Annotated in this window: 45 protein-coding genes and 1 tRNA gene (2 of these 46 running past the window's edge); 29 read left to right on the top strand and 17 right to left on the bottom strand. The window is 55.8% G+C overall.

What is annotated here, in order from left to right:
* The 5 genes from HMPREF9720_RS08405 to HMPREF9720_RS08425 form a co-directional block, all read left to right on the top strand.
* Positions 1–3,129: the 3' portion of a SusC/RagA family TonB-linked outer membrane protein gene (locus tag HMPREF9720_RS08405; RefSeq protein ID WP_009597733.1), read on the top strand. It extends 114 nt beyond the left edge of the window; only the last 3,129 of its 3,243 coding nucleotides appear in the window; its start codon lies off the left edge, out of view; it ends in the stop codon at positions 3,127–3,129.
* Positions 3,035–5,023, top strand: coding sequence for a RagB/SusD family nutrient uptake outer membrane protein (locus HMPREF9720_RS08410; RefSeq protein WP_039940241.1), 1,989 nt, complete (start codon positions 3,035–3,037; stop codon positions 5,021–5,023). The genes HMPREF9720_RS08405 and HMPREF9720_RS08410 overlap by 95 nt, the downstream gene beginning before the upstream one ends.
* Positions 5,024–5,049: 26 nt before the next feature.
* A complete protein-coding gene (locus HMPREF9720_RS08415; RefSeq protein ID WP_009597817.1) occupies positions 5,050–5,811 on the top strand; it encodes a DUF3823 domain-containing protein in 762 nt (253 codons plus the stop codon).
* Between the two features lie 80 nt (positions 5,812–5,891).
* Positions 5,892–6,794 carry an ROK family protein gene (locus tag HMPREF9720_RS08420; protein ID WP_139022477.1) on the top strand — a complete coding sequence of 301 codons (903 nt, stop codon included), beginning with the start codon at positions 5,892–5,894 and terminating at the stop codon, positions 6,792–6,794.
* 8 nt (positions 6,795–6,802) lie between these two features.
* The gene (locus HMPREF9720_RS08425; protein WP_009597743.1) at positions 6,803–8,569 is read left to right on the top strand and encodes a class I mannose-6-phosphate isomerase; all 1,767 of its coding nucleotides are present in this window, start codon (positions 6,803–6,805) and stop codon (positions 8,567–8,569) included.
* A 67-nt stretch (positions 8,570–8,636) separates the two neighbouring features.
* Here the strand turns inward: HMPREF9720_RS08425 and HMPREF9720_RS08430 are convergent, their stop codons facing one another.
* Genes HMPREF9720_RS08430 through trxA form a run of 3 tightly spaced genes read right to left on the bottom strand, consistent with a single transcriptional unit; the run spans position 8,637 to position 9,649 of the window.
* On the bottom strand, positions 8,637–8,990 hold the full coding sequence (locus tag HMPREF9720_RS08430) for a MarR family transcriptional regulator (RefSeq protein ID WP_009597787.1): 354 nt from the start codon (positions 8,988–8,990) through the stop codon (positions 8,637–8,639).
* The gene (locus HMPREF9720_RS15135; protein ID WP_009597882.1) at positions 8,974–9,177 is read right to left on the bottom strand and encodes a 4Fe-4S binding protein; all 204 of its coding nucleotides are present in this window, start codon (positions 9,175–9,177) and stop codon (positions 8,974–8,976) included. The genes HMPREF9720_RS08430 and HMPREF9720_RS15135 overlap by 17 nt, the downstream gene beginning before the upstream one ends.
* Positions 9,178–9,184: 7 nt before the next feature.
* Positions 9,185–9,649, bottom strand: coding sequence for a thioredoxin (gene trxA, locus HMPREF9720_RS08435; protein ID WP_009597773.1), 465 nt, complete (start codon positions 9,647–9,649; stop codon positions 9,185–9,187).
* A gap of 620 nt (positions 9,650–10,269) precedes the next feature.
* On the opposite strand from trxA, the gene HMPREF9720_RS08440 reads away from it, so the two are divergent.
* The 9 genes from HMPREF9720_RS08440 (at position 10,270) to HMPREF9720_RS08475 (ending at position 19,002) form a co-directional block, all read left to right on the top strand.
* Positions 10,270–11,517 (top strand): site-specific integrase, encoded by a 1,248-nt coding sequence (locus HMPREF9720_RS08440; RefSeq protein ID WP_175282403.1) that lies wholly within the window; start codon positions 10,270–10,272, stop codon positions 11,515–11,517.
* Positions 11,495–11,743, top strand: coding sequence for a helix-turn-helix domain-containing protein (locus HMPREF9720_RS16030; protein ID WP_083817616.1), 249 nt, complete (start codon positions 11,495–11,497; stop codon positions 11,741–11,743). Before HMPREF9720_RS08440 ends, HMPREF9720_RS16030 begins: the two co-directional genes overlap by 23 nt.
* 785 nt (positions 11,744–12,528) lie before the next feature.
* Complete coding sequence (locus HMPREF9720_RS08450) at positions 12,529–13,842, top strand: DUF4352 domain-containing protein (protein WP_009597803.1); 1,314 nt, start codon at positions 12,529–12,531, stop codon at positions 13,840–13,842.
* 106 nt (positions 13,843–13,948) lie between these two features.
* Entirely contained in the window at positions 13,949–14,488 is a 540-nt protein-coding gene (locus tag HMPREF9720_RS08455) for a hypothetical protein (RefSeq protein ID WP_039940246.1), read from the top strand.
* Positions 14,489–14,491: 3 nt separating this feature from the next.
* On the top strand, positions 14,492–14,935 hold the full coding sequence (locus HMPREF9720_RS08460; protein ID WP_139022478.1) for a hypothetical protein: 444 nt from the start codon (positions 14,492–14,494) through the stop codon (positions 14,933–14,935).
* Positions 14,936–15,102: 167 nt separating this feature from the next.
* Positions 15,103–16,011 (top strand): hypothetical protein, encoded by a 909-nt coding sequence (locus HMPREF9720_RS08465; protein WP_009597859.1) that lies wholly within the window; start codon positions 15,103–15,105, stop codon positions 16,009–16,011.
* A gap of 60 nt (positions 16,012–16,071) precedes the next feature.
* Positions 16,072–16,494, top strand: coding sequence for a very short patch repair endonuclease (locus HMPREF9720_RS15145; protein ID WP_009597739.1), 423 nt, complete (start codon positions 16,072–16,074; stop codon positions 16,492–16,494).
* A gap of 50 nt (positions 16,495–16,544) precedes the next feature.
* On the top strand, positions 16,545–17,834 hold the full coding sequence (dcm, locus tag HMPREF9720_RS08470) for a DNA (cytosine-5-)-methyltransferase (protein ID WP_276530425.1): 1,290 nt from the start codon (positions 16,545–16,547) through the stop codon (positions 17,832–17,834).
* On the top strand, positions 17,821–19,002 hold the full coding sequence (locus HMPREF9720_RS08475) for a type II restriction endonuclease (RefSeq protein ID WP_009597857.1): 1,182 nt from the start codon (positions 17,821–17,823) through the stop codon (positions 19,000–19,002). The genes dcm and HMPREF9720_RS08475 overlap by 14 nt, the downstream gene beginning before the upstream one ends.
* On the opposite strand, the gene HMPREF9720_RS16035 is transcribed toward HMPREF9720_RS08475, so the two are convergent.
* The 13 genes from HMPREF9720_RS16035 to murB all read right to left on the bottom strand — a co-directional run bounded on the left by HMPREF9720_RS16035 (position 18,999) and on the right by murB (position 30,070).
* Positions 18,999–19,475, bottom strand: a complete 477-nt coding sequence (locus HMPREF9720_RS16035) for a DUF6642 family protein (RefSeq protein WP_276807239.1) — start codon at positions 19,473–19,475, stop codon at positions 18,999–19,001. The two genes, HMPREF9720_RS08475 and HMPREF9720_RS16035, sit on opposite strands and share 4 nt — an antisense overlap.
* Positions 19,472–20,374 (bottom strand): tyrosine-type recombinase/integrase, encoded by a 903-nt coding sequence (locus tag HMPREF9720_RS08485; RefSeq protein WP_009597768.1) that lies wholly within the window; start codon positions 20,372–20,374, stop codon positions 19,472–19,474. The genes HMPREF9720_RS16035 and HMPREF9720_RS08485 overlap by 4 nt, the downstream gene beginning before the upstream one ends.
* Positions 20,375–20,549: 175 nt before the next feature.
* A tRNA-Arg gene (locus HMPREF9720_RS08490) sits at positions 20,550–20,623 on the bottom strand.
* Positions 20,624–20,756: 133 nt separating this feature from the next.
* Positions 20,757–21,803, bottom strand: coding sequence for a TlpA disulfide reductase family protein (locus HMPREF9720_RS08495; protein WP_009597861.1), 1,047 nt, complete (start codon positions 21,801–21,803; stop codon positions 20,757–20,759).
* A 42-nt stretch (positions 21,804–21,845) separates the two neighbouring features.
* Positions 21,846–22,463 (bottom strand): crossover junction endodeoxyribonuclease RuvC, encoded by a 618-nt coding sequence (gene ruvC / locus HMPREF9720_RS08500; protein WP_370867699.1) that lies wholly within the window; start codon positions 22,461–22,463, stop codon positions 21,846–21,848.
* A gap of 65 nt (positions 22,464–22,528) precedes the next feature.
* Positions 22,529–23,584 carry a TlpA disulfide reductase family protein gene (locus HMPREF9720_RS08505; protein WP_009597758.1) on the bottom strand — a complete coding sequence of 352 codons (1,056 nt, stop codon included), beginning with the start codon at positions 23,582–23,584 and terminating at the stop codon, positions 22,529–22,531.
* 17 nt (positions 23,585–23,601) lie between these two features.
* On the bottom strand, positions 23,602–24,636 hold the full coding sequence (gene lpxD / locus HMPREF9720_RS08510) for a UDP-3-O-(3-hydroxymyristoyl)glucosamine N-acyltransferase (protein ID WP_009597825.1): 1,035 nt from the start codon (positions 24,634–24,636) through the stop codon (positions 23,602–23,604).
* 11 nt (positions 24,637–24,647) lie between these two features.
* Positions 24,648–25,118: a pantetheine-phosphate adenylyltransferase gene (coaD, locus tag HMPREF9720_RS08515; protein WP_014774606.1), complete on the bottom strand. Its 471-nt coding sequence runs from the start codon at positions 25,116–25,118 to the stop codon at positions 24,648–24,650.
* Between the two features lie 58 nt (positions 25,119–25,176).
* The gene (locus HMPREF9720_RS08520; RefSeq protein ID WP_009597812.1) at positions 25,177–25,770 is read right to left on the bottom strand and encodes a DUF6549 family protein; all 594 of its coding nucleotides are present in this window, start codon (positions 25,768–25,770) and stop codon (positions 25,177–25,179) included.
* Between the two features lie 51 nt (positions 25,771–25,821).
* The gene (locus HMPREF9720_RS08525) at positions 25,822–26,550 is read right to left on the bottom strand and encodes an aminotransferase class IV (protein WP_009597889.1); all 729 of its coding nucleotides are present in this window, start codon (positions 26,548–26,550) and stop codon (positions 25,822–25,824) included.
* On the bottom strand, positions 26,550–27,620 hold the full coding sequence (gene holA, locus HMPREF9720_RS08530; protein WP_009597785.1) for a DNA polymerase III subunit delta: 1,071 nt from the start codon (positions 27,618–27,620) through the stop codon (positions 26,550–26,552). The genes HMPREF9720_RS08525 and holA overlap by 1 nt, the downstream gene beginning before the upstream one ends.
* Positions 27,621–27,708: 88 nt before the next feature.
* Positions 27,709–29,052 (bottom strand): tRNA lysidine(34) synthetase TilS, encoded by a 1,344-nt coding sequence (tilS, locus tag HMPREF9720_RS08535; protein ID WP_009597897.1) that lies wholly within the window; start codon positions 29,050–29,052, stop codon positions 27,709–27,711.
* A 4-nt stretch (positions 29,053–29,056) separates the two neighbouring features.
* Positions 29,057–30,070, bottom strand: a complete 1,014-nt coding sequence (murB, locus tag HMPREF9720_RS08540; RefSeq protein ID WP_009597853.1) for a UDP-N-acetylmuramate dehydrogenase — start codon at positions 30,068–30,070, stop codon at positions 29,057–29,059.
* 257 nt (positions 30,071–30,327) lie between these two features.
* On the opposite strand from murB, the gene HMPREF9720_RS08545 reads away from it, so the two are divergent.
* From HMPREF9720_RS08545 to HMPREF9720_RS08615, 15 genes are all read left to right on the top strand, one after another.
* Complete coding sequence (locus HMPREF9720_RS08545; protein WP_009597811.1) at positions 30,328–31,761, top strand: DUF4301 family protein; 1,434 nt, start codon at positions 30,328–30,330, stop codon at positions 31,759–31,761.
* 468 nt (positions 31,762–32,229) lie between these two features.
* Entirely contained in the window at positions 32,230–33,435 is a 1,206-nt protein-coding gene (locus HMPREF9720_RS08550) for an ROK family transcriptional regulator (protein ID WP_009597783.1), read from the top strand.
* Between the two features lie 355 nt (positions 33,436–33,790).
* Positions 33,791–34,405 carry a hypothetical protein gene (locus HMPREF9720_RS08555; protein ID WP_009597741.1) on the top strand — a complete coding sequence of 205 codons (615 nt, stop codon included), beginning with the start codon at positions 33,791–33,793 and terminating at the stop codon, positions 34,403–34,405.
* A 5-nt stretch (positions 34,406–34,410) separates the two neighbouring features.
* Positions 34,411–35,244 (top strand): DUF2764 family protein, encoded by an 834-nt coding sequence (locus tag HMPREF9720_RS08560; protein WP_009597818.1) that lies wholly within the window; start codon positions 34,411–34,413, stop codon positions 35,242–35,244.
* A 138-nt stretch (positions 35,245–35,382) separates the two neighbouring features.
* Complete coding sequence (locus HMPREF9720_RS08565; protein WP_009597778.1) at positions 35,383–37,137, top strand: V-type ATP synthase subunit A; 1,755 nt, start codon at positions 35,383–35,385, stop codon at positions 37,135–37,137.
* 10 nt (positions 37,138–37,147) lie between these two features.
* Complete coding sequence (locus HMPREF9720_RS08570; RefSeq protein WP_009597891.1) at positions 37,148–38,470, top strand: V-type ATP synthase subunit B; 1,323 nt, start codon at positions 37,148–37,150, stop codon at positions 38,468–38,470.
* Positions 38,471–38,476: 6 nt separating this feature from the next.
* On the top strand, positions 38,477–39,085 hold the full coding sequence (locus HMPREF9720_RS08575; protein WP_009597838.1) for a V-type ATP synthase subunit D: 609 nt from the start codon (positions 38,477–38,479) through the stop codon (positions 39,083–39,085).
* Positions 39,086–39,093: 8 nt separating this feature from the next.
* Positions 39,094–40,929 (top strand): V-type ATP synthase subunit I, encoded by a 1,836-nt coding sequence (locus HMPREF9720_RS08580; protein ID WP_009597754.1) that lies wholly within the window; start codon positions 39,094–39,096, stop codon positions 40,927–40,929.
* Between the two features lie 21 nt (positions 40,930–40,950).
* Positions 40,951–41,406 carry an ATPase gene (locus tag HMPREF9720_RS08585; RefSeq protein WP_009597832.1) on the top strand — a complete coding sequence of 152 codons (456 nt, stop codon included), beginning with the start codon at positions 40,951–40,953 and terminating at the stop codon, positions 41,404–41,406.
* A gap of 187 nt (positions 41,407–41,593) precedes the next feature.
* A complete protein-coding gene (locus HMPREF9720_RS08590; protein ID WP_039940250.1) occupies positions 41,594–44,800 on the top strand; it encodes an alpha-mannosidase in 3,207 nt (1,068 codons plus the stop codon).
* A 485-nt stretch (positions 44,801–45,285) separates the two neighbouring features.
* On the top strand, positions 45,286–48,417 hold the full coding sequence (locus tag HMPREF9720_RS08595; RefSeq protein WP_009597799.1) for a SusC/RagA family TonB-linked outer membrane protein: 3,132 nt from the start codon (positions 45,286–45,288) through the stop codon (positions 48,415–48,417).
* A gap of 15 nt (positions 48,418–48,432) precedes the next feature.
* Entirely contained in the window at positions 48,433–50,085 is a 1,653-nt protein-coding gene (locus HMPREF9720_RS08600; RefSeq protein ID WP_009597876.1) for a RagB/SusD family nutrient uptake outer membrane protein, read from the top strand.
* A gap of 27 nt (positions 50,086–50,112) precedes the next feature.
* Positions 50,113–51,237 (top strand): SusE domain-containing protein, encoded by a 1,125-nt coding sequence (locus HMPREF9720_RS08605; protein WP_009597755.1) that lies wholly within the window; start codon positions 50,113–50,115, stop codon positions 51,235–51,237.
* Positions 51,238–51,252: 15 nt separating this feature from the next.
* Entirely contained in the window at positions 51,253–53,394 is a 2,142-nt protein-coding gene (locus tag HMPREF9720_RS08610) for a SusE domain-containing protein (protein WP_009597795.1), read from the top strand.
* Between the two features lie 64 nt (positions 53,395–53,458).
* Positions 53,459–54,670: a glycoside hydrolase family 76 protein gene (locus HMPREF9720_RS08615; RefSeq protein ID WP_009597762.1), complete on the top strand. Its 1,212-nt coding sequence runs from the start codon at positions 53,459–53,461 to the stop codon at positions 54,668–54,670.
* A 299-nt stretch (positions 54,671–54,969) separates the two neighbouring features.
* Here the strand turns inward: HMPREF9720_RS08615 and HMPREF9720_RS08620 are convergent, their stop codons facing one another.
* Positions 54,970–57,671, bottom strand: partial view of a two-component regulator propeller domain-containing protein gene (locus tag HMPREF9720_RS08620; RefSeq protein WP_009597775.1) — the 3' portion only. The gene runs 1,357 nt beyond the window's last position; the window shows 2,702 of its 4,059 coding nt (coding positions 1,358–4,059); the start codon falls outside the window, past its right edge; the stop codon is at positions 54,970–54,972.

Below are 57,671 nucleotides of genomic sequence, written 5' to 3' on the forward strand. Positions count from 1 at the left end.
GTCAAGGATGCTTCCGGGCAGCCGGTGATCGGAGCTACGGTCTTCGACACCACGACCCAAAAAGGAGATGTAACAAGTACGACGGGCAGCTTTTCGCTGCAGGTCGTTCCCGGCTCGGTGCTGAAGGTGAGTTTCGTCGGATACGCCGAGCAGTCGGCCAAAGTCGTAGCCGGAAAGACCACCTATGATTTCGTGCTGGAGAGCGACGCCCTCGAAATCGAGGAGCTGGTCGTCGTAGGTTACGGCACCCAGAAGAAAGCCTCCCTTACGGGAGCCATCTCGGCCATCAACAACGAAGAGATCATCACGACCAAGAACGAGAACGTCCAGAACATGCTGACCGGTAAGGTCGCGGGACTCCGCGTGAGACAGAACTCCAGCGAACCGGGCCAGTTCAATACCTCGATGGACATCCGCGGCTTCGGCGCTCCGCTTATCGTGATCGACGGTGTGCCGCGCGACAACATGGCGCGGCTCGATCCCGAAGATATCGAGCAGGTTTCGGTGCTGAAGGATGCGTCGGCAGCCATCTACGGCGTGAAGGGCGGTAACGGCGTCGTGCTTATCACCACCAAGAAAGGCGACAAGGGCAGGGTCAATATCAATTATTCGGGCAACATATCGTGGCAGCGTCCCTCGAACTTCCCCGACCTCGTGGATGCGGCCGACTGGATGACGCTCTACAACGAGAAATACACGATGCACTCCGTAGACAACATGTCGCCTGTTCCGCAGTACAGTCAGGAGGATATCGCCGCCTACCGCAACGGCGAGAAGAAGTCCTACAACTGGAAAGATGCCGTCTTCCGCAATTCGGCGCCCCAGACGCAGCATACGGTGAGCGCCAGCGGCGGCAACGACAAGGTCACCTTCTATACCAGTCTCGGTTACCAGTATCAGGAGAGCTTCCTGCAGCACACGCCTATTACCTATGACAAGTACACGCTGCGCGCCAACATCAACGCGAAGATCGCCAAGAACCTGACCCTCGACGTCAACCTCGCAGGTCATATGGATGAAAAGAAGATGAGCAACTTCTCCTCTTCGGACATCGTGCGTAGCACGTGGCTCTTCACCCCGCTCGATCCGTTCTACTATGACGACGAGCAGACCATGTACCATACCAAGGACGACAACACGGGCATCGTCAACCCGCTGGCCATGATCGACAAGGACGCCAACGGATACCAGAGCCTGATCAGCCGTTGGTTCCAGTCTGCCTTCTCGCTGCGCTGGGACATGCCGTTCCTGCCGGGACTGTATGCCAAGGGCTTCTTCAGCTACGACTATATCATGAACGACAACAAGTTCTACAGAAAGGCGTTCAATACTTATACCTCCACCGGAGCCGCGACCAGCTTCCTGAAGGGGGACGCACACGATTATTTCGTGCAGCGCAACTATTACGGCAAGGAACATCGCCAGTGGCACGTGCAGGTGGGCTATGACCGCACCTTCGGCCGTCACTCCGTATCGGGCATGCTGCTCTTCGAGGATCAGCACAAGGTGGGCGACAACTTCTACGGCAGCCGCGAAGTGGTGTTGCCTATGGATCAGGTGTTTGTCGGCGACGGCGAAACGCAGCAGTTCAACCAGTCGTCAGGCGGCGGTTCGCTTTACGACTATGCCTACCAGTCGCTGGCCGGCCGTTTCAACTACGACTTCGGCGGCAAGTACCTCGCCGAATTCGTCTTCCGCTACGACGCATCGTCGCGCTTCCCGTCGGGTGACCTGCGCTGGGTCTTCTTCCCCTCGGTATCCGTTGGATGGCGCATTTCGGAGGAAAACTTCTGGAAAGAGTCTTCGCTCGACTTCATCGAGAATCTGAAAATCCGTGCATCGTACGGTAAGACGGGGTACGACGGAGATCTGAATTACGAATTCCTGACCGGCTTTACCTATCCTTCCGGCGGAGCTATCCTCGGCGGCGATTACGTCAACGGTTCCGTTCCCAAGGGCATTGCCAACAAGGATATTACGTGGCAGACCATCAAAATGTTCGACATCGGTTTGGATTTCAGCGCATGGAACGGCAAACTCGGCCTGACCTTCGATTATTTTCGCCGGCATCGTGACGGACTCTATGCCAGACGAAATCTGAGCCTTCCGGGCAGCGTGGGCGCGAGTCTGCCGCTGGAAAACCTCAACAGCGACCGGGATACCGGTTTCGAGCTTGAGTTGAGCCACCGCAACCGCGTCGGCGATTTCTCCTATGCGGTCAAGGGCAATGTTTCGTTCACGCGCCGCAAGACGCTCTACTACGAGCGTGCCGAGTCGGGCAACTCCTACCTGAACTGGCGTCAGAACAACAACGACCGTTTCAACAGCATCTGGTGGGGTTACGGCGAAGGCGGGCGTATCACCAGCTGGGATCAGTTGTACTACAATCCCGTCTATATCGGCCGCGGCAGCGTGATGGGAGACTATCTCTACGAGGACTGGAACGGCGACGGCTGGATCAACGACCTGGACGTACACCCGATCGGCTACACGGATATGGTTCCGATGGTCAATTTCGGTCTGACGATCAGCGCATCGTGGAAAGGAATCGACTTCTCGATGCTCTGGCAGGGGTCGGGCAAACCGTTACATCGTCGCTCGCGAGTTTCTGCAGGAGCCGCTCTGGTCGCGTACCAACGCCATTTCGGAACACATGGACCGCTGGCATCCGGCCGATCCGACGGCCAATCCCTACGATCCCGCCACGAAGTGGGTCGCCGGCGAATACGGCTATACGGGCTCGACGGCAAATCCCAACTCGGAGCATGGGTTGCAGAATGCCCGCTACCTGCGTCTGAAGAATCTCGAAATCGGTTATTCGCTGCCCAAGAAGTGGCTGACGAAGGTGGGTATCGAGAATGTCCGGATCTATGCCAGCGCCTACAACCTGCTGACGATCACCGGTCTGGATTATCTCGACCCGGAGTTCTACATTCATCCGTCGGATGGCGGGGCCAGCAATATGGGATACTTCTATCCGATCAACAAGACCTATACTATCGGACTGAACGTCAAATTCTAAAAAAGCAAAAAAATGAAACGTCTGAAATATTATCTCCTGATTCTTTGTGCGGGCGCATTCGCCGCGTGCACCGATTTGGATATACCGCCGAAAAATATCTTCAATGAAAAGGATATCTTCGGCAACGTCGAAGGGGCGACGAGTTACCTCGCACGCTTGTACGGCGTCTTGCCCATGGAGGATTTCCGGTATAGTTTCGAACACGGCTTCGGCTATTCGGGCGCCATGTACCGCCAGATGTGTTGCGCCACGGGCGAAGCCGTAGGCCGCGACACGCAGGGATTCTTCGCCGAACCCGGCAGCAACATGTGGGACGCCGCTTACAAAACGATCCGCGAAATCAACCTGCTTATCGAGGGGCTTCCGAAATACAAAAGCGGATTTTCGGACAGCGATTACAATACGGTCTTGGGCGAGGCCTATTTCATCCGCGCCTACGTGTACTTCGCAATGGTCAAGCGTCTGGGCGGCGTTCCGAAGATCGACTATGTGATCGATTATCCGGCCAACGCGACGCTGGAGGATACGTGGACTCCCCGTGCCTCCGAAGAGGAGTGCTGGGACTTTATCGGACAGGACCTCGACCTGGCTATCGCCGGCCTGCCCGACAAGAACGATTCCGGCCGTGCCACCCGCTATGCCGCCGCAGCCCTTAAGTCGCGCGCCATGCTCTATGCCGGCTCGATCGCCAAGTACAACACCGTCAGCGAAGAATACCTCGGAAAACGCATCTGCGGCATTCCTGCCGAACGGGCCGTTGATTATTTTGAAGCGGCTTACAAAGCCTCGAAGATTGTGGACGAGGGCGGTTATTCGCTCTACAAGGCCAAATGGGCTGCCGGTAATCGCGACGCTCAGGCCGAGAACTTCGCTGCGCTGTTCCTCGACGAAAGCAGCGCCAACACCGAGACCATCTTCGCCCGCTATTACAAGGAGAAATTCCTGACGCACGACTACGACAACTCGGTGCAGCCGCGCTCGACCTCGACGGGCGGCAACGACTCGGAGGTAAGCCCCACGGTCGATTTCATCGAGATGTTCGACGGCGTCGAGCTGGATGCCGACGGCAAGTTCGGGTTCCTCGACGAAAACGGCTATTACAAGCTTTACGACAACCCGATGGACGCCTTCGCCAACGCCGAGCCGCGCCTGCTGGGTACGGTCATCCTCCCCATGTCGAAGTTCAAGGACCAGTATATCGAAATCCGCCGCGGTCTCTACACCGGCAAGGTGGAAGAGGGCAAAGGTATCTCGCGTCTGATCAAGGAGGGCGAGACCGCGGCCTACGAAACGCTGGGACTCAAAGACGTGCAGCTGACCGGAAACTTTAACGGCGGTCCTGCCGTCCAGCTCAAGACGCCCTATACTCCCTATCCGGGGGCTACGCCCGTCACGTCAATGCTCATCACGGGTCTCAACGGTCCGGTGAACGGCTGGAACTTCGGCAACATCGGCGGCACCTACCTGCGCAAGTACCTCGATCCCGATCTGGAGAATAATTCGGGCGGCAAATCCACGCAGCACTGGATCGACATCCGCTATGCCGAGGTGCTGCTCAACCGTGCCGAAGCCGCCTACGAGCTGACTCAGCTCGGCAAGACGACCTCCGAAGACGGCGACAGCTACCGCGACGAGGCTTTCCGCTGCATCAACCTCATCCGCGAACGCGCGGGCGCCGATCTGCTGGCATCGGCCGCCGATCTCAATTCGGTCGATATCGTACGCCGCGAACGCCGCAAGGAGCTGGCCTTCGAGAACCAGACCTATTGGGACCTCCGCCGCTGGCGCATCTTCTACGACGAGCAGAATACCACGCGCTATCGTATCCTGATGCCCTTCTTCGCAACGGACGTCAACAAGTACTTCTTCGACGTGCGCTTCACCGAGCCGCGGGCCGGGTATAACTACATCTTCACCTACGACACCCGCTACTACTACCAGCCGCTGCCGTCGGGCGAACTGACCAAGAACCCCAACCTCAAGAATAACCCCGGTTTCTAATCCGGACAGCATAAAAACCGATCGATATGAAAAAGTATATATATCTTTTGCTCTTTTCGCTGCCGCTGCTTGCAGCTTCGTGCAGCAAGGACAATTACGACGAGCCGCAGGAGACTTTCCGCGGCAAGTTCATCGACAAGCAGACGGGCGAGCCGTTCCAGACGGCCATCGGCAATACGGGTATCCGTATCCGCATGATGGAGTACAGCTGGAGCGACAACCCCCAGCCCTATGACATGAACGTCAAGATGGACGGTACGTTCAACAACACCAAGGTTTTCAAGGGCGAGTACGGCATCACCCCTTCGGGCGCGTTCGTGCCGCTGGAAGAGGAGCGGATCAAGATTTCGGGCACTGTCGAGAAGACTTGGGAAGTCGAACCCCTGCTGCGTGTGGAGTGGGTCGGAGAGCCGGTGGTGAACGCCGACGGAACCGTGGACGTGAAGGTGAAGGTTTCCCGCGGTACGGACAATCCCGACTATCAGGAGGCGCTGGCCGAAGCATGGCTGTTCGTGAGCGAAAACATGTATGTCGGGGATTTCAGCTACAGCCCCAACTATTCGACCCGTATCTCCGGTGCGGCTATCGGCATGGTGCAGTTCGATCAGGTCTATACCATTCGTACGGGACAGCCGGGAGGTTATAATCCCGCCGGCACGTATACGCCGTTCCCGGCCTTTTCGCGGAAGTATTTCCTGCGGTTCGGCGCGCGGACGACGCGGCAGTTCGACGGTACCAACCGTTACAATTACACGACTGTCAAGGAGATTACCACGATTGCCCGTTAGTTAGGTTCAGGATGCCGGGTTCCGGAGACAATACGTCTCCGGAACTGCGGCGCCCGATAAGGAAAATTTTTACGGATACGATGATATCGAACGACATGGAACGTTACGCCGTCGGCGCTGACATAGGCGGCAGTCATATTTGTTCGGCCGTGGTCGATCTGACGACGGGTGAAATCTGCGGAGAGCCTCTCTCCGGCAAGGTCGATTGCGACGCCGGCGCCGGAGAGATACTCGGCGCATGGGCGGACAATATCCGGCAAAGCATCGCGGCTTCCGGCCTGAAGGCCGTGCGCCGGGTGGGATTCGCCTTCCCCGGCCCGTTCGACTACGAACACGGCGTTTCGCTGATCCGGGGCGTCAATAAGTTCGAGCGGATTTACGGACTCGACATTTCGGAGTCGCTTTTCCCGCTGCTGCTGCGGTCCGGAGCCGAAGAGTTCCGCTATGTCAACGACGCTTCGGCCTTTGCGCTGGGCGAGTGCCTCGGCGGCGCGGCGTGCGATGCCCGGCGCGTGGTGGCCCTCACGCTCGGAACAGGCGTCGGGTCGGGTTTCGTGTCCGACCGTAAACTGGTGACTTCGGGCGATGAGGTGCCTGCCGACGGCTGGGTCTACTGCCTGCCGTTCGGCGACGGAATCGTGGATGAAGCCTTCTCGACGCGCGGAATTATCCGCCGTTACGAAGAGCTGACCGGCGAGACCCTGACCGGTGCGCGGGAGGTCGCCGCCCGGTACGACGCCGATCCGGCTGCGCGCCGTCTTTTCGACGTCTACGGCGAAGAGCTGGCGCAGTTCGCGGGTCCGGTCCTTACCCGTTTCAACGCGGACGTATTGGTGCTCGGCGGAAATATTTCGCGGGCTTATCCGCTTTTCGGACCCGCCTTGGAGCGGCGTTTTGCCGCGGACGGAATCCGTGTCGCGGTCCGCACTTCGGCCCTGCTCGACCATGCGGCCATGATTGGTGCAGCTTCGTTATTTTTATAATTTTAGATATGACTCTTTTAAGAAAAACCACACAGTTTGTACTTCCCGTCGAGAAGCCGGAAACAGGCGTAAACCAATACGACATCTATCCGGCGCACGATCTGGGCGAGGAGAAAATCTTTTGCGATTATATGTCGCTGGCGCGTCGGATCGCCGGATCGAAACGGGTGATTATCGACGGTTACGTCGGCGTACGTTTCGATATTTTCAGCCGAGAACTGAACAAGGCCCTCGAAACGCTCGGCATCCGGCCCGTCTGGTGGAACGCGGGTGCGGCCATGAAGGAGCCTGCCGAGATCGACCGTCTGATCGAACCCTATTTGGGCGGCGACGATCCGATCTTCGGATTCCGAACTCCGCTCCGGCTCGAAGAGTTCTTCGACCGGGAGAAGCTGGACCGGATACGTCCCGACGACGCTGCTCAGATGAATATTCTGATCGGCATCGGCGCTTCGCTTGCCGGCTGGGACGGCCTGCTGCTCTATATCGACATTCCGAAGAACGAGATTCAGTTCCGCTCGCGGGCAGGCAGCATCACGAATCTGGGTGCCGCTGCGGCCGATGCGCCGAAGAAGATGTACAAGCGTTTCTACTTCGTGGACTGGGTGGTGCTCAACCGTCATAAGAAGGCGCTGCTGCCGGAAATCGACGTGATGATCGACGGCCAGCGCGAGACGGAGATTACATGGACCGAAGGAGCCGATCTGCGCCGCGGTCTGGACCGTCTCGCCGGCAACGGATTCCGTGTGCGTCCGTGGTTCGAGCCCGGAGCGTGGGGAGGACAGTGGATCCGCAACCACATCGAGGCGCTGCCGCACGACGTGCCCAACTACGCATGGTCGTTCGAGCTGATCGTGCCCGAAAACGGCTTGATCTTTCGCAGCAGCGGGCGGATGCTCGAAGTCTCGTTCGATACGGTGATGTTTCAGGCCGGCGAGCGGGTCGTGGGAAAGGAGTGCTACGGTCTCTACGGCGACGAATTTCCGATCCGTATGGACTACCTCGATAACTTCGACGGCGGCAATCTCTCGATCCAGTGTCATCCGCAGCGCGAGTATATCCGCAAGAATTTCGGCGAGGTGCTGACGCAGGAGGAGACCTATTACATCCTCGACACGACGCCGGATTCGGTCGTGTACCTCGGTTTCAAGGAGGATATCGTACCGGAGAAGTTCGAACAGGCCCTGACCGAAAGTTTCGAGAAGGGGACGGAGCTCGACGTGAACAAGTACGTCAATGCGGAACCGTCGGCCAAACACGATCTTTTCCTGATGCCTCCGGGGACGCTTCACAGTTCGGGCCGCAACAACCTCGTGCTGGAGATCAGCACCACGCCCTACATCTTCACGTTCAAGATGTACGATTGGCTGGCGCTGGACCTCGACGGCAAACCCCGTCCGCTGAACATCCGCCGTGCGATGGAGAACCTCTGCTTCGACCGCAAGGGCGAAACCGTGAAGCGCGAGCTGATCGCGCATCCCGAATTGCTCGAAAAGGGCGCCGACTGGGAACTCTGGCACCTGCCGACGCACCGCAACCACTCCTACGACGTGCATCGCTACAAGCTCAACACCTCGGTGGAGGTGCAGACCGAAGGAAAATGCCATGTACTGAATCTGGTCGAAGGCGAGAGCGCCCGCATCGAGACTGCAGGCGGCGACAGCTTCCCGATCAGCTATGCCGAGACGTTCGTGGTGTCGGCCGGGGCCGGCTCCTACCGGATCGTCAATACTTCGGGCCGCGAGATCATGGTCGTGAAGGCTTTTATGAAATAGAACCTTTGCACTGTAAAATAAGCAACCCCGTCCGGATTCCGGACGGGGTTGTCGTTTGATGCGTCAGTTACTTTTGAAGCAGGGCGGTAATGGGGTCGGGCGTTTCGATCTTTCCGCAGTCGATCGATGCCAGCAGCTGCCGCCCCCGGTCGGTCAGCGAGAAATACATCTGGCGTTTGTCTGCAGTTCCCAGCTCCCGCCTTACGAATTTCTTTTCTTCGACCGAGCGGAGTACTTTCGACATGTTCGAAGGGGTCAGCCCCAGCAGGTCGCTCAACTCTCCGCAGGAGAGCCTTCCGGCCTTCGAGAGACTGCACAGGGTCATGCCTTCGTTCAGGCAGATTCCGTACAGCCGCTCCAGATTCGCTTCGAACTGGTGCACGGCCCGCTGCAGGTCGCGTATTCTACACAGTTTGTCCATACTCCGGCTTTTTGTGAACGGCCTGCCTGCCGCAGTGCCTGATACATTTTCCGCATTCGATACACTTCTGCGGGTCGATTGCCGGAAGCCCGTCTCCCAGTTGTGAAATCGCTCCGACGGGGCAGACCGGAATCAGCGGACAGCGGTGGTCCTGCGGACAGCGGAGTTCGTCGATCGTAAGCGCCATAGCCCGGTTATTTGTTGAGCAGCACCTTGTCGATCGCCTCTTTCAGCGAAGCTTTGGGCAGGGCGCCCTGCGCCATCTGGGGCTTGCCGTCTTTGGGGATGAACAGCAGCGTCGGGATTGAGCGGATGCCGAATGCGGCTGCCAGTTCCTGCTCCTCTTCGGTGTTTATCTTGTAGATGTAGATGCTCTCCCCGTATTCCGCCGCAAGTTCCTCCAGCACGGGTGCGAGGGCTTTGCAGGGGCCGCACCACGAAGCGTAGAAATCGACGAGGGCGGGTTTGTCGCCGAGGTATTTCCACTCGGTGGGATTGGTTTCGTAATTGGCGACTTTCGTCAGAAAGTCGGCTTTGGTCAATGCGATCGTTTTCATGGTATTCGTTTGTTTTGTGTTGTCATTCTTGTTGTCGGTCTGGCCGTCGGCCCCGGCTGCGAACGTCAGGATGCAGGCGGCTGTCACTAATAGTTTCTTCATGGTCCGTATGGTATTTTATCTTTTCTTATCTTGATAACGATACAAAGATATGATTTATTTTCCAATAAAACAAATTTCCAATGGAAAATAAATCGAGGGAAGTAAAATTACGTTTGTTTCCCGTGACTATGCAAAAATGAAACCGGAAATCGCCTCCCGCTCCGGATTGCGGTTGAATCTATCATCCGGTCGATTCGTATAGAGTGCATGCCTGCGCCTGTCTGTCCTATGAGGCGGCCTTAGTCTTGGGGGCTGAATATATAGGGAACGGTGGAGTGGGAAGACCGATTTCGGTTTACATATCGGTTTAAACAAATGTCCGATTTCGATACGGAAATCGCTCTAAACCGAGACTCGAAGAAGTACGCCGCATTTTTCACCGGCTCTTTAAATGCAAGAAAGAGAGCCTTTTGGACTCTCTTTCCTTGTGACACCGACAGTTGTGCACAATATTGCTTCGCAATTATACAAAAAAGTTTTTGAAAAAGCAAACGCCTAATTTTCAACGTCTAACCCGTTTGCAATTGTCAAAACTTTTTATATTATTTGTTGTCCTACGTGGTAAAATGTTTTACCTATGTTTTACCCGCTGTTTATGTTTCATTAAAATTTATACAATTATGAGAACAGCTATTATTCTTCGTCAGGACAAAACCAATCAAAAAGGAGTCTTGCCCGTGTGTATGCGAATTACGCACGAACGTCGTTCAATGTATGTGACATTGATCCGTGTAAAGCCAGAGAACTGGGATGCATCCCGGGGCATAGTGAAAAAATCCGACTTGCAGCATGAACGGCTCAATAATGAATTACGCAGGAGAATCGCAGAGGTTAACAAAGTCGTTGTATTGTGTGAAGCCATGGAGCCTGAGCGTGGAATCGATGCGGTGCGTGATCGGTTGCATAAAAGAACAACAGCGGATATGTTCGATTATGCGCAGAATTATTTATCGCGTAAAGAAAATACGAGCGTCCGGACATATAATAAATGTCATTCCCACATTACAAAATTTAAAAAGTTTATAGGAAAAGATCAATTTTCGGTGAGCCATTTGACGTATGAACTTTTATTGCGATACGAAAACTATTTGCGGGAGGATTTGGGAAATTCGATCAATACCGTAACGACGAATATGAAGACGCTGAAAGAACTGACCGCGGAAATGTATGAGGAATTTCGTCTGGATACTCGCAATAATCCCTTTCGCAAATATAAAATGAAATCCACACCGACGGAGCGTCCCTGCTTGTCGGAACGGGAATATTTTCGTGTGCGCAATTTAAAATTGATTATGCAGGGGAAGTTATACGATGCACGGCAGTTATTCGTGTTTGAATCCGAAACGGGAATACGTATCAGCGATATTTTGAAATTGCGCTGGCAGAATTATGACGGGCATTATATACAGATCATTATGGATAAAACAGACCGTCAGCTTAAAATACCTGCGAGCGATCTTGTTAAAGAGATATGCGCCATGCGTGAAAGACGATATAGAACGGCAGGCGTTCCCGTCACGCCGGATGGTTTTATATTCCGGGGAATTTTGCCTTATGAGTACGACAGCATGTCAAGGGCGGAAAAAGTCTGTGCGGAAAACTGCGCCGTGGCGCGAATCAATCTTGCATTGAAAAGAGTCGCCGTTTTAGCGCGTGTCAAGAAAAACCTTTCGACACACATAGGAAGACATACCTTTGCGTCGCGGTTGGTTCGTTCGGGGCAGAATATGGTTGTAATTCGGGATTTACTCGGTCATGCCAGTATTCGCACGACGGAAATTTATGCGAAGATCATGCAGTCGCAGATGAATGATGCAATTGATGTATTGAATAAGTTGAATAATCATGGATACAAAAGAGCAGAATAGCAGAGATTGGGGGGATTTATTGCTCACTTCGCAGCAAGTTGCGGACGTTTTGCATGTCAGTTTGCGCACATTGCAGAAATACCGGGATGAAGGACGCCTTAATTACGTTCGTATCAGTCCACGGATAATTCGGTATTATCCGGAAGAAGTTGCCGCATTGATCCGGAAAAGTCATTGTTCTACGTGGTTGAAAGACAATTGCGCACGGTTGTTAAAACTTAAATAGATTACCCTTGTAATCGGGGATAATTCCGAAAAAAATGAGGTTGCACCATGTCAACCTCATTTTTGTATTTTATAAGGACCAAATTTTCGAGCTTTCAAAAGGCTATTTTGCAAAACGCGCAAAAAGACGTTTAATTTATTCACGTATAGCATATTATAGCGTTTTGTTGAAATCAGGTTACCCGTAGCAACCAGTAGAAAAAGGGGTAAAAAGGCGGTTGTGTTTCAGTGTGCATTTGAAATTAAATTTGCAGATACAGCTAATTTGAAACAGATCGCGGCAAGTAATTTAATGTGTGTATTTATCAATACGAAGTACATATATATACAAAGACTGTATAAATCCGTGTCAACCTAATTCTCAGGTAAGGGTTATGCAGGTAGCACTGCGAGCGGATGCGAATTACAGACCCCACCCCTTAAATTGGATTATATTTCAAAATAGCTACGGGTAGTCTGTATAGGTAAGAACGGATTTTTGGAAATCCAGCCATTGTAATTTTTTCTTGCAGTCCCGCAGAAAATTTCTAACTTTGTTTTCAGAACCAATTAAAATTACAATAAGCAGGGAAATTTAAGCAACTGACATATTAAGATAAAGCGTTAGCTTTCATTCTTGCTGTTGAAACTTCGACAATTTCAAAAGTAGACAAGAGTAAAGCGTAAACGCTCACGTTTCACGACGTGGGCTTTACTCATTTATTTGTCTACAAGGTAGTCGAAGACCTCAACAGCAAATAATGGTTTAGTCCACGTTTTTTATTGTCATATTCTAAACTTTAATATATGAAAACAGCAAGTACAATTCTCGGAATTATTGGAGGTCTGTTAGGAATCGTGACCGGATACCTAACTCAAACCGTTGGCGGTATCAACTCGTTTTTTGAGATTGATAATGCAGATACGACAATTGTTATTGGAAAAATAATAATTGCTTTTTCTGTGATAATTCTCGTATTATCATGCTTTATTTTTAAACGCCCGAAACTGTTCGGAATGATTATACTTCCATTTGGAATAGTATATATTCTAATGTCAAATTACATATCCGGATCGTTAATGTTGGTAAGCGGAATTTTAGGAATATTGTCACAACAACAAAACGCATCACAAAACCAAAATGAAGCGAATCGAACGAATTGGACTTTTCTGAAAAAAATCTCATATAAGCGTATTTTCATAGCATTCGGAATTTTACTACTTGCGAGCACTGTTATATTCGGAATATGTAAGGTTGCCCAGCATTATAAAATTATCAACGCTAAGGAAAAAAGTAAAGAGGGACTTGCATTGATTGAAAAGGAAGAATTTAGAAAAGCAATCCCATATTTATTTGATGCGGCAAATTATGGAAATATAAGTGCTCAAATCGGACTGGGGAAGTGTTATTCCAATTTGTTTAAAATGGATTCTTGTTTGATCTGGTGGCGTCGTGCGGCTCCCCAAAGTGATGAAGCTACCTATTATTTAACCGCAATCTATGAATTTGTAATAGAATCCGGTGGTTTTTCAGAATATAATGACGAGGCTTGGGCACACTTGTCACGTATTGCAAAAGATAATAGCAACACCAATACCCAAAGTATTGCTCAGGTTGGATTGGCAAAATCATATCAATATGGACGGGGTGTTAAGCTTGATTATAAAAAAGCACTTTATTGGTATCAAAAAGCGGCTCAGAATGGCCGAGATGAAATATTTAAATTAAACCAAGATGTTCCCGTCGGACATTTCAGCTATAAAGCGTCTGATTTTAAATACAGGGAGTCTGTCGGGAGCAGTTTCTATCGGGAAACAGCCGATGGTCTTTATTTAATTGTGGATATGTCAATAAAGAACATAGATCGAGAAAGTAGATATGCCGTTGCACAATCGTGCTTCTTGACGGATGAGGATGGTTACAAATACGAACCAAACAGTGACGCATCCATTGCATTAGCAATGCAGGGCTATAATACTTTTAGCCTAAGCACAATTAATCCGGGTATTACATCAAAAGGGATTTTGGTATTTGAAGTTCCTCGAAAAGATGATTATTATCTTTTCGTGCCGGGAGGATTTGGGAGTAATAAATATAACCCCATTCTGCTAAAAAAATAATATGCTTGAGACTTTCTCAAATTCAAATAAATCAAGGTGATTTTTGAGATCACTCTTATTGTTAGTTTCCAAAGTTCTGTAATTATATTTCTCAAACATTAATGCTATGTTATTGACTCTGATTTTCATCTTGTCGTTTCTCGCTTTTATAGTGGGAATGATAAATCCCAAATGGGTAATCAAAAAATTACCACAAACCCGAAGCACCGTTGCACTTTTATACATGGGGTTGGTATTAATTAGCTCGGAATGTCTACTGAACAGAGGTTTTGGAGAAACGTTGATCGGGACACTTATTTCATTATCTATACTTGCGTTGATTGTCGGTATATATTCCCCTCAGGCAGTTTTACCGAAATTTGTTCCACGGAATAGGGGAATTGTAATTTTATTTTACTTGGGCTTATCTATTATAATTCCGTCTTTTTGGACTTCGTATAAAGAGTACACTATGACTCCGGAAGAAAAAATGCAGTTAGCCGAAGAGCGTGAACGATCCATAGCAATCCGGGATTCGCTTCTCAAACAGCAGGCGGAGAAATCGAAAATATTACTTCCGGTTGTTACAGATTCTTTGTTGATAAGCAAATATGTTCCGCAATTTGATAGTCTGTATACGGAATTATTAACTTTGGATAAACCATAAGGAATGGAAGTATATTCAGATAGAAGTACATATCACAAAAAGATTCAACATTTGTTATTTGAAGAATGGTGGGATGAAATGGAAAAAGCCGATTCTACGCATACTCAATTCAAGCCGGCAAGAAAGAAATATGAGGAATGTTGCAAAAAGTATGATAAACAATATGCCCGTTATCAAATTTATGGAGATGAAGATTTGACCGAAATTAAATTCTGGGCAGAAAATCGTGCAGAACAGATTCTAAGGAAGATTTGCGTCGATCCTAAAAGTTTAGTAATTGAGCAAGTGCAACATCCGAGAAAAATAAAGACTGGTTGGAAATGCATGGTGATTTATCGTGCAAAGAATGGTTTTGGCGGTTATATGCGGGAATCGTTGACGCTGGTTTTGAAATATAATGCCGATGATGGATTGTACGAATGTATTGATGATATTAATGAATTATGAGCGGATGTCTGATTTTCATACTCTTTGTGGCCTTGTTGTGTTTTGGCCCCGTCGGTTGGATTTGTGCGGCTGTCTTGGTAATTATATTATTGACGCAAAATAAAAAGACAAAAGCAGGGTAAATTACCCTGCTTTTTTTATATTTGTTATAACCGAAACATAATTCCATGATTGACCGAATTAAATTCTATATTGACGATGTTGATATGGAGACCGTAGAAAAAAGATTGGATTTAATTCCTATTGGTGTTGATAGACTTGAAGCAGAAACCTATCTCTCGACCATAAAGAATTTAAAATTTAAATATGTTGGTCGGCGATTAATGGTTGAGGGATCATTGCACCGGTTTGCAAAAGGGAATAATTATTCTTTATTTACAATCAAAGAATCAATCGAAGCCATGCGGACCTTGGTGGATATTATCGGCATCCCTGCTGAGAAATATATTGTATCGAGTATCGAGATCGGAATTAATTTGCAAATGGCCTGTGAGCCGATGCGCTATATACAGATGGTGCATAGTTATTCCGGCAGACCATTTATCCCGATGACGCCGTTATCCGGAACGAGCCATTATGCAGGGACAAAATGTCCTTTATCCGAATATACGTTGAAATGCTATGATAAGACATACGATGCAATTCGGAAAGGCCGCGTTCCCGTCAAGGAACGTCATTTGATTCCGGAAAATATCTTGCGTTTTGAAGTGATGCTGAAAAGGAAATATCTGCGGGCGCACGGGTTTCGGGATTTCAGAGGGACGGGGCTAATGAATTTTCATTATTACAGCATACTCAAACGACAACTGAAAGATTTTTTTGAAAACGTATCGTTCCGAAATTTTTATCTGAAATATGACGAAATATCACAAGATGTCGTAAAAAGATATATCTTTGTAACATCTGCTGATTATCAACTTTATCTGAACTACTTAAAAAAGCAGGTCGGAGAAGTTGAGTATCGAAAAGAGAAGCGTGCGACAATTAATTTTCTGAAAAGAATGGACGCGTATAAAACAGCGCGACTGGAACGGGAAATTAAATCCAAATTCGCAGAAACGCTTGCAGAACTCTAATTAGAGAAAATTGTAAATTTTCCCAGCTCCAATATATTTAAATATAACACAATTTGGATAATGGCAGATGTGCATGACGCTGATACTCGTAGTTACAACATGAGTTGTGTTAAAAGCAAAAACACCAAGCCGGAAATTTGGGTGAGAAAATATTTGTTTGCATGTGGATTCAGATATAGAATTAATGTTAAAAAATTGCCCGGAACCCCTGATATCGTATTACCTAAATACAAAACAGCCATTTTTGTAAATGGCTGTTTTTGGCATGGTCATAAAAACTGTCGTTATTTTGTTATTCCTAAAACGAGGACTGAATGGTGGCTGGATAAGATTAATAGAAATATAGACCGGGATCAGGCAAATATTCTTGCTTTAAAAAAGTCAGGTTGGCGTGTCATTACAATTTGGGAATGCCAGTTGAAACCTGCAATTAGAGATGATACTTTATTAAATTTATCTAAGATTATTCTAACATTAAAGTAGAAAAGATGCCATCTAAATTCTTATCTTTGTAACCATAGAAATGAATGAAGATGAAAAAAAATAATACCCAGCCCAAGATCGAGCCAAAAGATCTTACAGTGGTGGATATTCTGAATAATAAGATTAAAATCAAGGTACCAGATCTTCCTCCCACCGATGAGATGCTTGCTGTTATCACTCACTGGATGCATAACAGCGGAAGAAAATCAGCAAAGGTATATAGTAAGAATTGCAGAAAATATTTGCAAACAATTCTTACTGCATTATATCCTACAATGGATAAAAAGGCGATTGTCCTGAAAAACATACAGGAACTCGGATTATTTTCAGATGCCATAAATATACCATTCCCATCTCCCAAGCGGGTTAAATTTACTTTTATTGATCTATTCGCAGGAATGGGAGGATTCAGGTTGGCAATGCAACACTACGGGGGACGTTGCGTTTTTTCATCGGAATGGAACAAATACGCACAACAAACTTATCTGGCAAATTTTGGAGAGGTTCCATTCGGGGATATTACAAAAGACGAGATTAAAGAGTATATTCCCGACGGATTCGATATTTTATGTGCAGGATTTCCTTGTCAACCATTCTCGATTGCTGGAATTTCTAAAAAGAACAGTCTTGGAAGAGCACATGGATTTCAAGATGAAGCACAAGGAACCTTGTTTTTTGATGTTGCAGAAATTATTCGCAGGAAACAGCCGAAAGCCTTTTTCTTAGAGAATGTAAAAAATCTACAATCACATGACGGAGGAAATACATTTCGTGTAATATCGAACACTCTGCGCGAGTTAGGGTATACGATTCATTATCAAGTTATGGATGGGAAATATTTTGTTCCTCAACATCGTGAGCGTATTATGATTGTGGGATTTCGAAATAATCTTTTTCATGGCGTGGAAAAGTTTAAATTCCCGGAATTAAAAGATGTATCTCACAAAATCCGGAATATCTTGGAACCTGAAGTTGATCCGAAATATACTTTAACAGATAAACTTTGGGTGTATTTGCAAAATTATGCGAAAAAGCATCAGGATAGCGGGAATGGATTTGGCTTTGGTCTTGTTGATTTAGACGGTATTGCCCGGACATTGAGTGCCCGGTATTATAAGGATGGTTCTGAAATCCTTATTCCACAAGAAGGAGGGCTTAATCCGCGTAGGCTTACAACTCGTGAATGTGCCCGTTTAATGGGATATGATGATAAATATATCATTGATGAAGTGTCGGATGTACAGGCATACCATCAGTGTGGAAATTCTGTTGTGGTCCCTCTTATTACAGCAGTGGCCGGAAACCTTGTAAAAGCAATGTTGGAAAATGAAAGACGGTAATCTTGTTAAACTCGCAGTTGAGGCTGTGGGCAGAGCTGATAAGGCATTTTGTAAATTTACGGCAGCTAATGATGCTGGTTCTACCGGAGCGCATCAGGCTGGTTATTATATGCCTAAAAGTGCTTGGTCTTTAATGTTTGACCAGCCAGGAGTAAGAGGCGAAAACAAGGATCGTACAGTGAAAATAAAATGGCAAAAGGATTTTGAAACAGAAAGCCGTTTTATTTATTATGGGAAAGGAACTAGAAACGAATATCGTTTAACACGATTTGGCCGAAATTTCCCCTATTTGACAGAAGATAATGTGGGTGATTTATTTATTCTTTGCCATATTGAAGGGGATTTTTATGAGGGTTACATTCTTTCGGCAGATGAAGATATTGAAGAGTTTCTGGATACATTCGGCTTGAGCCCTACTGAAACTAATGCACTTATAAATAGGAACATTGAATATAGTCCAAAAGATATCTTAACAGGCTTATTCCGGAATATCTTAGAGCGTCATGATTGGTTCCCGGAAACTTCTGTTATGGCAAAATATGCCAAAGATAGTTACATGCAGGCTCATAAGATCAATAAGAATACCATTTGTTCTGAGCCTGATAAACAATTGTTGGCATGGATTGATACAGAATATGAATTATTCCGGGCATTTGAAGCAAAGCTATATGATCCGGTTCTAAAAACAGGGTTTTCAGATATTGAAAGTCTTATTTCTTATTCTAATCAAATTCTCAACCGAAGGAAAAGTCGTGCAGGGAAATCATTGGAGCACCATTTGGAAACAATTTTCAAATTTTGTGATCTGAAATTTGAAACTCAAGTAATAACAGAGGAACATAAAAAACCGGATTTTATCTTTCCTGATGGTGCATCATACCATAATTTTGAATTTCCGGCAGATGATCTGATTTGTTTAGGTGCTAAAACAACCTGTAAAGACAGATGGAGGCAGATTCTCAATGAAGCTGATCGAATTCCTGTAAAACATCTTTTCACACTTCAACAAGGAGTATCTAAGAATCAATTAGCGGAAATGTATAGAGAAAAAGTATGTTTGGTTGTTCCCAAACCATATATTAGATATTTCGACGAGAGTTTTCAAGATAAAATAATGCCTTTAAATGTTTTCACGGGATTTGTCAAAGCAAAACAAAATAGACTTTAATATAAAAAATTGGCGAATCGCATCATCTCCCACGCCGTGGCCTGAATAAAATCGACATCCTTGCGGTAGCCTGCGAGGATGTCTGCTTTTGTACGATGCAGGAAATCGTCGATATTTGCGCGTTTCGTGCGCATGGTGCTACAACTTCCGAAGTAAACGATCCGATGCGCTAAAAACCCCTCCAAAACGTCCGCAATCTCGCGTAACGTCACAAGGTCCCGTCCGATCTGTATTTTATTCGGCCTGCCGTGAAAGGCAATGTATAGAATCGTATAATTCCGGTAACGCTCGAACGTGTATTGCCGCAAATATTCGAAGAACTCTTCCCGCGTGTTGCATTTGCGGTAAATGTATTTTATCCCTGCGGCATCCCGCAATATGTCGAGCATCGGGCGCACGCTTTGTTTGCACCGCGGGTTCGTTCTCCAATTTCCCTCTAAACAATAGATATTCCGGGGTAGTTGCTTCTTCATATCCGTATCTCTTTAAAGACTTCGTAAAACCGGGGTAAATCCTGCTCGCGGATAATCTCGTCGTTGTAAACTTCGAGCATCTGAATACTCCGGTGACGGCTGTATTTCGACACCATCAATAATTCCCCTTTATAGGATTTGATTAATTTGGTAATAAAGAAATGACGGAAGCCATGCGTGCTTCCGTCGATCTCCAATTCTGCAAATATCCGTTTTATGATCTCCCGGACCGATTTGGTCGTAAGCCTTTCGCCCCGGCAATGGTTGCTGTCACTGCGGAACAGTGCGCCGCTCCGGAATCGGTAACAATTCAGATATTCCCGCAGTACCCGGACCGTTGAGGGGTGCAAATGAATCGGCTCTTTATCGTCCCGGCTTTTGCCGCGGATGAATGCGGTCTTGTTCCGCAGGTCAATGTCCCCGACATCCAACCGGACGACCTCGATCTGCCGAAGCCCTTGAAACAAAAAGAGAGCGACAAGCGCTCTCAATCTCAAATTTTGCGGGGCAGGCGGTAAGTCGGAACAATACCGTTGTAACTTTCCGATGTCGGCATCCTGCAAGCCCTCTTTGCGGTGCAGTCGGCACTGCGTGAATCCGCGGACATGATCCGTAATTTTCTGCGGAATCAAATTCAACCGATGCAATCCGTCCAAAAAGATTTTCGCCGCAATCAGGTATTTGTTTTTGGTCGATACGCTGAATGTGTCGATACCAGCTAAATACCGTTTATAATCCAAATAAGAATTGCGGTTGATGCCGTGTGTTTCCGCATACCGAATGAAATGCGTGATCCGCACCCGGTATTCGTTGCGTGTTGCATCCGTGACATCCAGTGCGCCGAATACCTCGTTTTTCAGTAATTCCAACCGATTCGACCGAATAATCTCGTTTGTCATGCAGTTTTCAGTGATTTGTTACCGTAAAACTACAAAATAAATTCTATATTTGCAAATGTAAGTGTTTGATAAATAGGTATTTAGAAAATAAAAAATGTTTTACCTATGTTTTACCCGGGGCAAAGAAAAACCGTCGCAAGTTATTAACTTACAACGGTTTACTGATGCGATTTTGTGACACCGACAGGACTCAAACCTGTAACCTTCTGATCCGTAGTCAGATGCTCTATTCAATTAAGCTACGGTGCCGAATTGCGAGTGCAAATATAGGGCGAAAATCCGAAACTCGCAAATTATTGGGCGTAATTTTGTGAAAAAAGATGCCCTGAAAAATCGCATGCCGGCGCATCGGACCGATTGTCAGGGGTTTGTCCGCTGACGATCAACGCATTGCTTCCTCCAGCCGGGCCTTGATATTTTCGCCGCGCAGGTCTCTGGCGACGATAATCCCCTCCGGCGAGATCAGGAAATTCGCGGGAATCGACGAAATGCCGTACATGGCGGCTGCATCGCTTCGCTTGTCTGCACTCACGCCCAGCACATTGATCCATGGCATGTCGTTGTCCGCCACGAACGTTTTCCATTTGGCGGCGTCGTTGTCGAGCGAAACGCCGTAAATTTCCAATCCCTTGCTTTTGCAGGCGGCGTATGCCTCGCGCAGATGCGGGATTTCCCGGCAGCAGGGGCCGCACCACGTCGCCCAAAAGTCGAGCAGTACCCAGCGGCCTTTGCCGACGATCCCCGAAAGCGCCACCGGTTCGCCTGCGGCATCGGGCAGCGTGAGGTCCATGTAGGGTTTGCCGATCTCGGTGTTTTCGGTCGCTGCGACTTTTTCGGCGATTCGCTGCAGGATGGAGTGAGCCTGCACGGCGGCCGGAAATTGCTTCAGACGGGTTTTGGCTGCGGCGATGTCGTTGCCGTCGAATTCGTAGACGGAGAAGAGGTATGCCCCGAAAAGGTTGTCCAGATTGGCTTCGATGCTCTCCGGAACCAGCTTGTTGTAATCCGCATAGAGCGAGTCGGCCGGTGCGTCGAGGGGAAGTTCGCGGAATTTGCGGTCGAAGTCGGCCATTCGCTCGTCGAACTCCCGTTTTCTGTCGTTCAGCGGCGTGCCGGATACCGCGTAAACCCGTCTGTCGTCCGTCGGAACCGTGCGGATGTCGCCCGGTTCGAGGAAGATGACGGCGGTGCCGACGGGGATGCGCTCCTGATTGGCCAGCCGGGCGATCTCCGGTTCGGCGACACGGCCCTGCAGCCGGATCGTGCTGTCGGCGCATACGATGCCGGCGGCCAGTTCCGTACGGCCGCTGCCGATCAGGAATACCGAGTCGCCCGGTTCGAGTCCTGCGTTGCCCGTGATGGAGTAATTCGGACCGCCGCATCCGCAGAGGAGGGCGGCCGTTGAAGCCGTGAGAAGGATTTTCTTCATATATCGTTCGGTTGCTGTCGAAAATTAGGGTTTGCGGTGCGGTTACTTGATCTCCCGGTCGGGGTGCTCCCTGAGGAATTTCTCCCAGCTTTGGGAGCCGCCTTTCGATGCGGCCTTCTTGCCGCCGCCCAATCCTTTGACGCGCTCGTCGCCCATCGCGGCATTGAGCGGATTGGAGATCGTGAAGTGGTGGCAGAGCGCCACGGCCATGCCGTCGGTGGCGTCGAGCCGCTTGGGCGGCTGTTCCAGCGAGAGGATGCGGCAGACAATGGCGGCGACCTGCTCCTTGGCGGCCGATCCGCGTCCCGTGATGCTCTGCTTGATGCGCATCGGGGCGTATTCCGAAACGGGCAGGCCGCGGCTCAGCGCCGCTGCCATGGCCACGCCCTGCGCCCGTCCCAGTTTGAGCATCGACTGCACGTTCTCGCCGAAGAACGGCGATTCGAGCGCCACTTCGCGCGGGGCGTACTGGTCGATCAGCGCCCCGACCCGTTCGAAGATATAGCGCAGTTTGACGTACGGATCCGAAAGCTTGTGCAGGTCGATGTCGCCCAAGACGACCGAGCGCACGCTGCGTCCGTCGATCTCCAATACGCCGTAACCCATGTAGTTGGTGCCGGGGTCGATGCCCATGATGCGGTATTTTTCCGTTGGGGTCATATCGTTCGAAAAAGCCCCTCCGGACGGCGTGTCGCAGTTCGGAGGGGCAGGTTGTACGGCGGTGGTTATTTGCCGAGCAGCTCCTCGACCTTTTTGTAGAGGTCTTCGCCGCGCAGGTTCTTGGCGACGATGTTGCCCGAAGCGTCGATCAGGAAGTTCGAGGGAATGCCCTGAACGGCGTAATCCTTCGCTGCGGGATTGTCGAAACCGTTCAGGTCGCTGACCTGAATCCACTTCATGCCGTTGTCCTTGACGGCGGCGAGCCACTTGTCGCGGTTGTTGTCGAACGACACGCCGTAGATTTCGAAGCCCTTCTTGTGGAACTTGTCGTAGGTCTCTTTCAGGTGGGGAACTTCGCCCATGCAGGGACCGCACCACGAAGCCCAGAAGTCCACGAGCGTGTATTTGTTGGCCGGATTCTCGATCACCGAAGTCAGGGTGACGATCTGGCCCTCGGCGTCGCTCTGCAGGATGTTGATGTAGGGCTGGCCCACGTCGGTGCGCTTTTTCTGCTCGGCGGTGGCTTTCAGCTCCGTCAGCTCTTTGGTCTGCTGCATTTCGGGCGAGAATTTGGCGATCTGGTCGAGAATCTCCTGCCCCGAAAGCTCGTAGGCCATGTTGGGCATCAGCATGACGCCGAAGAAGTTGTCGCGGTTGGCCTCTACCGAGGTGCGGGTCAACTGCTCGAACTCCTCTTCGATCGCTTCGCGCCGCTGGTCGGTGGTCGCAGCGTCGCGGTACTCGGTGATCAGCGCGCGGCTGGCGGCCGTGTAGGCTTCGGCGGCGTCGTTGGCCGGGGTGCCGGTGGTGTGGCGCACCTGCGGATCGTCGGCGTCGCTCTTGATCGAGATCGTACCCGGTTCGAGGATGAGCTGCATGGCGAACGCCTGCGGCTGTCCGTCGCGCGAGTCGAGCAGGTAGTGCATCGCGGGCGCTCCGGCGGGACCGCTGAAGCGGAACTTACCCGATTTCACGACGGCCGAGTCGATCAGGCTGTCCTGCTGGAACAGGTAGACGGTGCCTTCGAGCCCGGCGATGTCGCCTTCGACGACGTATTTGGGCTGCGTGCTGCAACTGCACAGCACGGCTGCGGAAGCTGCGAAGAGAAATGCTTTTTTCATTGTGCAAGAATATTGGTTTATTTTTTGAGTTCTGCCAGCTGTTTTTCCAGATTGTGCACCAGTTTTTCCAGTTCGGGCAGCCGCTTGAAGACCGCCGCCGAACGGTGGTACTGCATGCCGGGCAGCGCCGGGTAGCCGAAGCGCACTTCGCCGTCGGGCACGTCCTTATCCAGTCCGCTCTTCGAACCGATCTTCACGAAGTCGCCGACGTTCACGTGGTCGGCGATGCCGACCTGTCCGGCGAGGAAGCAGTTGCGCCCCACCCGCGAGGTGCCGGCGATGCCGGTCTGGGCCGAGGATACGGTGTTTTCGCCGATCTGGACGTTGTGTCCGATCTGAATCAGGTTGTCGAGCTTGACGCCCCGGCGGATCACCGTCGAATCGGTCTTGGCGCGGTCGATGCAGGTGTTGGCCCCGATCTCTACGTCGTCTTCGATCACCACGTTGCCCAGCTGCGGAATCTTGTCGAAACCGCCCGCGGCGTTGGGCATGAAGCCGAAACCGTCGGCGCCGACCACGGCTCCCGCGTGCAGGATGCAGTTGCGGCCGATCCGGCAGCCTTCGTATACCTTGACTCCGGGGTAGAGGATCGTGCCTTCGCCCACCGTAACCCCCGCTCCGAGGTAAACCTGCGGATAGATCTGGCAGTTCTTGCCGATTTTCACGCCCGCTTCGACCACCGTGAAATCCCCGATGTAGCAGTCGGCGCCCACCTCGGCCTTTTCAGCGACCGAAGCCAGCTTGCTGATACCGCTGCGGCGGGGCTTGGCGGCGTTGTACATTTCGAGCAGTTTGAGCACGCAGGCGGCGGCGTCGTCCACCTTGATGAGCGTAGCCGAGACCTGCTGCGAAGGTTCGAACGAACGGTTTACCAGCACGATCGATGCGCCCGTGCTGTAGAGGAACGTTTCGTATTTGGGGTTGGTGAGGTAGGTCAGCGAGCCCGCCTTGCCCTCCTCGATCGAAGATACGGTGTGTACTTTCGTCTCTTTGTCGCCGACGATGTCGCCGCCTAAAAATCCGGCGATCATTTCGGCCGTGAATTCCATCATAACGATTCTGTTTATAAGTATTTGTTTATGTCGATTCCTTTGGGCATGAACTCCTCCACCGAACGGCCGAACGAAAGCACCTCGCGCACGGTCGACGAGGATATGTCGGCCACGGGCGAGGGGGTGAAGAGCATTACGGTCGTGATGTCGGGGTAGATGCGGTGGTTGGTCGCCTCCATCGTGCGCTCGTACTCGAAGTCGGTGGTGTTCCTCACGCCGCGGATGATGGCGCAGGCGCCGGCCTTCTCGGCAAACTCGCCCGTAAGCCCCGTGTAGATATGGGCTTCGACGCGCGGATTGCCGGCGTAGAGGTCGTCGATCAGCCGCTTGCGGTTGGCGACGGTCAGCAGCCCCGTTTTCGCGGTGTTGTTGCCGATGCCGATGACCACGCGGTCGAAGAGATTGAGCGCTTCGTCTACCAGCGCGGCATGGCCGCGGGTGAACGGGTCGAACGATCCGGGGAAGATTGCAGTCCTTTCCATATCGGACAAAGGTAATAATATTTGGGAATAGGGAGTTATCTTTTCCCGATATTTTGTCCTACCGTTCGATTTTTACGTACTCCGAATAGACGATCCGCGTGTGCGGATTCGACGGGACGATCTCCTGCCGCAGGGCTTTCGTGCCCCAGCGGATGAAGAGAAAACGCCGCGGAATGCGGTGTACGACCTGCCGCAGGGTATCGGCGCTCTCCACGCGGCACAGGACCGAGTCGGCGGTGACGGCGCCTTCGACACGCACCCACGCGTCGCGCCAGCGGAACAGCCGCAGGGTGTCGCGGACGACGAGCGTGTCGCTCAGCCGCACGACGACCGTATCGCGCACCGGGGTCCGTATCTCGACCTTCGTGGCCGTGGCTGTCCGGGCCGCAGCTTCCAGACGGCGGAGTTTGATTCCGAGCCGGCGGATTTCGGCAGCGTCTGCGGCCCGCAGCTCTTCGAATTCGGCGCAGCGCAGACGCAGGGCCTGCACCGATGCCGCTTCTTGCCCCAGACGCGTGCGGTAGCGTTCGATGCCGGCCGCAAGGGCGTGTTGGTTCTGGGTCAGGCGACGGTTTTCGCGGCGGTAGCGGCCGTAGCCGCATACCAGCAGAGCCGTCACGGCGACGGCGTAAAGAAACAGGTATTTTTTCATGGTGAAACGGGTTTTCCGGCGAAGATAGCGCGGGCCGGGCCCGTTCGGTTTCTACATTTTCGGAAACAGCCCGCCGAGCGATTGGGCGACCCGTTCCGCGAGAATCGCCATGCAGGGATGTCCGTCGCAGTGGGCGAGGGCGGTGACGCCCCGGTGATCGACGTAGAAGAGTTCGTCGAAGCGCGGCAGCTCGTCGCGCATTACCGGGCGCTCTTCCAGTTCGAGTCCCGCCGCCTCGACGGCCCGCAGGCCCAATTCCTGTTCGACGCAGGCTTCCGCCGGGGAGACGAACGCCGTTTTGCCCCGCACGGCGAACAGCGGGGCGTTGTCGGCCGTGCGGACGATGCCGTCGCCGTCGCAGCGCACGGCGACCGATGCGCCGTGCAGACGGGCCTGCTGGCGGGCCAGTCCGGCGGCGGCTTCGCGCGCCGAAGTCGGAGCTTCGGGAAACGGCATGTCGTATTGCAGCGTCACGGCGTCGGGCATCAGACTGCGCAGGTCGTATCCCCGGTAGAGCGATATGCCTGCGGATTCGAGCCGGAAGGCGGGATCGCCCGATGCAGGAACGACGATCCGCACGAACTGCGAGAGGTCGCAGTCCGCAGGCGCCGTCTGCGCCGCGAGCGCTTCGATCTGCCGGGCGAGGGGCTGCTGGCGGAGTCCTGCCGGACGGCCGAAAAGTTCGCGCGACCAGCGGTCGAGTACGGCCAGATGCGCCGGCAGGTGGAGAGACCTGCCGCCGAGGATGTGAACGGTCTGGTATAGGTAGACCTCCTGCATCAGAGTAGGAAGATTTTGAGCAGCAGTTCGCGCAGCAGCTCTCCGTCCGACGCTCCGCCGGCGTTCATGCCCTTGCTTTTGGCGTCGTATTCGCGCAGCAGGCCGAGGATGTTGAATACCCTGCGGTTGTCCCAGTTGGCGGCGTTCTGCTTGATCTCGCCCAGTACGTAGACGTTGTTTTTCTTGAGGATGCGCATCAGTTCGGCGTCGGAGGGAAAGGGCATGCCCTTGTGGCGCGCCGTCCAGCGCAGGTAGTTCACGACGAACAGCTCCTTGAACTGGCCGAACAGCGCCAGCACGGTGACCAGCAGCGGGTTGTCCTTGGGGTTGCGGGCGAAGTGCTCGGCGATCATCAGCGCGCGCGCCATGTCTCTGGTCACTACGGCCTTGCATAGCTCGAAGTTGTTGAAATCCTTCGAGATGCCGATGTTGGCCTCGATGTCGGCGTCGGTGATGCGCTTGGTCCCTTCGGGCAGCGATACGACCAGCTTGCCCAGCTCGTTCGAGATTTTCGAAATGTCGGTTCCGAGGTGGTCGGTGAGCATCGAGAGCGCCTTGGCGTCGATGGCGAGTCCCTTTTTGGCGATGAACTGCTGGAGCCACGAGGCGATTTCGTAGTCGCGCGGGCGCACCGATTCGAGCACCGCTCCATTGGCGGCGCAGCCCTTGTAGAATGCCGAGCGTTTGTCGGCGTTCTTCTCCTTGTGGCAGATCACGAGGATCGTCGTGGGCGAGGGTTTCTGCGTGTAGAGCGAGAGTTTGTCCAGTCCGCGCAGCTGCTGCGCCTCCTTGAGGATGACGACCTGATACGATCCCATCATCGGCATCTGGCGGCAGAGGTTGATGACCTGTCCCGCCTCGGAGTCCTTGCCGTAGACGGTGATCTGGTTGAAAGCCCGTTCGGCTTCGCCGAGCACCGTCGTCGCGAGCCGCTCGGCGATGGCGTCGATAAAGTAGCTCTCCTCGCCCATGAGCAGGTACACGGGGGCGAACCGCCGTGCGGCGATCTCCTGCGCCAGCTTTTCGTATGCGGCGACGGAATCTTTGAATTTCAGTGCGCTTTTGGCCATATCTCAGTCATTGGTCCGGCCGAGCCGGATGCGGGGGCGTTTCCGCGTCCCCGCGGCGGAAGGGGCTGAATCGCCGCTCCCGGTCGTGTTATACAATCTCTTTGGTGATGCGCAGCACGTTTTCCGTGTCAGGCGTCAGGCGGTAGCGGTCGTCGATGCGGCGGCCGACGAGCCATACGATCTCGTCGCCCGACAGCAGTACGAACTGCCGCTCTTTTTCGGGCATCGAGACCTTGGCGTCGATCAGGAAGTCGCTCACCTTCTTGCGGCCCGCCATGCCGAAGGGAATGAACCAGTCTCCCTCGCGCCAGCGGCGCAGCGTGAGCGGGAATTTCAGCAGGTCGGCATCGACCTGCGCGATGTGCTCCGGTACGCCGAAGTTCTTGATCGCGTCGATGTCGCAGTATTCGAAGTAGAGCGCCGAGTTGCCGCAGTAACTGCGCGGCACGCCCCGCTCGACGGTCACCATACATGCGTCGCCGGGGGCGATCGGGGCCACGACGATCGTGCCGCGGTCCACGTAGGCGACCCGCTCGCGCGAGTAGAAGCGGCGGCCCGTCATGCCGTGCCTGAGCGAATGGCAGAGCGAGTCGATGACGTCGCCCTTGAATCCGTAGGCCGAGTTGAGCAGTTCGTAGATGACGAATTCCTGCGGGAACGCGGGGTCGATGCGGTCGAGGTGTATCGTGTCCAGTCCGTTCTCGGTGGTCACCGCTTCGCCGCGTATGCGTTCGATGCCGTGGTTGATGAAGAGTTGGGCGTCGGTCAGCCGCGCGATGTTGCGGCGCATGAGACTCGTGAACTTGGGGTTGATCTCCCGGATGCGGGGAATCAGGCCCAGCCGTATCTTGTTGCGCAGGTACTTGGTCGAGCGGTTCGACGAATCCTCCCGGAAGGGGATGCGGTTGGCGACGGCGTACTCCAGAATCTCCTTGCGCGAAGCGAACATCAGCGGTCTGACGACCTTGCCGACCTGCGTCGAAATGCCCGTCAGCCCGCGCAGGCCCGTGCCGCGCAGCAGGTTGATGAAGAACGTCTCGATCGAGTCGTCGGCATGGTGGGCGATCGCCACCACCGTGTAGCCGTGTTCGCGGCTCAGGGCGTCGAACCATGCGTAGCGCAGCCGCCGGGCGGCCATCTCCATCGACTCGCCCGTGCGCTCCATTTCGGCCGCCGTTTCGAAGCGTTTGTTGTAGAACTCGACGCCGTATTTCCGCGCCTCTTCCTCCACCAACACCTCGTCCTCGTCGCTCTCCGCGCCCCGCAGCTGGAAATTGCAGTGTGCCACGCCGACCCGGTAGCCGCTGCGCGTGAAGAGCGACAGCATGACCATCGAGTCCACGCCGCCCGAAACGGTCAGCAGAATGCGGTCGTCGTGCGTTGCCAGATCGTTGTCGGCGATGTATTTGCGGAAAGCTTCTAAAAGTGCCATACGATTAAAATATATTGACTTCGGTGTCTATTTCTATGCCGAATTTTTCGTGAACGCGCATCTGCACCGTGTGGGCGAAGTCGATCACTTCGCCGCCCGTCGCGCCGCCCAGATTCACCAGCACGAGGGCCTGCCGTTCGTGGACGCCGACTCTTCCGCGCTTGTAGCCTTTCAGCCCGGCCTTGTCGATGAGCCAGCCGGCCGCCAGCTTCACCCTGCCGGCGCATCCCGCCGCCGGGTAAACCGGCATGTCGGGCCACTGGGCCTGCAGCTGCCGCGCCACGCACTCGTCCACGACCGGGTTTTTGAAGAAGCTGCCCGCGTTGCCCGTCACCTTCGGATCGGGAAGCTTGGCGCGGCGGATGGCGCAGATCGCTTCGCGGATGTTGCGCAGCGTGACTCCGCCGCGGGCTTCGACCTCACGCTCCACGTCGCCGTAGCCCAGCCGCGGCCGCGGCGTGCGCGAAAGCCGGATGTCCACGGCCGTGATGATGACGCGCCCCCGCAGTTCGTGCTTGAAGATGCTTTCGCGGTAGCCGAAGCAGCAGTGTCCGGCGTCGATGACCATTGCCGAGCGGTTGTCGGTGCAGAACATGTGCACCCGCTCGATCACGTCTTTGGCTTCGCAGCCGTATGCGCCGATGTTCTGCACCGGGGCCGCGCCCGCCTTGCCGGGTATGAGCGAAAGGTTTTCGATTCCCCACAGGCCGCGTTCCACGGCCCATTCCACGAGGTCGTCCCACTCGACGCCCGCATCGGCCCGCACGCGGACCGTGTCGCCCTCTTCGCCGAGGGGCGTGATCTGCCGGGCGACGGGCGTCAGCAGCAGTCCGTCGTAGTCGCGTGTGAAGAGGATGTTGTTGCCGCCGCTCAGCACCGCCCAGCGTTCGGGCACGCCGCCGCTGAAGATCGTGCGCAGGTCCTCTTCGGTCTCGAATTCGGCGAGACGCGCCGCCTGCTGTCCGACGCCGAAGCTGTTGCGTCCGCTCAGGTCGATTTGGTGGAATTCTCGGATCATGCCGTCTGTTTCTGTTTGTTTGTCGTTCGCCCGGTTGTACCGGCGGGCGTTGGGCGCATATATTCTCCGTGCGCCCGTTCCGGAGCGGTCCTTGCGGCGCTCCGGGCGGGATGCCCCCCCCCTCGGCTCCTTGTACAGCGTCGTCCGGTGCGGGCGCGGGTACGGAAAATGTGCAATCTTGCGCAAAGTTAGAAATAATTTAGTAATTTTGGTGAGATGTTTCTCTGAACCGTAAAAAACAAAATACCTGAATACCTATGTTTACACAACAAGATTTACAGCAGATCGAAAAACACGGACTGATCCCCGAAGCGGTCGAGTTGCAGCTGGAGAATTTCCGCCGCGGATTTCCTTTTCTCAACGTCGTGCGCGCCGCCTCACCCGGCGACGGCGTGCTGACGCTGAGCGACACCGAGGCCGCTGCCGCCGCCGAACGTTACGAGCAGGCCGCCGCCGGACTGTCCGTTGTGAAGTTCGTGCCTGCGTCGGGCGCCGCGACGCGTATGTTCAAGGAGCTTTTCGAGTTCGTGAACGACGGCAAGCGCGGCAAGGGGATCGACACCCTGCTCGAAAACATCGGGAAATTCGCCTTCTGGCCTGAGCTGAAAGCCCTGCTTCCGGCCGGCGCCGACGACCGGACCATCGTCAGCGCCATCGTGAACGAAGGACTCGGCTACGGCCGCAAACCCAAAGGACTCGTCACCTTCCACGCCTATCCCGAAGGCGCGCGCAAGGCGGTCGAGGAACATCTGGTCGAAGGGGCGGTCTATGCGGCCGCGAACGGCGTGGCGAAGATTCATTTCACGGTTTCGCCCGAACATATCGAAGGATTTCAGGAGCTGCTGGCCGCGAAGGTGCCTGTTTACGAGAAGCGTTTCGGCATCCGTTACGACATCTCGTTCTCGGTGCAGAAACCCTCGACCGACACCATCGCCGTCAATCCCGACAACACGCCCTTCCGGCAGGACGACGGTACGCTGCTGTTCCGCCCTGCGGGCCACGGCGCGCTGATCGAAAACCTGAACGAGATCGACGCCGACGTGGTGTTCATCAAGAACATCGACAACGTCACCACCGATGCGCAGCGCGGCGATACGATCCGTTACAAGAAGGTGCTGGCAGGCATCCTGCTCGACCTTCAGGAGCGTGCGTTCGAATACCTCAAGGCGCTCGAAGTCGGTGGCGCCGAGCTGGAGCCGATCGTCGAATTCATCGAGAAGCGGCTCTGCGTGAAGCTGCCCGGCAGTTACGATTCGGCCGTGCTCCGCGCCGTGCTCGACCGTCCGATCCGTGTCTGCGGCATGGTCCGCAACGAGGGCGAACCGGGCGGCGGTCCTTTCTGGGTCGGAAACCCCGACGGCACGCAGTCGCTCCAGATCGCCGAATCGAGCCAGATCGGCCCCGACGACCTGCCGCTGATGCGGTCGGCCACGCACTTCAATCCCGTCGATCTGGTCTGCGGCATGAAGAATTCGAAAGGCGTCCGCTTCGACCTGCGCAGGTACACCGATCCTTCGACGGGCTTCATTTCGTCGAAGTCGAGCGGCGGCCGCGATCTGCGCGCGCAGGAACTTCCCGGCCTGTGGAACGGCGCCATGGCCAAGTGGAATACGGTCTTCGTGGACGTGCCCATTACAACCTTCTCGCCCGTCAAAGTGGTGCAGGACCTGCTGCGTCCCCAGCATCAGTAATCTTGGGGTGTGTGACAAGGCCGGATGCCGCATCATGCGGCATCCGGTTTTTTGTCGGGCTTTTTCGGGATTGTTAGGCGTGTGTTGCTTTTTTGGGATGTTAAGGGTGCTCGGCTTTTTCCGGGGTGTTCGGTGTTTTTCCCGGTTTCCCGGTTTTCCCGCGGCGTTCTGCCGCGGGCCGCATGCGGCGGTGGGGGAGACGCTTCTCGGACGGAAGTCGTTTGTAAACGAATTGTTTGCGAATCGGCGTTATCGTAAGATTTGTTATTATGAATCGGGCGGAATTGTCTTTTTGTCGTATTTTATTGTCTTTTTGGTCGGTGCTTGGAGTGCGTGTCGCGGGCGGCTTTTGAAAAAATGGGTTATGACCTGCGTGCGAAGCTATTTTCTTTTGTATCGGGTTTGCCGGGTCGTGATTTATTGCTACCTTTACACAATTAATATTGAAATCACACAAAAAGATACGGTATGACCAGTTCGTTTTTAAAACAGGCGACGGAAGGCAATAAAAACGCGATTCTCAAACAGCAGATCATTTGCCAGTATATCTTCTGCGGGGATTCGAGCATTACGGATCTGAGCAAGGCCGTGAATCTGAGCGTGCCGACCGTAACCAAACTGATCGGGGAGCTGATCGACGAAGGTTTCGTCCACAACTTCGGCGAGCAGGGGACGGCCGGCGGACGACGGCCGAATATCTACGGCCTGAATCCCTATGCCGGGTATTTCGTCGGCGTCGATCTGCGCAAGGATTCGGTCATGATGGCCGTCATCAATTTCAAGGGACAGCTGATCGATGAAACGACGGTCGATTTTCTGATGGACAACGATCCCCGTTCGCTGGACCGTCTTTGCGACGTGATTCAGAATTTCATCCGTGCGCGCAAGATCGCCCGCGACAAGGTGCTGGCCGTCGGGGTGAATATTTCGGGCCGCGTCAATTCGCAGACCGGATACAGTTACAGCTATTTCTTCGTCGAGGAACAGCCGCTGACGATGCTGCTCGAAGAGCGTCTCGGCACGACGGTCTACATCGAGAACGACACCCGTGCCGCCACTTACGGCGAATATATGTACGGCGACGCCCACTCCGAGAAGACGATGCTCTACATCAACGCCAGCTGGGGACTGGGGCTGGGGATGATCATCGACGGCAAGATATTTTACGGCAAGTCGGGCTTTTCGGGCGAATTCGGCCATTTCCCGCTGCTCGACAACGAGATCATCTGCCGCTGCGGCAAACGCGGCTGTCTTGAGACGGGGGCTTCCGGTTCGGCCATGCACCGGATTTTTCTGGAGAAACTCAAGGAGGGACGCGTGTCGATGCTTTCCGAGAAATACAAAAAAGGCGAGGAGATCACGCTGAACGATATTCTGGCCGCGCTGCTGAAGGAGGATGTGCTGGCCATCGAGATTCTGGAGTCGGTGGGGCACACGCTCGGCAAGGCCATCGCGGGGCTTATCAACATGTTCAATCCGGAGGTGATCGTTATCGGCGGTACGCTTTCGGTGGCCAAGGAGTACCTGATGCTGCCCGTGCGCAACGCTATCAACAAATACTCGCTGATGCTGGTCAACAAGGATACGCAGATCAAGCTTTCGTCGCTCGGAGAACGCGCCGGCGTGATGGGTGCCTGCCTGCTGGCCCGAAGCAAGTCGCTCGGCCTGTTCTGACGCCTCTGCTCGCTCTTGTGCACGCCCCCGGAAACCCGCTGTTTCCGGGGGCGTGCGGCGTTATCCGCAGCGGTGCGTCGCCGGGCAGTGCGCTCTGCGGCGTTCCGCGGCGGAAGAGACGGGGGCAGGCCGGAAGCAGCCCCTTCCGGAAGGGTGCGATTTCGGTATGCGAATTGCGCGGAGAGGGGGTTCGGAGCTTGAATTCCAAGGGGTTCTGCGGTGCGTGTTTCTTCCTTTTGTTCTCTATTCTTGTCAAAAAAGGACAAATTGTCGCGGTGCGCCGCTGTTTGTATTATAAACTTTTATATATTTGTATCGCTAAAATGAAAAACAATAATTAAAACTAAATAACGCTATGGAAAACAAACTTCAACAGTTGACTCAGAAGCTCTACGACGAGGGGCTGGAGAAAGGACGCGCCGAAGCCGACCGTCTGGTCGCCGAGGCTAAGAAAGAGGCAGCGAAGATCGTCGCCGAAGCCCGTGCTCAGGCCGAGGATATCGTCAGGAAGGCGCAGGACAAGGCCGAGGACGTCGAAAAAAATACGATGACCGAAATCTCGCTCGCCGGCAAGCAGGCCGCCGCGAAGATCAAGTCGGAGATCGCCGCGATGATCGTTGCCAAGAGCACGGCCGCAGGCGTCAGGGAGGCCGTCATGGATCCCGCCTTCATCAAGGAGATGCTGTTGTCCGTGGCCAAGAACTGGAACGGCGCCGACGCCGGCAAGGTGGAGCTGAAGGCGCTGCTGCCCGAAGCCGACCGCGCCAAGCTCGACGAGGCGTTCGGCAAGAGCGCTCGGGAGCTGCTCTCCGCCGGTATCGAAGTGGGTTATTCCAAGGAGGTGAAGACGGGCTTCAAGGTAGGCGCCAAGGAGGGCGGTTACTACATCTCGTTCTCCGACGCCGATTTCGACGCCCTGCTGGGCGAATACCTGCGCGAGAAGGTTTCGGACATGCTTTTTAAGGCATAACGCGTATGTTCGCAACGGAATATTATTGTCTGGTAGCCGGACTGAAGGAGTACTCCCTCGACGCCGACACCAAGGGTTTCGACGCCAAAGCCATCGTCGGGGAGATTCTCGACGGCGTTTCGGCTTCGGATGCGGCTCAGGTGCGTCTGCTGTACGGCTACTACGATTGTGAGAATATCGCTTCGCTGCGCGCGGGGCGCTCGGCGCACAATCCGCTGGGCAACTTCACGCGCGAGGAGCTGGAAGAGGAGGTGAAGGCTCCCAAGCGCCTGCCCTCCGCCGTGGGCCGCGTGCTGCGCGCCTATGCCGATCCCGAAGGGGAGGACGCCGAGGAGGTCGATACGGCGCAGCGTTTCGAAACCGCGCTGTTCGACGCCTATTACGCCACCTGCAGCCGTGCCAAGAGCCGCTTCCTGCGCGAGTGGTCGGAGTTCGACCGCACCCTGCGCAACGTGACGGCCGCCGTGACGGCCCGTGCCGCGGGCCGTCCGGTCGAGGAGGTGACCGTAGGCGGGGGCGACGTGGTCGAACAGCTGGAGCGCAGTTCGGCCGCCGATTTCGGTCTGCGGGGCGAACTGCCCTACATCGACGCCGTGATCGCCGCCGTGAACGACGAGGCGAATCTGGTCGAGAAGGAGCACAAGATCGACCTGATCCGCTGGAACGAGGCCACCGAGCTGGCGACGTTCGACTATTTCGACATCAATACCATTCTGTCCTATCTGGCGCGCGTCAATATCGTGGCCCGCTGGACGCAACTGGACGCCGTGCGCGGTCGTGAAATGTTCGACCGCCTGATGGCCGAGCTGGACGGCAGGGAGCTGGTGAACAGGATATAGCCGCCGCGCGGCACATGCGGGCGGCGCGCCGCCGGACCGGGACCGGTCTCTCCGGCAGGAGGGATGCGGAGCGGCCGGGAAGTGCGGAAATGCGGTCCGCGACCGGAAAAATGAAAATAAGAAACTAAACGAATATTCATGAAAACTACAGGACGTGTAAATGGTATCATCTCCAACATCGTCATCGTCAAGGCCGACGGAGCAGTAGGCCAGAACGAGATCTGCTATGTCTATGCGGGAGATACCAAGATGATGGCCGAGGTCATCAAGGTCGTAGGCGACAGCGCCTATGTCCAAGTTTTTGACAGCACCCGCGGACTCAAGATCGGCGACAAGGTCGAGTTCGAGGGACATATGCTCGAAGTGACGCTCGCGCCGGGACTTTTGTCGCGCAACTACGACGGTCTGCAGAACGACCTCGAAAAGATGGACGGGCTGTTCATCGAGCGCGGTTCGATCACCGATCCGATCGACTTCGACGCCGAGTGGGAATTCGCTCCGCTGGCCAAGGCGGGCGACAAGGTGACCGCCGCGTCGTGGCTGGGCGAAGTCAAGGAGCAGTGGGTGAGCCATAAGATCATGGTGCCCTTTACCATGGCCGGCAACTATACGGTCAAGAGCGTGGCGGCGGCCGGGAAATACAAGGTGACGGACACGATCGCCGTCCTGACCGACGAGGAGGGCCGCGAACATGCGGTCACGATGGTTCAGAAATGGCCCGTGAAGCAGGCCGTGCGCTGCTACGTCGAGAAGCCGCGTCCGTCGCGCATGATGGAGACGGGCGTTCGCGCCATCGACACCTTCAATCCGATGGCCGAAGGCGGTACGGGCTTCATCCCCGGACCTTTCGGCGCCGGCAAGACCGTGCTCCAGCACGCCATTTCCAAGCAGGCCGACGCCGACATCATCATCATGGTGGCCTGCGGCGAGCGTGCCAACGAGGTGGTCGAAATCTTCAAGGAGTTCCCCGAACTGGTCGATCCCCATACGGGCCGCAAGCTCATGGAGCGTACGATCATCATCTGCAATACGTCGAACATGCCCGTTGCGGCGCGCGAGGCGTCGGTCTATACCGGCATGGCCATCGGCGAATACTACCGCTCGATGGGACTCAAGGTGCTGGTGATGGCCGACTCGACTTCGCGCTGGGCGCAGGCGCTGCGCGAGATGTCGAACCGTCTGGAGGAGCTGCCCGGTCAGGACGCCTTCCCGATGGACCTTTCGGCGATCATCTCCAACTTCTATTCGCGCGCCGGTCTGGTCAAACTGAACAACGGCCAGACGGGTTCCGTGACCTTCCTCGGTACGGTGTCGCCTGCGGGCGGTAACCTCAAGGAGCCGGTGACCGAATCGACCAAGAAGGCCGCGCGCTGCTTCTATGCGCTTTCGCAGGGCCGCGCCGACTCGAAGCGTTACCCGGCCATCGACCCGCTCGAATCCTATTCGAAATACCTCGAATATCCCGAAATCCGCGAATACCTCGACGAGCATATCGAAAAGGACTGGGTGGACCTCGTCTATGCCGGCAAGACCCTCGTGCAGCGCGGCAAGGAGGCCAACGACCAGATCAACATTCTCGGCGACGACGGCGTTCCGGTCGAGTATCACGAACGTTTCTGGAAATCGGAGCTGCTCGACTTCGTGATCCTGCAGCAGGACGCTTTCGACGACATCGACGCCAACTGTCCGCTCGAACGTCAGAAGATGATGTATAAAATGGTGCTCGACATCTGCCGGAAGGATTTCGCTTTCGCCGATTTCGAGGAGTGCTCGCAGTTCTTCAAGGGCCTTATCAACCTCTTCCGTCAGATGAACTACTCGGAGTGGCAGTCGGAGAAGTTCGAAGGCTACCGCAAGCAGATCGAGGAGTATGTGAGTGAAAAAATCAAATAAGCTTTAGACCATGACAACACGAGCTTTTCAGAAGATATATACCAAGATTGACAACATCACCAAGGCGACCGTGACGCTCCGGGCGCTGGGCGTCGGCAACGACGAACTGGCTACCGTGGGCGGCAAGCTGGCGCAGGTGGTGAAAATTATGGGCGAGAACGTGACGTTGCAGGTGTTCTCCGGAACCGAGGGCATCGCCACCGATTCGGAGGTCGTCTTCCACGGCGAACCCCCGAAACTGCGCGTGTCGGACAACCTCGCGGGCCGCTTCTTCAACGCCTACGGCGAGCCGCTCGAAGGCGGTGAGATCGTCGAGGGCGAGCCGCGCGAGATCGGCGGCCCGACGGTGAACCCCTTCAAGCGTATCCAGCCTTCGGAGCTGATCGCCACGGGTATCGCCGGCATCGACCTCAACAATACGATCGTCACGGGGCAGAAGATTCCCTTCTTCGCCGACCCCGACCAGCCCTATAACGCCGTGATGGCCAACGTGGCTTTGCGCGCCAAGGCCGACAAGATCATTCTGGGCGGCATGGGACTCACCAACGACGACTTTCTCTACTTCAAGTCCGTCTTCGAGAACGCCGGTGCGCTGGACCGCATCGTGTCGTTCGTCAATACGACCGAGAACCCGCCCGTGGAGCGTCTGCTCGTTCCCGACATGGCGCTGACCGCCGCCGAATACTTCGCCGTGGACAAGGGCGAGAAGGTGCTGGTGCTGCTGACCGACATGACGCTCTACGCCGATGCGCTGGCTATCGTGTCGAACCGCATGGACCAGATTCCGTCGAAGGACTCGATGCCCGGTTCGCTTTATTCGGACTTGGCGAAGATCTACGAGAAGGCCGTGCAGCTGCCCAACGGCGGTTCGATCACCATCATCGCCGTGACGACCCTTTCGGGCGGCGACATCACGCACGCCATTCCCGACAATACGGGTTACATCACCGAGGGTCAGCTGTTCCTGCGCAACGACTCCGATACGGGCAAGGTCATCGTGGACCCGTTCCGTTCGCTGTCGCGTCTCAAGCAGCTGGTTATCGGCAAGAAGACCCGCGAGGACCATCCGCAGGTGATGAACGCCTGCGTGCGTCTGTATGCCGACGCCGCCAACGCCAAGACCAAGCTCGAAAACGGTTTCGACCTCTCGGATTACGACGAACGTACGCTGAAATTCGCGTTCGACTATTCGGAGAAACTGCTCTCGATCGACGTCAATATCGGCATCACGGAGATGCTCGACACGGCGTGGGGACTCTTTGCGAAGTACTTCTCCAAGGAGGAGGTCGCTATCAAGGAGGAACTCATCAAAAAGTACTGGAAAGAAGCGTAACGTACGATGGCAATCAAATTTCAATATAACAAGACCTCGCTCGGCGACCTCGGCAAGCAGCTGAAAATGCGGCAGAAGGCGCTCCCTACGATCAAAAGTAAGGAGTCGGCCCTGCGCTCCGAGGTGAAGAAGGCGAAGGACTCCGCAGGCGATTACCGCCGTCGGCTCGACCGGCTCAAGGCCGAGTACGACTACATGGTGTCGCTATGGGGAGAGTTTGATTGTGACCTCCTGCGTATCGCCGATGTGGAACTTTCGGTACAGAAAATCGCAGGTGTGCGTACGCCGGTCCTGCAGGACGTGAAATTCGAGGTGAAACCCTACGATCTTTTCTCGTCGCCCGTCTGGTTCGCCGACGGAGTCGATATTCTGAAGCGCATGGCGCAGCTGGGTATCGAGTTCGAGGTCTACAACCGCAAGATGGAGCTGCTGGACTATGCACGCCGTAAAACCACTCAGAAGGTGAACTTGTATGAAAAGGTGCAGATACCCGGATACGAGGACGCCATACGTAAGATCAAACGCTTCATGGAGGACGAGGAGAACCTCTCCAAGTCGGCCCAGAAGATCGTGAAAACCAAACAGCAGCAGGCCGGGGAGGGCGCGACGTTATGATAGCGAAAATGGCGAAATACGACTTTGTGCTCTATGCGGCGCAAAGCGAGGATTTTATCGAAAAGCTGCGCGAACTCGGCTTGGTGGACATCACCACTACGGGCTGGGAACCCTCCGAGGAGGACCGCCAGCTGCTGCTCGATATCGAAGGACACGCCAAGGCGTTCGAATTCCTGCGCAACTTCCGCGCGGAAGAGGGGCGCTGCAAGGCCGGAGCCGAGCCTTTCGCAACGGGCGCCGAGGCCTACGAACACTATGCCGCGGCGCATCAGCAGGCGACGGCGCTCCACGCCGAGATCGGCCGTCTCGAAAAAACGGCCGACGAACTGCGTCCGTGGGGAGAATTCTCGCCTGAGAGAACCCGCTCGCTCGCCGAGCAGGGCATCGTGCTGCGATATTTCCTCACTCCGAAGAGCAATTACGACAAGTTCGAGGCCCAGTGGGCGGAACGCTATACCATCGCGCCGATCAACCGCACCGAATCGACGGTCTATTTCGTCGTCGTGGCGGCTCCCGGCGAGGAGGTGACGCTCGACGCGCAGGAGATGAAAACCCCGTCGATGGACATTCGCGAAGCGGAACGCCGCATCGCCGAAGCCCGGAAGGAGCTGAGCGCCCTCGACGCCGAATTCTCGCGCGTCGCGGTTTCGGAGAAGCTGCTCGCGGCGCATGCCGCCTCGCTGAAGGAACAGCTGCAGGGCGTGCGCGTGAAGGCTACGGCGCAGCAGGCGGCCGACGGAACGCTGGTCGTCATGGAGGGCTGGGCCGAGAAGGAGACTTCGGACAAGGTCGATGCCCTTTTGGAGCAGTATCCCAACGTCGTGTACCTCAAGGGCGATCCGACTCCTGAGGACGATACGCCCGTGAAACTGAAAAACAACTGGTTCGCTCGCATTTTCGAGCTGGTGGGCGACATGTACGCCCGCCCGAAGTACGGTACGATGGACCTGACGCCTTTCTTCGCGCCGTTCTACATGCTTTTCTTCGGCATCTGCCTGAACGACGCCGGTTACGGCGCCATTCTGGCCCTGCTGGGGGCGTGGATGCTGGCCAAGAACCGGCAACCCGGCATGATGCGTCAGGCCGCGTGGTTCGCCACGTTGTGCGGCTTGACGACGGTCGTCGTGGGACTGGCCTGCGGTTCGGTGTTCGGCGTGAATCTCAAGGAGTACTTCCCTTCGATCCCGTTCTTCGACTTCCAAGGCAGTTTCTTCTCGATCGCCTTGGCGATCGGCGTGGTGCAGATCGTGTTCGGCATGATGCTGAAGGTCGTCATGATCTCGGCTACCGTCGGATTCCGCTATTCGCTCGGTACGCTGGGCTGGCTGCTGGTGATCCTCGGCGGAAGCATCGCCGGCGGTCTGCCGCTGCTCAATCCCGAATGGGTGATTCCGTTCTACACCACCTCGTCGCCCGCGTTCTATGCGACGCTCGGCGTGGGTGCGGTGCTGATGCTGTTCTTCAATTCGCCGGGCAAGAATCCGCTGCTGAACTTCGGTCTGGGATTGTGGGATACCTATAATAATCTGACGGGCATCCTCTCCGACGTGCTGTCGTACATCCGTCTGTTCGCCATCGGACTCTCTGGCGGCATCCTCGCCACGGTGTTCAATGCGCTGGCCGACGGCTTCGTGCCCGAAGGTTCGGGCATCGTCGTGCGGCTGCTGATCATGATTCCGATTCTGCTCGTCGGCCACGGCATCAACCTCTTCATGTCCACCATTTCGTCGTTCGTGCACCCGATGCGTCTGACGTTCGTCGAATTCTATAAAAATGCAGGTTTCGAGATGTCGATGCGTTCGTTCGATCCCCTGCGCAAAATCGAAAATTCGGAAAACAAATAACAACTAAAACAAATTACAATTATGGAATCAACAACTGCAATTATTTTGGGCTATCTCGGCGTAGCGCTGATGGTGGGCCTTTCGGGCGTAGCGAGCTGTATCGGTACTTCGATCGCCGGTATGGCGTCGGTGGGCGCCATGAAGAAAAACGGCGGCGCTTTCGGTAGCTACATGATCCTCTCGGCCATTCCCGGTTCGCAGGGTCTCTACGGTTTCGTGGGCTACTTCATCATCAAGGGCTTCCTGACCGATTCGATGACGCTGCTGCAGGGTGCCGCCATCTTCGGCGCCGGTCTGCTGACGGGTCTGGTCTGCCTCGCTTCGTCGTACTTCCAGTCGAAGGTCTGCGCCAACGGTATCGCCGCTATCGGCAACGGCCACGACGTGATGGGTAAGACGCTTATTCTGGCCGCCTTCCCTGAGTTGTACGCCATTCTTACGGTAGCCGCCGTGTTCCTCATCGCGGGCGCTATCTGATCTGCCGCGCGGAATTTCTCACGGGCGGAACGTCGGTTGCGATGTTCCGCCCCGTTTTTTTTGAAAATGCTGCCCGAAGCGGTTCCCGATCGTAAAATAATACATTTATTGCATAAAATAGTACTTGTACTCTCGGCTGTTTTACGTAATTTTGTGAAAACTCAAAATCTTTTAAACCCTGACAGATATGAAACCGAACCGATTTATGCTGGCCTTGGCCGCGTTGTGCTTCGCCTCAGGCGGCGCTTCGGCGCAGCAGACCGACGGCAAGTCCGTGGCGCCCAAGACCTACAAGGCCTACATGGTCAGCGACGCCCATCTCGACACCCAGTGGAACTGGGACGTGCAGACGACCATCCGCGAGTACATCCCCCGCACGCTGTTCCAGAACCTCTACCTCATGGAACGCTTCCCCGACTACCGCTTCAGCTTCGAAGGCGGCGTCGTCTATTCGTGGATGAAGGAGTACTATCCCATGCATTACGAGCGGATGAAGACATACATCGCTTCGGGCCAGTGGCATATCGCCGGCGCGTCGTGGGACGCCAATGACCCCAACATGCCTTCGGCCGAGTCGTTCTTCCGCAACATCCTGCTCGGACAGGAATTCTATAAAAAGGAGTTCGGCGTGCGTTCGACCGATATTTTCCTGCCCGACTGCTTCGGCTTCGGCTATACGCTGCCGACGATCGCGGCCCACAGCGGCCTGATCGGCATGTCCACGCAGAAGCTCAGCTGGCGCAACCACGACTTTTACGACGCTCCCTACCACAAGAAGAATCCCTTCTCGTGGGGCGTGTGGTACGGCATCGACGGCAGTTCGGTGATCGCAGCCTTCGATACGGGCGGCTATAACTCGGAACTTCCTGAGAATGTGCAGTATAATGAACGCCTGATGGAGCGCGCCGCCCACGGTTATGACAACACCTGCTTCCGCTACTATGCCGGCGGCGGCGAAGGGGTCGGCGACAAGGGCAACAGCGGTACGGTGACCACTTGCCGCCGTCTGACCAAGGCGATCAACGACCCGAACGCCCCGATCGAGATCATCAGCGCCACGAGCGACGACCTGTTCAAGGCCTACCTCGGCCGCAAAGCCGAGCTGCCCTCTTTCGACGGCGAATTGCTGATGGACGTGCACGCTACGGGCTGCTATACTTCGCAGACCGCCATGAAATACTACAACCGCCGCAACGAGGAGCTGACCGGCGCCGCCGAGCGTGCTTCGGTCGCCGCCGACTGGCTCGGTGCGCTGGCTTACGACCAGCGGAAACTCACCGAGATCTGGCAGCGTTTCATCTGGCACCAGTTCCATGACGACCTGACGGGTACGAGTATCCCTGAGGCCTATACGTGGTCGTGGAACGACGAGCTGATCGCCCTGCGGCAGGGCGGCGACGTGATGAATTCGGCGGTCGGCGCGCTGAGCTATTCGCTCGATACGCGCGTCAAGGGTACGCCCGTGGTGGTCTACAACGCCGTGACCTATCCCGTCAAAGCCGTTGTCGAGGCCGAGATTCCGCTCGCCGCCAAAGCCAAGGGCGTGGCCGTATACGGTCCCGACGGCCGCCGCGTGGCCGCGCAGATTCTCAGCCGCGAGGGCGACAAGGCCGTGATCGCATTCGCCGCCGACGTGAAGTCGGTGGGGTATGCCGTCTACGACGTCCGTCCGGCATCGCCCGCCAGATCGTCGGCGCTGAAAGTGAACGGCAATACGATCGAGAACGCCGTTTACAAGGTGACGCTCGACAGGAACGGCGACATCGCGTCGCTCGTGGACAAGCGTTACGGCCGTGAACTGGTCGAGCAGGGCAAGGCCTTCCGTCTGGCGATTTTCGAAGGCAATCCGTCGAACGAATGGCCCGCATGGGAGGTGCTGAAGGAGGTCGTGGACAAGACCCCGCGCGCCGTTACCGACAACGTTTCGGTATCCGTCGGCGAAGAGGGGCCCGTGCGCGCTTCGCTCAAGGTGGAGCGCACGTACGGCGATTCGAAGTTCACGCAGTACATTACGCTGACCGACGGTGCGCAGGACGATCGCATCGACATCCGTACGACGGTGGACTGGAACAGCCGCAATACGCTGCTCAAAGCCGAGTTCCCGATGTCGGTGAGCAACGCGAAAGCCGCTTACGACCTCGGCATCGGTTTTATCGAGCGCGGCAACAACACGGCCACGGCATACGAAGTGCCCGCTCTGAAGTGGGCCGACCTGACCGACGCCGACGGTTCGTACGGCATCTCGGTGCTCAACGACTGCAAATACGGCTGGGACAAGCCCGCCGACAATACGATCCGTCTGACGCTGATCCACACTCCCTCGACCGAAAAACGTTACCCGCACCAGCGCGATCTCGATCTGGGCGTCAATCACTTCACCTATTCGATCGTAGGACATAAGGGAACCGACCGCAGCGGTGTTGTGGCCGCATCGGAACAGCTCAACCTGCCGCTCGTGGCTTACGTGGCTCCCAAGCATGCGGGATCGCTGGGGCGCACCTTCTCGATGCTGGAGTCCTCGACTCCGCAGATCGGCGTGCGTGCGCTGAAGAAGGCCGAGGACGGCGACGGATATATCGTGCGCTGCTACGAGCTGACCGGCAAGCCCGTCGAGAACGCCTGCATCACCTTCCCGGCTCAGATTCTCTCGGCCGAGGAGTGCAACGGCATCGAGGAGAAGATCGGCGCAGCCGAGACCGAGGGCCGTTCGCTGATCGTTTCGGCCGGCAAATTCGCTCCCAAAACCTACCGCGTGCGGCTGGCCGCTCCTGCGCAGAAGTCCGCGTTCGAGGTGAAGAGCGCGCCCGTGACGCTGCCTTACAACACGGTGGCCTTCACGACTGACGAGTTCTACACCTACTACCGTTTCGACAACCAGCGCGGCAGCTTCGCCGCCGAGCTGATTCCTGCCGAGCTGACCTGCAACGGCGTCCGGTTCGTGATGGGCGAGGAGAATGTCAAGGACGCCGTGACGTGCCGCAGTCAGGAGATCGAACTGCCCGAAGGCGGTTACAGGAAGCTCTACATGCTGGTGGCCGCTTCGGACAAGGAGTGCGAGGCCCTCTTCAAGGTGGGCGACTCCGAGCAGGCCGTCTATGTGCCGCTTTGGAAAGGCTTCTACGGACAGTGGGGCTGGCGCGGACACAGCGAAGCGTTCCTCAAGGATGCGACGATCGCGCATATCGGCACGCACCGCCATCAGGGCGACGTGGGCAACCTGCCTTACGACTTCTCCTACATGTATATGGTTTCTCTCGATATTCCCGAAGGTGCGCGGACGGTGACGCTGCCCGAAAACAAGAACGTGGCGGTATTCGCCATGACGGTTTCGGACAACGGCATCGACGACGTGCTTCCGGTGAGCGGCACTTTCATCCGTCCGGATGTGAAGTAACAAGTTTTTAAGTGGTATAATTAGGCGCTCCGGCCCGGCTGTAAAGCCGGGCCGGAGTTTTTGTGTCAGGACGGCGTTGTGACGCGGTTTGTATGGTTTTGTGCCCGAATTGTCATAAAACGGCGTGAAAACCGCCGATCGGGGGTGCGGGACGGTGCCGGGAGTACGTTTGTGTCCCGGATCGGAAAATACAATTTTGTGACAAAATAGTACCGGATCATGTACGGCGGAGAAATTTGCCGTCCGTATATTTTTCGGTCCGCATCTTATTTCTCAACTTTGTTTTCACGAAAAACCAACCGTTTAACCTAAAACTTAAAACCAGATTAGCCTATGGAAAAAAACTCCTGTCTGATCCTTTCCGCCGATTTTTTTGCGGAATCCCGTAATTTATCCTGTTATTTTCCCGTTTTCTGAATCCATGAACCGCATCCGCGTCACCGGGTGCGGGGAGTATATTTTAACTAAACCAAAAAACAATATCTATGACCAATTTTGGGCACAAAATCATGCTGACGGTTTTGGTGCTGCTGATTACCCCCCCCCTTGGGTTTGCAGCCGCAACCGTTAATGCCAGCCCCCTGACCCAGACATCCAAGGTCACCGTCAAGGGCGTTGTGAAGGACGCCGCAGGAGCGCCGCTGCTCGGCGTTACCGTCATTGTCAAGGGTACTTCGGTCGGAACCTCGACCAGTATCGACGGTGAATACCAGATCCAGTGCGCCGCCGATGCCGAACTCGACTTCTCGTTCATCGGCTACGAGACGCAGACGCTTCCGGTGGCCAACCGCACGCTGCTGAACGTGACGCTGAAGGAAGACGCGCAGCTGATGGACGAAGTGATCGTCATCGGCTACGGCACCACCACCCGCCGCCGTGCGGTGGGCGCCGTGGACCAGATCAAGTCCGAAGCCATCACCGAACGTTCCGTCGCCAACCTGACGCAGGCGCTGCAGGGCACTTCGCCCAGCCTCGTCATCCAGCAGCGAAGCAGCGACCCGGCCGACAACCAGCTCAACATCAACATCCGCGGTATCGGTACGATGAACAACAACGAACCGCTGATCGTCATCGACGGTCTGGTGTCGGACAACGCCAGCTTCAACAAGCTCAATCCCTCGGACATCGAGAACGTCTCGGTGCTGAAGGATGCCGGTACGGCCGCCATTTACGGTTCGCGCGCCGCCAACGGCGTCCTGCTGGTCACCACCAAGAAGGGCAAGCTGAATCAGGCTCCGACCGTCGAACTCACGGCTATGGTCGGCTGGCAGCAGCCCGAAGTGCTCTACACGCCCGTTCAAGGCTGGCAGAACGCCACGCTGCTCAACATTTCCAAAGCCAATTCGGGGCTGGCTCCCGCCTTTACCGCCGAACAGATCCGCGACCTCAAGGCGCACGGCAACGGCACGTTCTACATGGACGAGATTCTGCGGACGGCCATGCAGCAGAACTACAACGTCAGCGTATCGGGCGGCGGCGCCAATACGACCTATATGATTTCGGCAGGCTATTACGATCAGGAGAGCAACTTCGAAGGTCCCGATTACGGCCGCCAGCGTTACAATTTCCGTACGAACATCACCACCGAATACAAACGCGTGAAGGTAACGGCCCTGCTCTCCTATTCGCACGAGAACAGCAAGACGACGACCGACGGTTCGACCATCGCCAACGCGATGCGTATTCCCACCTATTACTATTACCGTCAGTACGATCCCGTCACGGGCAAATACCTGCTCAACGACAAACTGACCGACCGCAACTCGCTGGGCCTGCTCGAAGAGGGCGGTTACAACAAGTACCGCAACGACTATGTGAACGCCAACCTGTCGGCCGAGGTGAAGATCATCGACGGGCTGAAACTGCGCGGCGTGCTGGGTGCCGACATCTTCGCCGACCACCGCTATACGCGGACGCACGAAGTGATGTTCTACAATACCGACGCTGCGGGCAATCCGGTCGGCGAAGGCCGTTCGGCCAACAACGACAACAAGTCGGAGGACTGGAACAAACGCGCCTACCTGATCAATTCTCAGCTGATGCTCGACTTCGACCGTACGTTCGGCAAGCACCATGTGGCCGCCCTGTTAGGCGCCTCGAACGAGTCCTACACCTCCGAAGCGAACCAGATCTCCTTCAAATGGGCCGACCCCGATCTGGGTATCAACGGCGACGGCACCGAGGCCGTCATTTCGGGCGACGGCCGGTCTTCGGTGACGCCCGAAAACACGACCCGCACCAGCCTCACCTCCGTTTTCGGCCGCGCCGCCTATGACTACGACAACCGTTACTACGCCGAGTTCTCGTTCCGTTACGACGGCTCCTCGAAATTCCGTTCCGACCTGCGCTGGGGCTTCTTCCCCTCCGTGTCGCTGGGTTGGCGTCTCTCGCAGGAGGCTTTCATGGAGAGCTACCGCGACAACGTCGGCGACCTGAAGATCCGCGGTTCCTACGGTACGCTGGGCAACCAGTCGGTGGGCGACTACCAGTACTTCACCACCTACAACGTCTATTCGAACACCTATGCCTTCAATAACGTGGGCGTCGGCGGCGCCGGCTTCCAGCTCGGTACCGACAACCTGCAGTGGGAGGTGTCCAAGACCTTCAACGTCGGTTTCGACGCCTCGTTCTTCCGGGGCAAGCTCAACCTCGGCTTCGACTACTTCAACAAACATACGACCGACATTCTGGTCAAGCCCCAGACCCCGCTGATTCTGGGCACCGAGCTGCAGAACTACAACGCCGGCGAGATGCGCACGCAGGGCTGGGAGCTGACGCTCAGCTATGCGCTCAAGAAACGCGACTGGTCGCACTTCTTCCAGTTCAACATCGGCGACTCGTGGAACAAGGTGCTCAAATACGAGGGCTTCGAGGATATTTCCGGACAGGAAGAGTTCTGGCGCATCACCCGCGAGGGGCTGCCGTTCAACTCCTACTACGGTTACAAGACCGACGGCTTCTTCCAGAGCTATGACGAAATCGCCCATTCGGCCGTGCCGACGGGTAAGAGCGTCAAGCCGGGCGACGTGAAATTCAAGGACCGCAACGGCGACGGCACCATCGACGAGAACGACCGCTACTATCTGGGCAACGCCTTCCCGCGCTACACGCTGGGCTTCACCTACAACGTCGCATGGAAAGGCATCGACCTCTCGATCTTCCTGCAGGGCGTTCTCAAGCGTGACATGATGGTCCGCGGCGAGCTGATCGAGCCGTTCCACTCCAACTACGGTTACACGATGTACGAACACCAGCTCGACTTCTGGACCCCGACCAACACCGACGCCCGCTGGCCGCGTCTGACCGATATTTCGGACCCCTCGAACCAGAACAACTACCGCATGGGTTCGGACCTCTACATGTTCGACGGCAGCTACCTGCGCCTGAAGAACATCCAGCTGGGTTATACGCTTCCCGAACGGATTTCGATGAAATTCGGCGTCAAGCGCTTTAAGATCTACTTCAACGCCCAGAACCTGCTTACGTTCAGCAACTGTTCGTTCATCGACCCCGAATCTTCGGAGTTCGGCTCGAACATGAATTCGGGCGGCGCCAACTCAGGCCGCAACTACCCGAACCTGCGTTACTTCGGCGCCGGTCTGAACATCACATTTTAAATAAAGGCGAAAACTATGAAAACGACGATTTTAAAATATATCACCGTGACGTTCGCCGCCGGAGCGATGCTGCTCGCAGGCTGCAACGATCTGGATCAGGAGCCTACCAACAAGTTTACCGACAAGGCTTTCTGGACTTCGCCCGAACGTGCGAACATGGTGCTCAACATGGCCTACAACCAGATGTTCGGCCACGACAAGATCTGGCAGGACGAAGCCCTGAGCGACAACTTGTACGAACAGCGCGGCAATCCCGACACGCGCACGATCCGCATGGGACAGGCGACGCCCAACACGGGACTGTTCCGCAGCGAGTGGAAATGGGTGTTCGAGGGTGTCAAGACCTGCAATGTCTTTATGAATTTCGTGGACGAGGTGCCGGGCATGGACCCCGAACGGCTCGCCGGGATGAAGGCGCAGATCCGCTTTATCCGTGCATTCCTCTATTTCCGTCTGGCCAATTTCTACGGCGACATTCCCTTCTTCCTGCAGGATATTTCGCTCGAAGAGTCGCGCCGCGTCTCCCGCACTCCCTATCCGGAGGTGATGAGTGCGCTGCACCGCGAACTCGACGAGATCGTCGGCGACCTGCCCACCCGCGACGAACTGAAAGCCGACGACAACGGCCGCATCACCAAAGCCGCCGCCATGGTGCTCAAGGCGCGTATGTATATGTACGAGAACGTGCAGCGCACCGGCAATTCGGTTTCGGACAACATGCGCAAGGCCGCCGATATCTGCGACAAGCTCATCCACGAGCAGGGCACCTACGGCACCTACAGCCTGCTGACCCAAGGGTCCGGCGACGGCATTCCGGCCTATGAATACCTCTTTACCTCGGCCGCCGAATACAACAGCGAGGTGATCCTCGACTATGCCGCCGTCGAGCTGAACAAACAGTGGTCCACGCTCTATTCGATGGTTCCCCTGACGATGGGCGCCAACCTCTGCCAGAAGGCTCCGACGCGCGCGCTGGTGGACAGCTACCTCAATGCCGACGGCTCGGTTCCCGCGGACAAGACCGTCTATGCGAACCGCGATCCGCGTCTGACCGCTACGGTCGTCTACAACGGCTATGTGTGGAAAGACCGCAACGATAAGGGCGAATACGTGACCAAAGGCACGATCAACGTGACTTCGGGCAACGACAAGGCCGGTACGGACAACGGTTCGCCTACGGGCTTCTACACCCGCAAGTATTTCGATACGACCCACGGCAAGAACCTCGAAATGTGGACCAATATCATCATGATGCGTTATGCCGACGTGCTGCTGATGTACGCCGAGGCGAAGGCGTACCTGAACGAGATGGACGCCGCGGTGTGGAACGAGACGATCAAGCCGATCCGCCAGCGTGCGGGGCTGAGCGGCACCGACTTCCCCTCGTCGGGCGATTACACCCAGATCGTACGCGACGAACGCCGTGTCGAGCTGGCGCTCGAAGGACTGCGCTACTTCGACCTGATCCGCTGGATCAATTACAAGGACTCCAAGTCGCAGGGCGTCATCGACCTTTTGAACGGTGCGGTCTACGGCGCCAAGGAGCTGAACGGAGGCCGTCAGATCGACGAATTCAAGTTCAATTCCAGCCGGGACATCCTCTGGTCGCTTCCGCTCTCCGAAACGCAGCTCGTGCCGACGCTGCTGCCCAACAATTCGGGTTATTAATCGTCAATCAAAAAAGTATCGAAAACAATGAAAAAGATATTGAACATACTGATGGCGGCCCTCGTCCTTACGGGCATCTCCTGCTCGGAAGACTTGGAGTACAAGCCCGGAGGCGTCACTCCGGTGCAGACGCTGCTGCTGCCGGCCGACAACTATTACGTGGAGCTGCAGAGCGCTTCGACGGCGACGCTCCGTTTTTCGTGGGAGCCGGCGCTGGCTGCCGACGGACAGCTTCCCCATTACGAGGTGGTCTTCTTCGGCAAGCCCGGCGGCGAGATCATTTACCGTTGTGACGCCGGTTCGTCGACCAGCGTGGATATTGTCCACAAGGAGATCAACCGCATCGCCAATGCCGCGGGCATCGACGTCGGGGCCGACGGTGCCGTCTATTGGTCGGTCGTGTCGAGCCGGGGCGTGGATACCGCGCCTGTGGTTGCGACGCCCCGCCGGTTGGAACTGACGCGTCTGCTGGGCTTCAATGTGATTCCGGACCAGTTGTTCCTCACGGGCGAAGCCACCGAGGGCGGCAGCGATCTTGAGAATGCCTGTGTCGGCCGCAGGACCGGCGACGGCGAGTTTACCTTCTATCAGCAGCTCGAAGCCGGCAAGGGCTTTACGTTCGTCAGCTCGAAGGGCGACGACCGCACGACCTATACGGTCGTCAACGGCGTGCTGAACGACCAGAGCGCCGAACCCGCCACGATCGACCGATCGGGTGTCTACCGCATCAAGCTCGACCTCAATGTCCGCGGAATCACCTTCGAGCATATAGACCGCGTGGAATTCAATTTCGCACCGCGCACCGAAGACAACGGCAATATGGAGTATATCGGCAACGGCTGCTGGAAGTTCTCCGATTACAACGTCAAATTCAGGGAAGAGAGCTGGGGACTCGACCAGCGTTACAACTTCCATCCGGTTTTCGACGGGGTTACGTATGTATGGGCCGGTACGAAAGGCAACGACAGCAGCCCCAGCGCGCTGAGCGGCGCGGAGTATTACATTCTGACCGAGAATCTGTTTACCGGGGATGCCTATGGTCCCGAAAAGTTTAAGTTCCACAGCGATTTTAACGGTAAGAAAGTCGATATCACCCTGATTATGTCCGGTGACGTGGAGAATTGTACGCATGTAATCGAGATCGTCGGCTAAAAAATAATTGAACCTATGAAAAACATACTGAATAAACTGGTTGTTCTGCTGCTCGCGGGTTTTGCACTGGCGGCCTGTACCGAGCATACGGAATATGACGATACCGGCTTCAGCGCGGTCGAAAAACTGCTCTATCCGTCGGACGGCTACGCCCTCGATCTGATCGAACAGGCCGATGCCAACCTTTATTTCGAGTGGGAGGTCTCCAAGGTCGGAACTCCCGTCTACACTGTGGTTTTCCTCGATGCGGCCAAAAAGGAGATCGGCCGTTATCTGGCCGACAACAACGGTCAGAAGTCCTCGCTGAAAATGCTCCACAGTCAGCTCAATGCGATTGCCGGCGACGCCGGCATCGAGCCTGACGCTGCGGGCGACCTCTATTGGACGGTCAGCGCCGGACTGGGCGGAGCCGAACAGCTTTCGCCGGCCGAGCCGCACAAACTCACCGTCAAGCGCTATGCTTCGATCGACGCGCCCTACCACCTCTACGTGACGGGCGAAGGCTCCGAGTTCGGCACGGATCCCGCCGCGGCTAAACAGATGCGCGAGCTGGGCGACGGCAAGTTCGAGATTTACACCCGATTCACCGGCTCGTTCAGCTTCATCAACCGCAATGCGGCGGGCAGCAAGCGTACGTTCGGCGTCGCCGAAGGCCGCCTGACCGAGGGCGCCGACGCCGCAGGCACGGGCGACGGCGTTTACCGCGTACTGGTCGATTTCAAGGCCGGTACCGTGAAGATGGAAAAGATCGAAAGCGTGAAATACCACTGGTGCTGGACGCCCGATCCCGATGCCGTGATGGAATATGCCGGCAACGGCGTCTGGAAGCGTCAGATCACTTGGGACGGTGACAACCGCTACCGTTTCGACGCGGTGATCGACGGCACGGATTACATCTGGGGCTACTCGTCGAGCGATATGAGCGATTCGGACATGCCCTCCGGCCTGACCGGGCCGCAGTACAGGCTGTCAATGCGCGAAACGGGCAATATCAATCAGTGGGACTACTCCTTCAAGCATATCGCCGTGCTGAGGAACGTCACCTGCACGATCGTCGTGGACTGCTCGCCCGAAGCCGAGGCGTACTACCACCGTTACGAATTCGACTTCGCGCCCGAAGCCACTCCCGTGACGCTGATCTCGCCCGATGACAACGCCTCCGTCGTGCTGAATGCGCAGGCGGGCGCCAAGCTGACCTTCGCGTGGAACAAGTTTCCCGATTCGGACCCTGCGGGCAAGCTGACGAGCTATACGCTGGTCTTCTATTCGGACGCCGCGCTGGAAAAGGCCGTCGGCCGCAAGGAGGCGCAGTATAACGGCTCCGTGGACGTCTCCTTCTCCGAGCTGGAGTCGATCGCCGATGCCGCGGGCATTGCCGCCGAAGGCACGGGCGACCTGTACTGGGCCGTAGAGAGCAAACTGCTTTCGTGGACGGCGCTCTCCTCCGGCCGCAAACTCACGGTTACCCGCATGAAGGGTATTCCGACCGCCGCCTACATCACGGGCGCCGCTTCGGAGTTCGGTTCCGGCTATCAGGCCCTCAAGGCGCTGGGCGCGGGCAAGTTCGAGATTTTCACCAAGCTGACGACTGACGCCGCAGGGTACAACTTCACCGACGGCGATACGGCCGATGCGCGCAAGTTCGTCGTCGAAGGCGGTGCGGTCCGGGAGAGCGACGCAAGCGTCGTTTCGTCCGAAGAGGCCATCTATTACATCCTGCTCGACTTCGGCGCAGGCACGGCGAAGCTCCAGAAGATCGAGAACATGCGTTACCTCTCGCCGAACGTCAAGACCCAGCATACCGAGAAGCAGATCAAGCTGCCTTATCAGGGCAACGGCATCTGGTATGCCGCAGGTGTGGTGCCCTACCTGAGGGACTGGGACGACGACCGTTACTTCTTCTGGGCCGAGGTGGACGGCGTGAAGACCAAGTTCGGCGCCAATCCCGGCATGACGGGCGACCTGAATTCCAAGCCTGCCGAGAACGATTCGCGCTTCCGCGTATTCTGGCCGATCGCCGATGTGAACGGCGACGATGCCGGCGCGTTCAAGATGCTCCACGCCTACCGCGGCAACGACTCCAAGCGGGTGAACATCAAGCTCAACATGAGTCCCGATACGGAGCACTACTACAACTATATCGAGTATCTGGATTAACCAACTCTCCGGGGGAGGCGCGCTCCGCAAGGCGTGCCCCCCCCCGGTAAAAAACGACAGACTTATGAAAAAATACATTTTAGCGCTTACCGCCACGGCGACCCTGCTGGGAGCCTGCGAGGTGGACGACAAATACTACGGCAAAGAGGTGGTGGATCCGGCCGAGAAGCTCGAACCCGCTTACGGGGAGGACTGGACCGCCCATGCCGACAAGATCGACGAGAAGCTGATCGAGAATTTCATGAATACCGACCGCGGCACATTCTGGTATACCGATCAGGACCGCACGAACGAATCGACCTACTGCTACTGGCCGCAGGCTCATGCGATGGACGTGCTCATAGACGCTTACCTGCGTATTCCCGAAGGCGACGCCCGCCGCGACACCTATGCCGGCTACATGTCCAAATGGTACGAGAACAAGGGCAACAACTACGGCAACAGCTATTGGGGAACTTACGGTTTCGGCAATGCCTACACCGACGACTCGGAGTGGATCATCCTGACGCTGATCCGCATGTACGAGGCTACCGGAGTACAGAAGTACCTCGCCGCCGCTCGCAAGACCTACGAGGAGACGGTGATCGCCCGCTGGACCGAAGACGAGAACGGCGGCGGCATCCGCTGGAGCTTCGACGCCGAGAACAGCAAGAACGCCTGCTCGAACGGTCCGGGCGCCCTCTGCGCCATGCGCCTGTGGGCCAACAGCCCCAAAGGAGCCGAGAGGGATCAGTATCTGGCCGATGCGAAGAAGATTTACAACTGGCTCAGCTCGACGCTCTACAATCCGCTGACGGGCGCCGTGTCCGACAACATGAAGAACGGCGTGATCAATGGCGGCGCGCTGACCTATAATCAGGGTACGTTCATGGGCGCCGCGCACGAGCTTTACAAGGCCACGGGCGACGCCAAATACATGACCGACGCCGCGCGCGCGGCGCGTTACACCATGAAGTCGATGGTGACCAACGGGGTGCTGAACAACGAAGGTTCGGGCGACAATGCGCTTTTCAAGGGGATTTTCGTCCGCTATGCGATGAACGTCTGGAAGGACGCTTCGGTCGATAAGGCAGATGCGGGGCTGCGCCGGGAGATCGAGGAGTTCCTGATCTACAACGGGCTGGTCTGCTGGCGCGACGGCGTGGACAAGTCGGAGGGATCGAAGTGGTTCTTCGGCGGATTCTGGGGCGAGCCGGGATCTTCGTGGGACGGCCGTCTGAACGAGCAGGTCAGCGCTTCGACGATGATCGAGGCCATGGCGCTGCTGATCGAGTAGGGCGCAAGGTCCTCAGGACAGGCAAAGAGAAAGAGCGGGTTTCGGCCCGCTCTTTCTTCGTTTGATCTGCTCCGCCGGATGTTATGCCGGATTCCGTGTCGTGGCTGTGGCGGCTGTTATGCCGGAGCCTCGCCGGATGTGATGTCATGACTGTGGCGGCTGTTATGCCGAAGCCTCGCCGGATGCCGTGTCGTAGCTGTGGCGGCTGTTATGCCGGAGCTCCGCCGGATGCCGTGTCGTGACTGTGGCCGCTGTCATGCCGGAACTTCGCCGGATACTATGCCGGACTCCGCCGGACGTTACGCCGACCGGTCTGCGGCATCTTCGCTCTCTTCGCCCACTTCCTGACGGATCTGCGAGAGTTTCTCCTTGCGGTAGACTTTGGGCGTGCAGCCGTATTTGGCGGAGAAGCATTTGAAGAAGGTGCCCCGGTTTACGAAGCCCGCCTTGTAGATGATCTCGTCGATCGAGAGCTTCGTGGTCGTGAGCAGCTGTTCGGCCTTGGCCAGCCGGTACTCCTTGATGATGTTGGTCGGCGTCTGGTTGAGGATGCCCTCCAGCCGTCGGTAGAGGTTGCGGATGCTTACGCCCAGTTCGTCGGCGATGAATTTGGTCGAGATCTCCGTGTTGGAGATGTTGTCGTTGATGATCTTCAGCATCCGGTCGATGAACTCCTTGTCGTCCTGATGGAGCATGCGCCCGTCGGAAAGCTCGAAGGCGCTGATCGAGGACTTGTAATAGTCCTTGAGCGACCGGTTGCGGCGGAGCAGCTGCTCGGCCACGGCTTTGAGGTATTCGACGTTGAACGGAAGCGTCAGGCAGATGTCCGCGCCTGACTCCACGCCCTTGATGCGCTCGTCGATCTGCTGGGCCGTCGAGAGCAGGATGACCGGGATGTGCGAGGTCAGCTTGCCCTGCTTGATGAACTGGATGAGCGACAGGCAGTCGGACTGCTCGGAGAGGGCGTCGCAGATGACGATGTCGGGGTGCATCTGCTTGAGCAGCTCGATCATCTCGGTTTTGCCCGACGGCATTTTGATGTTGTAGTCCGCGGCGAAAAGCTCGGCCACGAAATTCATGATCTCCGAATTGTCGTTGACGATGAACACCGTCCTGCGGTTTTTGTCGAACGGGAATTCGCGCCGCGTCACGGTCGGCAGGGGCAGTCCGTATTCTTTGGACGCGGGCACGATGTTGTCTGCGGTCGGGGCGTTTTCGGCCGTGACTTTCAGTTGCGGCAGCAGTACGGTGAAGGTCGTCTGCGCGTTGGGAGTGCTTTCGACCTTGATTTCGCCCTGCATGCGGACCACGATGCTGTGGCAGATCGCCAGACGCAGGTCGCCCTGAAACGAGAGACCGCGCTCGCTCTTGCGTTCGAAATAGTCGAGTACGCGGTAGCGGTCGAAAATCGCTTCGATGTCTTCGAGATTGACGCCCACGCTGTCGTTGGAGGCCGAGATGAGGAGCTTGCCGTTGTCGCTGCGGATCGTGAGACTTACGGCGCCGTTGTAGGGCGTATGCTTGAAGGCATTGGACAGCAGTGTGTTGAGGATCGTCGAAAGTCCGTCGCGGTCGGTCGGCCACACGAGGTTGCGCTCGATGTCCAGCTGGCAGTGGATGCTGTTCTGCTGCGAATATTCGCCGAAGGTCTCGACCATGCTCTGCGCGATTTCGGCCACGGGAACCAGCTCGATGTTTTCGCTTTCGTCGTTCTGCCCCGTGCGGATGCCGCGGAACTCGTGGAGCATGTAGATCAGGTCGTGGAGCTTCGAGACGTTCTGCCGTATGGTCTGCGCGTATTTGAGCACATAGGGGTCCGCCTTGCGGTAGGCGAGTATCTGCTGGCAGGGAGCGGAGATCATCGTCAGCGGCATTGACAGCTCCTGCGTGATGTTCGAGAAGAAGCGCATCTTCGATTCATAGACCTCCTCCTTGCGGCGGATTTCGAGCCGCTGCAGCTTCTCGGCGCGACGGCGTCGGTAGCGGAGCAGGTAATGGCGGATGACGCCCCCGACTACGGCCAGCAGCAACAGCACGTAGAGACATTTGGCCGCCGCGGTCGCATACCACGCCGGTTTGAGACGTATCGGCAGCGAATAGACCGGACTTTCGGCCCCGGTAATGTTGTTGCGGTAACGCACGTCGAGCCGGTAGGTGCCGGCCGGCAGATCGGCGAACGAGAGTTGCGACGACGCGCCGGCCCACTGGTCGTTGTAGCCGTCCAGACGGCTGTAATAGCTGTAGTTGCTGCCGTTCACGTAGTCGAGCGCCGAGACCGTGATCTCGAAGATGCGCTGTCCGTGTCTGAGCGTCAGCACGCCGTCGCGGGAGAGCATGTCGCCGATGTTGCGGATGCCGTCGTTGAGCCGGATGTCGCGGAACAGCATCGGGGGATTGTACTCCTGCTCGCGGAAGCCCGTATCCTCGATGGTCACCAGTCCGTCGATGCCGCCGAAGAAGAGGGTGCCCGTCCGCGGGTCGGCGAAACAGGCCCCGTCGCTGTATTCGATGGTGTTCAGTCCGTACGAATAGCCGTAGGTCACCACGTAGCCCGTGTGGGGCGAGTACTGCACCAGACCGCGGTTGGTGCTCAGCCAGAGGTCGCCCTTGCGGTCTTCGAGAATGCCGTGCACGGTGTTGCGGATGCCCGGAACGTGCGAGGTCGAATCCCGCCGGAATTCGATCAGCCCGCCGCTGGTGCCGAACCACATGGTGCCGTCGCCGCTGCGGTGGATGGCGAAGATGTCGTTGGCGATGGCGCTGCGCCCCGCGTCGAACTTGAAGACTTCGCTGCCGCCGCCTGCGATGTCGTAGCGGACCGCGCCGCCGCCGCGGTTGCCGAACCACATCGCCGAACCGTTTTCGGGGTAGAGCGTGAAGAAGAAGTTCTTGATCTCCAGTTCGTCGTTGAAATGCAGTTGCTCGACCCCGCGTATCGAGGGCTGCGACGCCGTGCCGCCCAGCGTCACGCGGAATACGCCGCAGCCCACCGTGGCCACCC

The sequence above is a fragment of the Alistipes sp. HGB5 genome (genome assembly GCF_000183485.2).
Taxonomy (GTDB): Bacteria; Bacteroidota; Bacteroidia; order Bacteroidales; family Rikenellaceae; genus Alistipes; species Alistipes finegoldii.

Coding starts and splice junctions, on each gene's coding strand:
- HMPREF9720_RS08495 (WP_009597861.1), bottom strand. CDS start 21,803: ATGAAGAAAATCCTTCTCACGGCTTCAACGGCCGCCCTCCTCTGCGGA.
- HMPREF9720_RS08430 (WP_009597787.1), bottom strand. CDS start 8,990: ATGGACAAACTGTGTAGAATACGCGACCTGCAGCGGGCCGTGCACCAG.
- murB (WP_009597853.1), bottom strand. CDS start 30,070: ATGATCCGAGAATTCCACCAAATCGACCTGAGCGGACGCAACAGCTTC.
- HMPREF9720_RS08570 (WP_009597891.1), top strand. CDS start 37,148: ATGACAACACGAGCTTTTCAGAAGATATATACCAAGATTGACAACATC.
- HMPREF9720_RS08575 (WP_009597838.1), top strand. CDS start 38,477: ATGGCAATCAAATTTCAATATAACAAGACCTCGCTCGGCGACCTCGGC.
- HMPREF9720_RS08600 (WP_009597876.1), top strand. CDS start 48,433: ATGAAAACGACGATTTTAAAATATATCACCGTGACGTTCGCCGCCGGA.
- HMPREF9720_RS08565 (WP_009597778.1), top strand. CDS start 35,383: ATGAAAACTACAGGACGTGTAAATGGTATCATCTCCAACATCGTCATC.
- HMPREF9720_RS08505 (WP_009597758.1), bottom strand. CDS start 23,584: ATGAAAAAAGCATTTCTCTTCGCAGCTTCCGCAGCCGTGCTGTGCAGT.
- HMPREF9720_RS08550 (WP_009597783.1), top strand. CDS start 32,230: ATGACCAGTTCGTTTTTAAAACAGGCGACGGAAGGCAATAAAAACGCG.
- HMPREF9720_RS08610 (WP_009597795.1), top strand. CDS start 51,253: ATGAAAAACATACTGAATAAACTGGTTGTTCTGCTGCTCGCGGGTTTT.
- HMPREF9720_RS16030 (WP_083817616.1), top strand. CDS start 11,495: ATGGATACAAAAGAGCAGAATAGCAGAGATTGGGGGGATTTATTGCTC.
- HMPREF9720_RS08415 (WP_009597817.1), top strand. CDS start 5,050: ATGAAAAAGTATATATATCTTTTGCTCTTTTCGCTGCCGCTGCTTGCA.
- HMPREF9720_RS08605 (WP_009597755.1), top strand. CDS start 50,113: ATGAAAAAGATATTGAACATACTGATGGCGGCCCTCGTCCTTACGGGC.
- HMPREF9720_RS08525 (WP_009597889.1), bottom strand. CDS start 26,550: ATGCAGGAGGTCTACCTATACCAGACCGTTCACATCCTCGGCGGCAGG.
- dcm (WP_276530425.1), top strand. CDS start 16,545: ATGAAAAAAAATAATACCCAGCCCAAGATCGAGCCAAAAGATCTTACA.
- HMPREF9720_RS08590 (WP_039940250.1), top strand. CDS start 41,594: ATGAAACCGAACCGATTTATGCTGGCCTTGGCCGCGTTGTGCTTCGCC.
- HMPREF9720_RS08460 (WP_139022478.1), top strand. CDS start 14,492: ATGGAAGTATATTCAGATAGAAGTACATATCACAAAAAGATTCAACAT.
- coaD (WP_014774606.1), bottom strand. CDS start 25,118: ATGGAAAGGACTGCAATCTTCCCCGGATCGTTCGACCCGTTCACCCGC.
- HMPREF9720_RS08615 (WP_009597762.1), top strand. CDS start 53,459: ATGAAAAAATACATTTTAGCGCTTACCGCCACGGCGACCCTGCTGGGA.
- HMPREF9720_RS08520 (WP_009597812.1), bottom strand. CDS start 25,770: ATGAAAAAATACCTGTTTCTTTACGCCGTCGCCGTGACGGCTCTGCTG.
- HMPREF9720_RS08455 (WP_039940246.1), top strand. CDS start 13,949: ATGTTATTGACTCTGATTTTCATCTTGTCGTTTCTCGCTTTTATAGTG.
- HMPREF9720_RS08465 (WP_009597859.1), top strand. CDS start 15,103: ATGATTGACCGAATTAAATTCTATATTGACGATGTTGATATGGAGACC.
- tilS (WP_009597897.1), bottom strand. CDS start 29,052: ATGGCACTTTTAGAAGCTTTCCGCAAATACATCGCCGACAACGATCTG.
- HMPREF9720_RS08440 (WP_175282403.1), top strand. CDS start 10,270: ATGAGAACAGCTATTATTCTTCGTCAGGACAAAACCAATCAAAAAGGA.
- HMPREF9720_RS08585 (WP_009597832.1), top strand. CDS start 40,951: ATGGAATCAACAACTGCAATTATTTTGGGCTATCTCGGCGTAGCGCTG.
- HMPREF9720_RS16035 (WP_276807239.1), bottom strand. CDS start 19,475: ATGAAGAAGCAACTACCCCGGAATATCTATTGTTTAGAGGGAAATTGG.
- HMPREF9720_RS08555 (WP_009597741.1), top strand. CDS start 33,791: ATGGAAAACAAACTTCAACAGTTGACTCAGAAGCTCTACGACGAGGGG.
- lpxD (WP_009597825.1), bottom strand. CDS start 24,636: ATGATGGAATTCACGGCCGAAATGATCGCCGGATTTTTAGGCGGCGAC.
- HMPREF9720_RS08475 (WP_009597857.1), top strand. CDS start 17,821: ATGAAAGACGGTAATCTTGTTAAACTCGCAGTTGAGGCTGTGGGCAGA.
- HMPREF9720_RS08595 (WP_009597799.1), top strand. CDS start 45,286: ATGACCAATTTTGGGCACAAAATCATGCTGACGGTTTTGGTGCTGCTG.
- HMPREF9720_RS08485 (WP_009597768.1), bottom strand. CDS start 20,374: ATGACAAACGAGATTATTCGGTCGAATCGGTTGGAATTACTGAAAAAC.
- HMPREF9720_RS08560 (WP_009597818.1), top strand. CDS start 34,411: ATGTTCGCAACGGAATATTATTGTCTGGTAGCCGGACTGAAGGAGTAC.
- ruvC (WP_370867699.1), bottom strand. CDS start 22,463: ATGACCCCAACGGAAAAATACCGCATCATGGGCATCGACCCCGGCACC.
- HMPREF9720_RS08420 (WP_139022477.1), top strand. CDS start 5,892: ATGATATCGAACGACATGGAACGTTACGCCGTCGGCGCTGACATAGGC.
- HMPREF9720_RS15145 (WP_009597739.1), top strand. CDS start 16,072: ATGGCAGATGTGCATGACGCTGATACTCGTAGTTACAACATGAGTTGT.
- HMPREF9720_RS08580 (WP_009597754.1), top strand. CDS start 39,094: ATGGCGAAATACGACTTTGTGCTCTATGCGGCGCAAAGCGAGGATTTT.
- holA (WP_009597785.1), bottom strand. CDS start 27,620: ATGGCCAAAAGCGCACTGAAATTCAAAGATTCCGTCGCCGCATACGAA.
- HMPREF9720_RS15135 (WP_009597882.1), bottom strand. CDS start 9,177: ATGGCGCTTACGATCGACGAACTCCGCTGTCCGCAGGACCACCGCTGT.
- HMPREF9720_RS08425 (WP_009597743.1), top strand. CDS start 6,803: ATGACTCTTTTAAGAAAAACCACACAGTTTGTACTTCCCGTCGAGAAG.
- HMPREF9720_RS08410 (WP_039940241.1), top strand. CDS start 3,035: ATGAAACGTCTGAAATATTATCTCCTGATTCTTTGTGCGGGCGCATTC.
- trxA (WP_009597773.1), bottom strand. CDS start 9,649: ATGAAGAAACTATTAGTGACAGCCGCCTGCATCCTGACGTTCGCAGCC.
- HMPREF9720_RS08450 (WP_009597803.1), top strand. CDS start 12,529: ATGAAAACAGCAAGTACAATTCTCGGAATTATTGGAGGTCTGTTAGGA.
- HMPREF9720_RS08545 (WP_009597811.1), top strand. CDS start 30,328: ATGTTTACACAACAAGATTTACAGCAGATCGAAAAACACGGACTGATC.